Genomic DNA, 57,671 nt, shown 5'->3' with positions numbered 1-57,671 from the left:
TGAAAACAATTAAATTTATATTATTATTTGCAGTAATTGTATTGACTACTGCAGCATTTACATTAAAAACAGATAAAGGTTATGCTGTTGGTGATACTATTGAAGATTTTAGATTAAAAAATGTAGACGATACTATGGTTTCTTTAGCTGATTATGAGGATGCCAAAGGGTTTATTATTATTTTTACTTGTAATACATGTCCTTATGCAGTAGCCAATGAAGACAGAATTATTGCTTTAAATGATACTTATGAGGATGAGGGCTTTCCAGTAATTGCTATTAATCCAAATGATCCAGCTGCTGTTCCAGATGATAGTATGGCAAAAATGAAAATTAGAGCAAAAGAAAAGGGCTTCAATTTTCCGTATTTATTAGATGAAGGTCAGAAGGTATATCCAAAATTCGGGGCAAGCAAAACTCCTCATGTTTATATTGTAACCAAAAAAGATATGAAAGTTCAATACATTGGTGCAATTGATGATAGTTCAAGAAACCCATCAGCAGTAACCGAAAAATATGTAGAAAATGCTGTTGAAGCCTTACTAGATGGGAAAAAAGTTGAGAAAACTGAAACAAGAGCTATAGGTTGTTCTATTAAAACCCTATAAATCAATCCTCACTTTTTAAAATACAGGCATCTATTTTTAGATGTCTTTTTTTTGGTTTAATGTTTCCTTAAATCACTTGTATTTATTAGGTTTTTGTGCTTTTTTGTATGGTTTTTGTATGGTAAAATATCCTATAATCACAAGGAATCTATACTATTTTAATTTTCTGTATGGTTTTAATATGGTTTCATTTTCGCCTTAACATTTTTAGTATGTATACATTTATAGCATAAATAATGTATTCACTAAAAACAAGAGAAATGCGAAAACTTCTAACTGTACAAAATTTAAAATTATTTTTAACTTTAGTTGTAATATTTATTGGTGCTCAAACCATAAAGGCAGGTAATGAATTTGATAATAATCAGCCTACAACAAATGCGCCAACTCCACCAGAACGTAAAACATTAGATGTCATTTCAATTTTTAGTGATGCGTATAATAATATAACAGGAGCTAATTATAATCCAGATTGGCAACAAAGTGGACTTACTTATGCGAATACAGATTTTCAACCTACAGGTTCAGGAAATTCAGTATTGGCCTATGTTAATTTTAATTATCAAGGAATAGAATTTAATTCGATTCAAGATTTAACTGCTATGGAATATTTGCATTTAGATATTTGGACCGTTAATGGAGTAGTACCAAGTATAACTGTCATCAGTTCCGGTTTAGAGATTCCTCATACACTTGAAAATAGTGATGGTCAATGGAAAAGTTTAGAAATTCCTGTTGCTGGTATTACAGGAGATATTACAAAAGCAATTCAATTAAAATTTACGGGAGGTAATGGAGTTACCACTGATATTTATGTTGATAATATTTATTTTTATAAAGAAGCAACAGCATCAGGAAAAGATGCTACATTAAGTGCTTTAGAAGTAGACGGGAATTCTGTTGAAGAATTTTCACCAAATACAGAAATTTACCAAATGGCTCTACCTGGAGGTACAACCCAAATTCCTCAAATTACTTTTGCATCAACTACAAATCCATCAGCTACAACTTTAATAACTCAAAGTACTTCAATTCCTGGAGATGCTTCTGTTTTTGTAACCTCTCAAGATGGATCAACAACAAAAACATATAAAGTTTCTTTTTATATTGGGGCACCAAACACAAATGCACCAACGCCACCTAATAGAGAGCCATTAGACGTTATTTCAATTTTTAGTGATGCCTACAATAATATTACAGGGGCAAATTACAATCCTTATTGGCAACAAAATGGATTTAATTCGGCTAATCCAAATTTTCAACCTACAGGTTCAGGAAATGCAGTATTAGCATATCCAAATTTTAACTATCAAGGTATAGAATTCAATTCAGTTCAAGACCTGACATCTATGGAATATTTACATTTAGATATTTGGACAGTGTATGGTGTTGCCCCTAATATTACTGTTATAAGTTCTGGAGCAGAAATTCCGCATTCAATTTCAAATAAAGATGGTCAATGGCAAAGTGTTGAAATTCCTGTAGCTGGCATAACAGGGGATATTACAAAAGCAATTCAATTAAAATTTACTGGGGGTGATGGTTTTACTACAGAAATTTATATCGATAATATTTATTTTTACAAAAGTCCTACATTAACTGGTAAGGATGCTACGTTGAATAATTTACAAGTTGATGGGGCACAAGTTGCTGGATTTTCACCAAATTCTGAAACTTATTTAATGGCTTTACCAGGAGGCACAAACCAAGTACCACAAGTTACTTTGGCTACTACAACAGATGCGGCTGCTACAAGAGTAATTACACAGGCACCTTCTATTCCTGGAGACGCCACTATTGTGGTAACTTCTCAAGATAAATCAACTACTAAAACCTATAAAGTATCCTTTTTTATTGGTGCACCCCATGTAAATGCACCAACACCACCTTCACGAAACTCATTAGATGTAATCTCTATTTTTAGTGATACTTACAATAACATATCAGGAGCAAATTACAATCCAGATTGGCAACAAGTTGGTTTTAATGAAGCAAATACAAATTTTCAGCCAACTGGTTCTGGAAATGCAGTTTTAGCATATACAAACTTTACGTATCAAGGTATAGAATTGAATTCGGTTCAAGATTTAACTGGTATGGAATATTTACATTTAGATGTTTGGACTGTTAAAGAAGTAGTACCCACTGTTGCTGTTTTAAGTTCTGGGGCAGAAATTCCTCACACAATTACAAACGGTGATGGTCAATGGCAAAGCATAGATATTCCTATTGCAGGAATTACAGAAGATATTACAAGAGTTGCTCATTTAAAATTTGCAGGGGGTAATGGTTCGCCAAGTGCTATTTATGTAGATAATATTTATTTTTATAAAAGCCCTACAGCAGCTGGAAAAGATGCAACTTTAAGTGCATTAAGAGTAGATGGTTCTTTAATTCCAGGATTTAAACCTAATTCTGAATCATATAACATGCCTTTAATAGGAGGAACAACCCAAGTGCCTCAAGTAACTTTGGCAACTACTGCAGATGATTCAGCAACAGCAGTAATTACGCAAGCATCTTCTATTCCTGGAGAAGCTACAGTTGTAGTAACCTCACAAGACGGAACAACAACTAAAACATATACCATTTCTTATTTTATAGGAGCACCACATATAAATGCACCAATTCCACCAGCTCGAAATAATGCAGATGTCATTTCAATTTTCAGCAATGCTTATACAAATATATCTGGAGCAAATTACAATCCATATTGGGAGCAAAGTGGTTATAATTCTGCCAATACAGCATTTCAACCTACAGGCTCTGATAATGAAGTTCTTGCATATACTAATTTTAATTATCAAGGGATAGAATTTAATGCTATTCAAGATGTGTCAGAGATGGAGTTTTTACATCTAGATGTTTGGACGGTTAATGAATTGGTGCCTAGTGTAGTTGTATTAAGTTCTGGACCTGAAATTGCTCATGCCATTCCAAATGGAGATGGTAAATGGCAAAGTATTGATATACCTGTTGAAGGGATTACAGAAGACATCACAAAAGCCATTCACCTAAAACTTATTGGAGGAGATGGGTATTCACAAGAAATTTATGTTGATAATATTTATTTCTGGAGGGCTGCATCACTTAGTACAAGCAATTTTGAAACCATAAATGTGAATGTATTTCCAAATCCAAGTAAAGAGAATTGGACGATTAGATCAGAAAAAAATATATCTTCAATTGAAGTTTTTAATTTGTTAGGTAAAAAAATGGTATCCATTTCACCAAATTCAAATGAAACGGTTATTGATAGTTCAACTTTAAAAAGTGGGCTTTATTTAGCTCGAATTAAAACGAGTTCAGGTTCTAAATCTATAAAGTTAATTAAAAAATAAACGGTTATGCATAAACTATTTTTCATATTTTTCATTACTATATCAACCATTACAATTGCTCAAACAACGCAAGTAGGTAATGGTAGTTATACCAATACTTATCCTGGAGCAGATAGCGCAGGTAGAAATGGTTATCCTTCAGGTTCACCTCAAATTACAGGCAATGCAGTTGGCAAACCAATTCCAACAAACGATTGGTGGTCTAAACTAATCAAAGAAAATCACGCAGATAATTTATTCAATTATCCAATGACAATGAAAACCACTAATACAGGTTTAATTGTTACTTATATTCCCTGGGGTGTAATTGGCGATTCTGCACCAATAGAAGTGGGTTTACAAGGACTAAATACAGATAAAACAACTGTTTCTGATTATTCAGATTGGACAGTTACCATGAACTGGAAAGATGGTGATAATGAGTTAAAAGCAACTTCAGGAATCGGAATGCCTTTTGTGTATTATGAAAAAGATGCAGATGATGTTGTTGCTATTAAAGTAAACTCAGGAAACGCATCTATAAATAACGAGCTGTTAATTATTGAAAATGCTTCAAGTGGTCAAGATTTTGTGTTTTATGCTCCCTCTGGAAGTACTTGGGTACAATCAGGAAGCACGTATACATCAAATTTAAACGGAAAAACCTATTGGTCTATGGCAATGTTGCCACAAAATACCAGTAATGTTGTTGGTGTTGCACAAGATTTACAAAAATATGCCTATGTTTTTCCAACAAACACAACAACCTCTTGGTCATATAAAGAAAGTAATTCTAAAGTAACCACAACATTTTCAGTTTCAACTGATGTTAAAGAGGGTACAGAAGATAAAATGTTGTTGGGTTTATTGCCTCATCAATGGTATAATTTAACCTCAAGTGCTCCAGTGCCAAATGCCTATACCTATAGTTCTGTTCGTGGAGAATTAAAGATGCTAGCAGAAAATAGTTTTATGGTAGAAAATACATTTAATGGTATATTACCAACTATTCCTTATTTAGCTAATTATAGCGATGGTTTTAGTCCAGCAGATTTGGATGCCAAAATATCTCAAATCGAAAATGATGGTTTAGCAACTTGGACAGATTCTTACAACGAAGGGCAAGTTATGAATCGTTTGATACAAACTGCTAGAATTGCAAATCAAACAGGTAATATAGAAGCAAGAGATAAGATGATTGCTACAGTTAAAGAGCGTTTAGAAGATTGGTTAACTTACGAATCTGGAGAAACAGCATTCTTGTTTTATTATAATGATACATGGACAGCTTTGTTAGGTTATCCTTCAGGTCATGGGCAAGATACAAATTTGAATGATCATCATTTTCACTGGGGGTATTTTATACATGCTGCTGCTTTTATGGAACAGTATGAACCTGGTTGGGCTGCAAAATGGGGGCCAATGATCAATACATTAATCAGTGATGCTGCTTCTGCTGATAGAAATGATGATAAATTCCCTTTTTTAAGAAACTTTAGTCCTTATGCAGGGCATAGCTGGGCAAACGGTTTTGCAACTTTTCCTCAAGGAAACGATCAAGAATCAACTTCAGAAAGTATGCAGTTTGCATCTTCTCTAATTCATTGGGGTACCATCACCGAAAATGATAACATTAGAGATTTAGGAATTTACATTTATACTACAGAGCAAACAGCAGTTGAAGAATACTGGTTTGACGTTTATGAACGTAATTTTAGAACTAACCAACAATTCAGCTTGGTGTCTAGAGTTTGGGGGAATTCTTATGATAATGGTACTTTTTGGACTGCAGATATTGCAGCTTCTTATGGTATAGAAATGTATCCCATTCACGGAGGTTCTTTTTATTTAGGGCATAATCAACAATATGCACAAAAATTATGGACAGAAATTTCACAAAACACTGGTGTTTTAAGTAAAGAAGATAATGATAATTTATGGCATGATACCTATTGGAAATATTTATCAATGGTAAACCCACAAGAAGCTGTAAATTTATACAACGCCTATCCTGAAAGAAATTTGAAATTCGGTATATCTGATGCACAAACTTATCATTGGTTATATTCTGTAAACGCTATGGGAGTTGTAGATGCAACAATTACAGCAGATTACCCAATTGCAGGAGTTTTTAAACAAAATGGTGTAGCTACTTATGTTGCTCATAACTATTCTGATAATGAAATTGTAGTTACGTTTTCTGACGGATTTCAATTAACTGTTCCTGCTCATCAAATGAAAACCAATAGAGATGTTGATGTTTCTGGAGTTTTATTTTCAGATTTTGCACAAGCTTTTCCAAACGGAAGTGTTAATTTATCTGTAACAACTACAGGAAGTAACATCACAAAAGTAGAATTTTTTGATGGAGCTACTTCAATAGGAGAAGATACAACTGCTCCTTATCAATTAAAAGCAGAGAATTTATCTTTAGGTACGCATGGTTTTTATGCAAAAATTTATGTGGATGCTCAATTTAATGTATCTAACATTATTGAAGTGCAAGTAGGTGAACAAGTACCTTTTTCTGGCTCACCAATTGCAATACCTGGAAGTTTTGAATCTGGCTTTTATGATAAGTTTGAAGGTGGAAATGGACAAAATATTGCTTATGTAGATACTTCAGTAGGTAATAATGGAGATTTTAGAACTGGTGAAAATGTTGATGCAATTTCGGTTAATGGAGAAGGAGCAACTGTGGGTTGGTTATCCTCTGGAGAATGGATGGAATACACAGTTGATGTTGCAACAGCTGGAAATTATGATGTAAGTTATAGGTATGCTTCTGGAAATCAAAGTGGAGGAGGTCCATTTTATTTTGAAGTTGATGGAACTAAAATTAGCCAAGATATTGCTGTACCTTATTCTGGTGATTGGGATATATGGAAAACAGAAACCGTATCTAATATTCAATTAACAAAAGGAAAAAATGTATTGCGATTATTTATAGAAAGTGGCGAGTTTAATTTAGGTAAATTAACATTTGCTTACAGTAGTCCTTTATCCTATGTACCTCCAATTGCAGATGCAGGCGATAATATCTCTATAATTTCACCAAATACAACAGCTTCATTGGATGGATCTGCAAGTAATGATCCAGAAGGAGAAACGATTACCTACAATTGGGAGCAAATTTATGGTCCAACTATTATTACTTTTAACGATCAAACAATCGCTTCACCAAATGTTTCAAATTTGGTAAATGGTGTATATAAGTGTAAATTAACAGTAAGTGATGGGGCGTATCAAGATACAGATGAAGTTCTGATTATAGTGTCAGATTCTGGTAATTTAAGTCCTTCTATTTCTATTAATTCTCCTAGTAATAATAGCGCTTTTAAAGAAGGGCAAGAAATTACTTTTACAACAATAACCAATGATTTAGATGGTACTATAGCCTTAGTTGAATTTTTTAATCAAACAGAAAAAATTGGAGAAAGAACTTCATCACCATTTAATTTTACTTGGACAGATGCTTCTTTAGGCAATCATCAAATTACAGCTGTAGCTACAGATAATTTAGGTGCAAAAACAACATCATCAGTAATTCAAATTTCAGTTTCAGAAGAAAAGAAATGTTCTGAAGTTTCATCAGAAGCACAACAAGGCGCATTTTCTCAAGGCTATAGAGTAACTTTTGAAACCATTGGAACTTCTGTTGAAGTACAATTCGAATTATTAGATACTGATAAAAATGGCGTAATTGCTTATTTATGGAAACAAGCTCCATTTGCTGAAACTCAAATGAATCAAGAATCAGGTTTGGTTTTTAAAAGTACAGTAGGTGGCCTTACAATTGGCGAAACCATAAGTTATGCATGTAAATTTGCGTATGCAGGTGGTTTATCTGCAACCAAGTATTTTTCTTATCAAGTGGGTAGCAGTTGTACTGGAAGTTCTTCAGATACAACAGCACCAGAAAATTTTACAGCCAGTATTGCTAACATTAATGCAAATTCTGTAGAAATTCTATTGAATGCTACAGACGATTCTGGTAAAGTAATTTATGAAATTGATTATGGTGCAAATTCAGAATCTGTAAATGCAAATTCGGGGGAACAAACATCTTTCACAGTAACAGGATTATCACCAGAAACAGATTACACTTTTGCGATAAAAGCAAAAGATTTATCTGGAAATGTTGCCATAAACACCCCAATTGAATTAAATGCAAAAACTACAGAAAATACCAATACAGATTGCTCAGGTTCTATAAGTGATGCCATTCAGGGTTCTTTTTCTTTGGGATATACATACGAATTTTCAACCAATGGAAGCAATGTAACACTTACTTTTGAATTGTTAGATACAGATAAAACAGGAGTCGTTGCTTATTTATGGAAACAATCTCCTTTTGCTGAAACACAAATGGATGCCATTAGCGGAAATAAATTTACAAAAACACTTAGTGGCTTTACAAATGGTCAAACCATAAGTTATGCCTGTAAATTTGCGTTTGCTGGTGGATTGGCAGTAACCAAGTATTTACAATATACTGTTGGTGAAACTTGTGTTTTAAATACAGCAGATAATATATGGTCCACTTCTATAACAATGTATCCAAATCCTGTAAGTGATGTTTTACAAATTACATCACCTATTAAACAACTTACTAAGGTTGAAGTATATTCTGTTTTAGGAGAACGAATGTTACAATTCAATACCAACTTAGATCAAATTAATGTCGATGATTTATCCAGTGGATTATACCTCATAAAAATGTATGCTGATGAGGTAAGTTATACCACGAAATTTATGAAAGAGTAAATTCAAATTAAGTGCAATAAAAAATCCGTTTAGAAATTTCTAAACGGATTTTTTGTTTTAATCGATTTCGTATTCCAGCATCAACTTCCCTTTTTCTGTTTGGTATTTTGATTGAATTTTTCCAATTTCAATTTGATGATTGCCTTGTACTTCTACAATTTTAATATTGTACTTATTAATTAGTTTTGTAGTTTCTTGCTCATATTTTTTTTGATACAAAACCATTTTTAATTGATTTGAAGCGTACTTAGATTGTAAATCGTTTTGAGCCGCTTTTAAATCGTACGATAATTTATTTATTTTCTGTTTTGTATTGAAATTTATACTGTCATATTGAGTTTTTACTTTAAATTCTAACGCGTTGTAAGCTTTTTGAAATTTAAGATTTTTCTTGTCTACTTGAGAAAAAGTATTCATTGAAATGCATAATAAAAGTAAAGTAATCAGTTTTTTCATCATTTTTAATTTTTTTAAAAATACAAAAATCAATTTAAATTAGAATAATTCAATTTTTTTGAGACACAATTACATATTTTACGTTCTTAAAGTGTAAACAAAATCAACCAACCTATTTTTTTGAATACAAAAAACATCATACAAAAATGCAAAGCAAACGATTATAAGGCACAGCTAAAAGTTTATCATGCCTATAAAAATATGATGTTTGCTAGTGCCATCAGAATTTTAAAACATAGAGAAAAGGCAGAAGATGTTGTGCAAGAATCATTTATAAAAGCATTCGAGAAAATTCATGTTTTAACAGAAGATGCAAATTTAGGTGCTTGGTTAAAACGAATTGTGGTGAATTCATCTTTAGATTTGTTAAGAAATAATACTAAAATTACTTACACAGATGATTCCTATTTATTAGAAAACACAGCTGAAGAGAAAGACGAAATAGACCCAATTATTTCTATTGATTTTGTAAAAGATTGTATCAACAAACTAAAAGAAAAGTATCGAGTTATTCTAGTTTTATACATGATAGAAGACTATAACCATAGAGAAATAGGGGAGTTGTTACAATTAAAAGAAAGTACTGTTAGAAATCAGTATAAAAGAGGAAAAGACCAACTTTTAAAGTTGATAAAAAATAAAAACACATGCAATTAAAAGAGTTTATAAAAGCAAATAAAAGTTCTTTTGAAGAAGAAAAAATATCAGCAAAAGCAGATGCTAATTTTGAACAATTATTAAAATCAAAATTACATTCAACTAAAAAAGCAAAGTTGAGATATTTAAAATATGTTTCTGTAGCTGCTAGTTTAGCACTACTTATTTCTACGTTGTTTTGGTATCAAGGTTATGCTGAAAATCAAGAAGATAAACAAGAATTGCTAGCAAATTTACAAGATGATTCAGCAGGAAAACGTTTAGAAGGCATTTATAAATTTAATGATGAATACAAAAAAGAAGATACAAAAATTATAAATACTTTGGTAAAAGTATTGCAAAAAGACACCAACGCCAATGTAAAAATTGCCACCATTGATGCTTTGCTAAAATTCCCGAAAAATGAAAAAATTAGAATAAATTTAATAAAAGCTTTAGAAAAAGAAGATACACCATTGGTACAAATAAAATTAATTAAAGCCGTAAGTTTTTTAAGAGAAAATCGTGCACAAAAGCCTCTTGAAAAAATTATTAATAGTGAACAAACCTTTCCTATAGTCAAGAATAATGCAACTTTGGCTATGGTAGAAATTAAACAATAATAAAAATGAAAAAAATAAAAATAGTATTAGTTATTGCACTTTCAATCAGTTTTTTAAATGCAAAAGCTCAACAAAAGAAAATAAAATTTAGCAAAGGAACTTTAAAAATATGTTCTTCTAAAAGTTTTATTATTGAGGGTTATGATGGAGATGAAGTAATAATTGAAAGTTTACATCAGTTCAGAGAAATGAAGTTTAATACTTTAATAAAGAGAAAGGCAGGTGAAAAATATTCAACTTTAATTACTAAAGATGATAAAGTTTTTTCTTTTAATGGTGTTGCCAATAATACAAAAGTTAGAAAGAGAATAGATAGTTTAAGTACAAATCGAATTGCATATATAGTGAATGGTACATACTCAGAGAATGATTCAACTATTAGACCAAAAACAGTTTTTTTTAAAACAACAAATCCTAAATTAAAAGCAGGCTTAAAAAAATTAGGTAAAAAGAATGAGAATGTAGAATTAGGAATATTTTTTATTATTGAGCAAAAAAATGGAGAACTCATTTTTAAAGATAATAAACAGAATGATTTTATAATGACAAGTAATAGAGAGCAGTATAAAATTAAAATACCAAATTCTATTAAATTAGATTGGATTACAGATAGTTGTGAGGATAAAAAAAATGAGGGTCAACATTATTTTTTCTTTAATTCAGAAATTTCTAGATTATATGATTTTGATGGAGAAGTATCAATTTCGACCTCAATTCATAACGTAAACTTAAAAGATGTAACAGGACCAGTTTCAATAAATTCTATTGGAGGCAATATTAGTATAGAATTCGAAAATAAAATACCTAAACAACTATATTCTGTGTATTCTAATAATGGCTACATCAATGTTACCATACCTAAAGATTCAGATTTAAATTTAGATGTTACAGCGAGTGAAATTTTTAGCGATATTAAATTTAAAGTTGAAGAAGACAACGTAGTAAATGATTTACAAAGTATGAAGTTAAAACTGAATAAAGGAATTGTTAAAATGAAATTAAACTCAAATTTGGGGAATATTTATTTAAGAAAAAAATAAAATAGAAATCTTATGAAAAATAAAAACATTAATATTAGTTGCCATTTTATCTTTTATTGTAAACCAATTAAATTCTCAAAAAATAGAAAAACCTGGTACAAACAAAGGCTTACATATTGTAAAAAAAATTAAACATCCTAAAACTAAAAAACAAGCCATACTTGGTATAAAAGTTCTAAACAGGCATAAAGCTAAATTCTATTATGAAGAATAAGAAATTACCTTTAAAAAGGCTTTAAAATTAGTTCGTAAAGATTTTGACAATATATTAATTAAAGAGGATTGGGAAAATGAAGAAATATTTTTCACAAAAAACAAATTAGTATAAAAATAAAAAATCCGTTTAGAATTTTCTAAACGGATTTTTTTGTCATTACTACTATCTTTATCTAACTTTTCTGGATTCCTGCCTTCGCAGGAATGACAGCCAAAAGACATTTATTTATTCACCAAAACAAACTCTCCTTTTTCAATTAAAGGAATGGCTTGTTTGTATTTTACTACTTTTTCTTCACCACTCATTACGTTTTTAATGGTAACACGTTCGTTTCTACCAATTTTAGGTTGTTCACGAACAATAGTTTCCACAGGTTCTTGTTGTTGCTGACGAGAGTTTTGAATCGCTTGTTCAGTTGTATTTTGAACATCTGCTTTACTTGTGCTTAAACGTTCTCTTTTTTGCTGACGTGCTTCAGAAATTTGATTTGATTGTTGAGGTAATTCTCCTTTAAATAAAAACGATAATACCTCTTTATTAATTTGATCTACAGTTAGTTTAAACAATTCAAAAGCCTCGAATTTGTAAATTAATAATGGATCTTTTTGTTCGTAAGATGCATTTTGTACAGACTGCTTCAATTCATCCATTTTACGCAAGTGCTCTTTCCAGTTTTCATCAATAATTGCTAGCGTAATATTTTTCTCGAAGTCAGTAATTAAACTTTTTCCTTCACTTTCATAAGCTTCTTTTAAGTTGGTTACAACTTGTAATGACTTAATACCGTCTGTAAAAGGCACTACAATACGTTCGTAACGATCTCCTTCGTTTTCGTATACATCTTTAATTACAGGATATGCTAAAACTGCATTTCTTTCAATTTTAGATTTATAATGTGCAGTAACAATATCGTACAATTTATCTGCCAATTCTTTCTCAGACATTTGGTTGAATTCTTCTTCCGAAAAAGGAGAGGTCATCGAAGAAAAACGAATCAACTCGAACTCAAAATTCTGAAAATCTTTAACAGCTTTATTGGCGTTGATGATAGATTCACAAGTATCGTAAATCATATTGGCAATATCAACTTGCAAACGTTTACCATCTAAAGCATTGCGTCTTCTTTTGTACACAAACTCACGTTGTGCATTCATAATATCATCGTATTCTAACAAACGTTTACGAATACCAAAGTTGTTTTCTTCTACTTTTTTCTGTGCTCTTTCAATAGATTTGGTAATCATAGAATGCTGAATAACTTCACCTTCTTTCAAGCCCATTTTATCCATCATTTTGGCAATTCTGTCAGAACCAAACAAACGCATTAAGTTGTCATCTAAAGCCACGTAAAACTGAGAAGACCCAACATCACCTTGTCTTCCTGCACGTCCTCTAAGCTGTCTGTCTACACGTCTAGAATCGTGTCTTTCTGTTCCTACAATAGCTAAACCACCAGCAGCTTTTACTTCATCAGAGAGTTTAATATCTGTTCCACGACCAGCCATATTGGTTGCAATGGTTACAACACCAGGCTTACCAGCTTCTGCAACTACATCTGCTTCACGCTTATGTAATTTTGCGTTTAAGATATTATGCGGAATTTTACGCATTTGCAACATTCTACCTAATAATTCTGAAATTTCAACAGATGTTGTACCTACTAAAACCGGTCTGTTCTGTGCTACTAATTTGGCAACATCTTCAATGACTGCATTGTATTTTTCACGAGCTGTTTTGTAGATTAAATCTTCTTTATCATCTCTTTGAATAGGTTTGTTGGTAGGAATTTCAACAACATCTAATTTATAGATTTCCCATAACTCTCCAGCTTCTGTAATGGCAGTTCCTGTCATCCCAGATAGCTTTCGATACATTCTAAAGTAATTCTGTAAAGTTACTGTAGCAAAAGTTTGTGTAGCATCTTCAATCTTAACGTTTTCTTTTGCTTCAATGGCTTGGTGTAATCCATCAGAATAACGACGACCATCCATAATACGTCCTGTCTGCTCATCAACAATCATCACCTTGTTATCCATGACTACATATTCCACATCTTTTTCAAAAACAGTATATGCCTTTAAAAGTTGATTCATGGTGTGAATACGCTCACTTTTAATACTAAAATCTTTATACAACTCTTCTTTTTGAGCTGCTTTTTCTTCTTTGGTAATTTCAGAATTATCTATTTCACCAATTTTTACACCAATATCTGGCAAAACAAAGAAAGTGTCGTTATTTGTTTTTTCTGATAAATGACCAATTCCTTTATCAGTTAAATCAATTTGATTGTTTTTCTCTTCAACAACAAACCACAAATCTTCATCTACTTCAGGCATTAGTTTATTGTTATCTTGCATGTAGAAGTTTTCTGTTTTTTGCAAGATTTGTTTGATACCTTCTTGTGATAAAAATTTGATTAAAGCTTTATTTTTTGGTAATCCTCTGTATACTCTTAATAATAATTTACCACCTTCTTTATCATCGCCAGCAGCAATTAATTTTTTAGCTTCAGCTAAAACACCAACCAAATGCTTTTTTTGTAGGTTTACCAAATCAGCAACTAAAGGTTTAAGCTCATTAAATTCGTGTCTGTCTCCTTGAGGTACAGGTCCAGAAATAATTAATGGAGTTCTAGCATCATCAATTAAAACAGAATCTACTTCATCAATAATGGCGTAGTTTGGTGCTCTTTGTACCAAATCGTCTTTAGAGCTTGCCATATTATCACGTAAATAATCGAAACCAAATTCGTTATTTGTACCATAAGTAATATCAGCATAATAAGCTTTTCTTCGAGCATCTGAGTTTGGTTGATGAAAATCAATACAATCTGTAGACAAGCCATGAAACTCAAAAATAGGAGCCATCCAAGCTCTATCACGTTTTGCTAAATAGTCGTTTACAGTAACTACATGCACTCCATTACCAGTTAAAGCATTTAAATATACGGGTAAAGTAGAAACAAGAGTTTTACCCTCACCAGTCATCATTTCTGCAATTTTACCTTGATGTAAAACAGAGCCTCCAATTAATTGCACATCATAATGCACCATATCCCAAGTAACAGGTTGTCCTGCAGCATCCCAAGAATTGGCCCAATACGCTTTATCATCTTCTAAAGCAATGTGTTCATTTACGGCAGATAATTCTCTATCAAAAGGAGTAGCTGTAACTTCTATTTCTTCATTTTCTACAAAACGTTTTGCGGTTTCTTTAATTACAGCAAAAGCGGCTGGCATTATTTCTTCTAAAGTAGCCTCAGAAATGGTGTATGCTTCGTCTTTTAAAGCATCAATTTCTGTATAAATATCTTCTTGCCTATCAATATCCGCTTCTTTAGCTTCAAGTTCTAGCGCTGCAATTTTATCATCTAATGCTGCAGTGGCTGCCTTAATTTTATCCTTGAATTCTTGTGTTTTTGCACGTAACTCATCATGAGAAAGTTGTGCAAACGAAGCTTCAAATTTCTTTACATTTTCTACTATTGGTTGTAAAATTTTTAAATCTTTTTGTTGTTTATCACCCACAAAAAGTTTTATTACTGAATCTAATATGCCCATTTATTTATATGTTTTTCAGTTATCTAAGGTAACTGTGTTTGTCTCGTTAAAATTAAAAAATAGAGGTTTAAACCTTATTATTTTTTTGATTGAAAGAAAAACAAAAAAAAAGCCTCTTTAGAGACTTTTTATATTTTGTTGTTTTATTTAGTATTCATCCTCATTCCAAAGATAATCATCTTCTGTAGGATAATCTGGCCAAATTTCAATGATAGAATCGTAAGCATCACCTTCATCTTCTATATCTTGTAAGTTTTCTACAACTTCTAATGGAGCTCCAGTTCTAATAGCGTAATCTATTAACTCGTCTTTGGTTGCTGGCCAAGGTGCATCTGCTAAATAAGATGCTAATTCTAATGTCCAATACATTTCTTATCGTTTAATTTTGTGCAAAAATAATTTTTTTACTGAATTATGCAAGTCTTTTTTAAGAAATATAAAACGAAGTTATTGTTAATTTTTATGAGATGTTGTAAATCAGCGATTTGTGTAAATCATAAATGATTAAATAACTTCAAAAATCGATAAAAAAAGAACTTATTATTTTTTTTCAGGAATCCATTTGATTTCCTCTACTTGTAAATCTTTGGTCAATTTTCGTGCCAACACAAAAAGGTAGTCAGAAAGTCGGTTGAGGTATTTTAAAATGTCATCCTGAATACTTTCCTCATCATTTAAGGCTACAGATAAGCGTTCTGCGCGTCTGCAAACACATCTTGCTACGTGACAAAATGACACTGCTTGATGACCACCAGGTAAAATAAAATGTGTCATTTGAGGCAGTTCTTCATCCATTTTATCAATTTCATTTTCTAGAAACTCAATAGAATTCACATCAACTTTAGGAATATTTAAACGTTCTTTACCCGATTTTAAGGTTTCTTTTTCTGGAGGCGTAGCTAACATAGCTCCTAAAGTAAAAAGGTCGTTTTGAATTTTTAGTAATGATTTTTTTATTTTAGGGTTAATTTCTTGGTCTTTAATTAGCCCAATGTATGCGTTTAACTCATCTACAGTTCCATAACTATCTATCCGTAAATTGTATTTTTTAACTCTTGTACCTCCAAATAATCCTGTAGTACCATTATCACCTGTTTTTGTATATATTTTCATTTCAACGAATTTCAAAATTTAGAAGTCGTAAAGTTACAAAGTTTAAATTGTAAGAAAGTGTTAAACTCGTATTGTAAAATTTTCTTTTGCTTGTTCTTTTCTAAAAAACAACAATCCAAAGTAAAACAAATCGATGCTTACTGTGATGTTAGGGTTTTGGGTGACTTTTTTCCAATTTTGATACATTTTTTTGTCCTGATGAATTGCATCAACAACAATAATGTGTTTGGAGTTTAAGTTGCTAAACGCTAAAATTTTATTTAAGTTTTTTACAAATAAAAGTGCATAATTTTTAGAATTAAGTTTGCTAAAACTAACATCATCAAAATAAATGGTGTTTATTTTGAAATATTGCGTGATTTTTGAAAGAATTATTTTCTTTTTCTTGGATAAGTTTTTAAGTTGATGGTATTCGTTAAATTTTTTTATTTGTAACGAATTATTATACAATCCTTTGGTGACAAAATCAAAGACAAAAGGAGAATGAACTCCATGTTGGTTGGTAGATTTTATTAAAAATTTAAATCGGGTAAACAATTTAAAAAACATGAAGCACTATTTCTTTTTTTTGATGGATATTATAGTGATAAAAATCACTAAATTGGCTTGCGCAAACATACGTAAATCTATTGATATGGTACTTAAAAATGAATATTCACCTTACTTTGAACAATATATTTCACTTGTTTCAGATAAAGATAAATCGATAATTGATTTTCTCTACGATTCCCAACATGATTTTGAAAAAACTTTAAGAAATTTACCGAAAGAAAAGGTAGATTTTGCTTATGCAGTAGGTAAATGGACTATAAAAGAATTGATACAACATATAATAGATACAGAACGTATTTTTTGTTATCGAGCATTATCAATTGCAAGAAATGATAAAACAAATTTACCAGGTTTTGATCAAGATATTTTTGTTGAAAATTGCAATGTAAAGGGTAGAGATTATGATGATATTTTAAATGAAATGCAAACCTTACGTAAAAGTACAATTCAACTTTTTAAAAGTTTTTCTAATGAAGCTTTAGTAAGAGTAGGATTAGCTTCTGGGAATAAAATATCAGTAAGGGCCTTAGGTTATTTATTTTCTGGTCATCAAATGCATCATTTAAACATACTTAAAGAAAGATATTTGTAAGTTTGCAAAAATAATTAGAAAATGAATTTACCAAAGTTTTTATTAGCAGATAATAGTAATTATCCAGAAGATATTTTTGTTTTACATACCGAATTTCCTCGTTTTATGATTAATTTAAAAGATGATGAAGTAGAGTGGTTTGAGGATTTAACTGGAGAAAATGAAGAAGATATTGCCACAGAATTAGCAGATTTAATGGATAAAGCTGGTGAATTTTATGATGCTGAAATGAAACTATACGAATAAAAAATGCCCAACTTAGTTATAAAACTAATATTGGGCACCAACTAACCAACCAGTTGTTTTTTATCCTGCGTTGATTTTAACAGGAATTTTATAAATTTCTCCTTTTTTAACGCCTTTTACATTTATTTTTTTATAATTTAATTTTCTTTTTACTAAAGAATTGAATTCAGTTACATCGGTATCTACTGAAATAATTACAACTTCATTTTTATTATTTACCATAAATGAAATTTCACCAGTAGTAGATTGTTTTAATTCCAATTGAATTTTGGTTCCTAACATAGAAACTAATTCTGTTCGTAATTTATTGGTAATTTTTGAAGGTTTTTTTTCTGTAGCGTTTGTTGAAAAAGTGGTTGCGAATGTAATTGCAATAATAGCGATGATTGATTTTAATTTTCTCATAATAAGTGTGTTAAGTTAAATGTTATATATCTAAAAGACGCCTAAGTCTTAAAAACGTTTCACTTAAAACATCACTTTAATAAACTATTAACATAAATCAAGGATTCTTAACATATTTTAACGATTTATACCTACAACTTACGTTTTTATAAATAAAATACTTGTTTTTAGTTATAGATTAGAAGTGTAATTTTTCTGCTAAATACTTAGCTGTGTAAGAGTTTTGATTTTGAGCCAATTTTTCTGGAGTTCCTTGAAAAATTAAGTTTCCACCTTTTTTACCACCTTCTAAGCCTAAATCTATGATATGATCTGCACATTTTATCAGTTCTATATTATGTTCAATCACTATAATGGAATGTCCTTTTTCAATTAATGCATTAAAAGAAGCCAAAAGTTTTTTAATATCATGAAAATGCAAACCTGTTGTAGGTTCATCAAAAATAAACAAAGCTTTGTCTTTTGTGTTACCTTTAACTAAAAAAGAGGCTAATTTTATACGTTGTGCTTCACCACCAGACAATGTTGAAGAAGATTGGCCAAGTGTTACATAGCCCAAACCAACATCTTGAAGCGGTTTTAATTTGTTGGCAATTTTCGGAACTAGATTTTCAGAGAAAAAGGCAACAGCATCATCAATAGTAAGGTTTAAAATATCATCAATAGATTTTCCATCAAAAGTTACTTCTAAGACTTCTTTCTTAAAACGTTTTCCACTACAAGCATCACATTGTAAATGTACATCTGCCATAAATTGCATTTCAATAGTAACTTCACCTTCACCTTTGCAAACCTCACAACGACCACCTTCTACATTAAAAGAAAAATGTTTGGGTTTAAAGTTTCTAATTTTTGCTAATTTTTGATTAGAAAATAATGCACGAATATCATCATACGCTTTAATATACGTAACAGGATTAGATCTTGAAGAACGCCCAATAGGATTTTGATCGATAAATTCAATTGATTTTAAGCTGTCAAAACTTCCTTTAATGTCTGTATGTTGTCCAACTTTATCTCCATAGCCATTTAATTTTTTCTGCAATGCAGGATATAAAATCTTTTTAACTAAAGTACTTTTTCCAGAACCAGATACCCCTGTAATTACAGCTAAGCTGTTTAATGGAAATGTAACATTGATGTTTTGTAAATTATGTTCCCTTGCTCCAATAATTTGTATGCTATTTTTAGAGGATCTACGTTTTGTTGGTACTTCAATTTTTAGATCTTCAATTAAATATTTTGCTGTTAACGAAGTTGAATTTAAAATTTCTTGGTAGGTTCCTTCAGCAACTACCTTTCCGCCAAACGTACCAGCTTCTGGGCCAATATCAATAATATAATCAGCTTCTTTCATGATATCTTCATCATGTTCTACCACAACAACCGTATTTCCTAAATCACGTAAATTTTTTAAAACACCTATTAAACGTTCTGTATCTTTAGGGTGTAAACCTATACTTGGTTCATCTAAAATGTACATAGAACCTACTAGTGAACTTCCTAAAGAAGTGGCTAAATTAATACGCTGGCTTTCTCCTCCAGAAAGCGTATTAGAAGTTCTATTTAAAGTTAAGTAAGAGAGGCCAACATCGGTTAAAAACTGCAATCTATTGTTGATTTCTGTTAACAAACGTTTTGCTATTTTTTCTTCGTATTTGTTTAATTTGATGTTTGCAAAGAAAACTGCCAATTCATCTAAAGGCATAGAAACCAGTTCAGAAATAGTTTTCTCATTGATTTTAACATAATTGGTTTCTTTACGTAAACGATTACCATTACAAGTGGTACATTTTGTTTTACCTCTATAACGAGACAACATAACACGATTCTGAATTTTATAACTCTTTTCTTCTAAAGCCTCAAAAAAGTGATGAATTCCGTTAAATGATTTGTTTCCATTCCAAACTAATTCTTTTTGTTTTTCAGATAATTCAAACCAAGGCTTATGAATAGGAATATCAAACTGAAAAGCAACTGCAATTAAATCTTCTTTATAATGAATGTAAGAAGGTGTTCTGAAAGGAAAAATAGCATCATCATAAATAGATAATCCTGTATTGGGTATCACTAAATCTTCGTCAATACCAATTACATTTCCATAACCTTCACAAGTTGGGCATGCACCATAAGGATTGTTAAAACTGAATAAATGTGTATTCGGTTCTAAGAAAGACATGCCATCTAAATCGAATTGATTACTAAACTCAGTTACTTTATTATCGGTTAAATTTTGAATAAAACAAATTCCTTTTCCTTCAAAAAAAGCAGTTTGTATGGCGTCTGCCAATCTGTTGTAAAAATCTTCATCATCTTTGGTTACAATTCTATCTACTACTAAAAATAAAGGCTCATTTTTAAAATTCTCTTGAGGAAAACCTGAAATTCGATATACGTTGTCATTCCATTTTAAACGAGCGTAACCTTGTTGTTCCAAAACTTTTAAAACGGTTTTTAAGTCACGGTTTTCATCAATAGTAATAGGTGCAAGGAGCAATAATTTTGTTTTATCTTCAAATGCTTTTACAAAATTTACCACATCAGAAACCGTATCTTTTTTAACTTCATTACCAGAAATAGGAGAGAAGGTTTTACCAATTCTGGCATACAACAACTTTATATAATCATAAATTTCTGTTGATGTGCCAACCGTAGATCTTGGGTTTGTAGAATTAACCTTTTGCTCAATAGCTATAGCTGGTGCAATACCTTTAATATAATCTACTTTAGGCTTGTCTAATTTTCCTAAAAACTGACGTGCATAAGAAGATAAACTTTCTACATAACGCCTTTGGCCTTCTGCATATAAGGTGTCAAAAGCTAAAGAAGATTTTCCAGAACCAGAAAGCCCTGTAATAACCACCAGTTTATTTCTTGGTATAACAACATCAATATTTTTTAAATTATGGAGTTTAGCTCCTTTTATGATAATATTTTCTTTTGGATTTACAGTAGAAATATCAGTATGCATATTGTATAAATATAAGTGATAAAAATACCACTATTTTCATCAGTTTTAAAATAAAGAACGTTGTCAATTTTGTTAAAAAATTTGTTTAGTTAAAAATAAAAACTATATTTGAGCACTTAATAATCACAAAATTAGAACCATATAGCTTAAAACTACTTTATAATTTATTAATAAAATAATAAAAAGAAGAACTACGTGTTTTTCTAAAAGTAGTTATGGTACGAAAAAAAATAATTTCAGACAGCACCTTAGTAAGTAATTATATTCAAGGAGATGAAACAGCTTTAGGTGTTCTAATTAACAGGCATCAGCAACGTTTATTTAGCTTTATTTACAGTAAAGTAAAAGATAAAGATGTTACAGAAGATGTTTTTCAAGATACATTTATAAAAGTTATTAGAACTTTAAAAAAAGGGACTTACAATGAAGAAGGTAAATTTTTACCTTGGGTTATGCGTATTGCTCATAATTTAGTAATTGATCATTTTAGAAAGTCTAATAGAATGCCAACATTTAATAATACAGATGAATTTGACATTTTTTCTGTTTTAGGTGATGGAAACCTCAATGCAGAAAAACAAATTATTCAAGAACAAATTTTTGCAGATGTAAAAGAATTGGTAAATGAGCTACCTGATGAGCAAAAAGAAGTTTTAATAATGCGTATGTATAAAGATATGAGCTTTAAAGAAATAAGTGAAAATACTGGAGTTAGTATTAATACAGCTCTAGGTAGAATGCGTTATGCTTTAATAAATATGCGTAAATTAATAGAAAAACATAAAATTATTTTAGTTAACTAACAATAAAGTAAAAATTGCAACGTTACTTATTTATAACCAATTGATTAAATAGTATATATGATGCAACTTTACTCAAAAAAGCCATTTGAATTTCAAATGCAACCCAAACAAGAAACAGTTCAGTTTTTGATTAATTTTTCCAAATCGCTGAGAATTGTAAAAACAAAATCAAAAGATTTCATTGAATTGAATTTGAATTAAGAGTGGAAAAAGCTTCAACAAATGTTGAGGCTTTTTTTATACAGTCCATCATAAGCTTCACAAAGGGAAGAGACTCCAATCTTTCTATAAAAAATGTTTAAGTATTTTCTATTTCCAACTTTTTACTTTTTACTTCTAACTCTTGTAATACTCCTCTAAAACAGACTTTCTACCAATCGTTTTTGTGATAATGTCTTTGTCTAAATCCCAACCACGAGCAGGAGAATATTCACGACCATACCAAATAATTTGTAAATGTAAATCGTTCCAAAGTTCTTTTGGAAAGAGGCGTTTTGCATCTTTTTCAGTTTGTTGTACGTTTTTTCCATTGGTTAAATTCCAACGATACATTAATCTATGAATATGCGTATCAACAGGAAAAGCGGGTACTCCAAAAGCCTGACTCATAACAACACTCGCAGTTTTATGACCTACAGCTGGTAAGGCTTCTAAACCTTCAAAAGATCTTGGAACCTCTCCATTATATTTTTCAATTAATATTTTAGATAAGCCATAAATACCTTTACTTTTCATTGGTGATAATCCACAAGGTCTGATGATTTCTTTAATTTCTTCAACCGTCATTTTTATCATATCAAAAGGATTATCTGCCTTTGCAAACAATAAAGGTGTAATTTGATTTACACGAACATCAGTACATTGCGCAGATAATAAAACAGCGATTAATAAAGTATATGGATCTTTATGATCTAAAGGAATTGGGATTTCTGGATATAAAGTTTGTAGCGTTTCAATTACAAATTGTACTTTTTCTTGTTTGGTCATTCTTTGTTATTAAAGATGTAAAGTTAAAAAGTTTATAAAGTTTAACTGTTTATTATATAAAAAGTTTTTCATTCAGTTTTTACTTTTTAACTTTCCACTTTAAAAATTTTTAAACGAATCAATATGACATCATTAAAAATAGGAGATAACGCTCCACAATTTGAAGCAAAAGACCAAGCAGGCAATACTATTAAACTATCTGATTATACAGGTAAAAAATTAGTATTGTTCTTTTATCCAAAAGCAAGTACACCAGGTTGTACAGCAGAAGCTTGTGATTTACGAGACAATTATCAAACTTTTTTAGCAAAAGGATATGATGTTTTGGGGGTTAGTGCAGATTCTGCAAAAAGACAACAAAATTTTATTAATAAAAACGAATTGCCTTTTCCTTTGTTAGCAGATGAAGATAAAACTGTTATTGAAGCCTTTAATGTTTGGGGACCAAAGAAATTTATGGGACGTGAATATCATGGCATTCACAGAACTACTTTTGTTATTGACGAAAATGGTGTTATTGAAGATATCATTACTAAAGTTAATACAAAAGCACACGCTGCGCAGATTTTAGATTAAGTCTATATAATTAGAATAAATAAAAAAGAGGAAAAATTTAAATTTTTCCTCTTTTTTATTTCACTTTTATAATGTTAAAATTCTAAAGATAACCCTATAATTATTTGATTTACTCTAGTGTCATATTCAACATTTCCTAAAGGGCCTACAAAAGATGATTCTAAATCAGAAAAACCTCTTTCCCAACGTACATCAATTCCTAATTTACCAAATTCAACTCCACCACCAAAAACAAGACCCATTGTAAAACCATCTGCCTCTACATTAGAAATATCGTCAATTCCGAAATCAGAATCTAAAACATATTGAAAAGATGGGCCAATAAATGCATTACCAATTCCAAAAATCTTTTTTCCTAAAAGAACAGGAATATCAATTTTTTGAAAAGTATGTGTAGTTACTTTAGCTGCTTGGTTGTATTCAATCTCATTTTCTAAATTTGTGTAAATTAATTCAGGTCTTACATACAATCCTAAAACAGGTACTTTTAAACGTGTCCAAACCCCAATGTGATAACCAGTTTTACTATTAGCACCACCAAATACATCTTGAGAAGTTTCTTTAATTGAATTTGAATTGTAGTTAATTCCCCCTTTAATACCAAAATTGAATTGTGCATTAGCAATTTGACTAAATCCAAATGCCAAACACAATACTAAAATTACTTTTTTCATGATTTTTAAATTTATTGTTGTACAAGAAACGCTTTTTTTATTTTAAAACGTTATTTTTTTCTAGAAATTACTTTTATAACTGCTTTAATAATTGCTGCAGCATCTAAACCATATTTAGCCATTAAATCTGCTGGTGTGCCAGATTCACCAAAAGTATCATTTGTAGCTACAAATTCTTGAGGAGTAGGAGTGTTTAAAGCCAGCGTTCTTGCTACACTTTCTCCTAAGCCTCCTAATTTGTTATGCTCTTCAGCAGTTACAATACAACCAGTTTTTGCTACAGATTGTAAAATAATATCTTCATCTAAAGGTTTAATAGTATGAATGTTAATGACTTCTGCATAAATTCCTTCAGTTTCTAATTGTTCAGCTGCTTGTAAAGCTTCCCAAACTAAATGGCCAGTTGCTACTATTGTAACATCAGATCCTTCATTTAATAAAATTCCTTTACCAATTTCAAAATTTGAATCTTCAGGCATAAAAACAGGCACTTTTGGACGCCCAAAACGTAAATATACTGGGCCTTCAAAATCGGCAATAGCAATAGTTGCAGCCTTAGTTTGGTTATAATCACAAGGATTAATAACAGTCATACCTGGTAGCATTTTCATTAAGCCAATGTCTTCTAAAATTTGGTGTGTAGCACCATCTTCACCTAAAGTTACCCCTGCATGAGAAGCACATACTTTTACGTTTTTATTAGAATATGCTATAGATTGGCGAATTTGATCATACACTCTACCAGTAGAAAAGTTTGCAAATGTACCTGTAAATGGAATTTTACCACCAATTGTTAAACCAGCTGCAATACCCATCATGTTTGCTTCTGCAATACCTACTTGAAAAAAACGATCTGGATTTTCTTTAATAAATTGATTCATTTTTAAAGAACCAATTAAATCCGCACACAGAGCAACCACGTTTTCGTTTGTTCTTCCTAACTCTGTTAAACCATCTCCAAAACCAGAACGCGTGTCTTTTTTTTCTGAGTATGTGTATTTTTTCATTATCTAATGTCTTGTGAAATTTGCAGTAAAAATACTCTTTTATTTTGCTTTTAAGAAAAGAAAATATGGTTATGCATAAAGATTTTAAATATAGAATTAACTAAAAAAAATAAAAACTACAATGCCATCAAGGCCTCGTATAATTTATGAACGGGCAAACCTACTACGTTAAAATAACTTCCTTCAATAGTATCAATTCCAATGAAACCAATCCATTCTTGAATTCCATAGGCACCAGCTTTGTCAAAAGGTTGGTAATTTTTAATGTAATAACTGATTTCATCATCACTCAAATTTTTAAAAGAAACAGTAGTTATATCATTTATTATTTTTTGAAAACTATTGTTTTTAATACTAATTGAGGTGATTACTTGATGTTTTTTATCAGATAAAGAACGTAACATTGTAAATGCTTCTTTTTCATTTTTTGGTTTTCCTAAAGCAATACCATCTAACCAAACAATGGTATCTGAGGTAATTAAAATATCATTATCGGCTAAATTTGTAAATGCCTTCGATTTTAAATCAGCCAAATAATCTGTAATTTCTACCCCTTTTAATTCTTTTGGATAAACCTCTCTAATCGATTTTATTTGAACAGTAAAATCAAGTTGTAAATCTTTAAAAAATTGCTGTCTTCTGGGAGATCCAGAGGCTAAAATAATATTGTAATCTTGTAGTTTTTGTTTAAGCATTAAAGCTTTTCTTTATACGTGCTAAGTCTCTTTTACTATCTCTGTCTTTAATCACATTTCGTTTATCATGTGTTTGTTTACCTTTAGCTAAAGCAATTTCTAACTTAGCAAACCCTCTATCATTAATAAACAATTTTAAAGGAACAATGGTGTTTCCTTTAGCCTCTACGTCCTTTTTTAAGCTTCTTAATTCGCGCTTATTTAGTAATAATCTTCGTTCGCTTTTTGGATTGTGATTAAAGTGATGACCAAACATGTATTCTTGAATATACATGTTTATAATAAATAATTCGCCACGATCGTTAAATTCACAAAAGCTTTCTGTTATTCTAGCTTGGCTATTTCTAATGGACTTTATTTCGGTTCCTGTTAATTGAATTCCGGCTACATATTTGTCTAGAATTTCATATTCAAACCGCGCTTTTTTATTCTGTATGTTTATTTTTTTCTGCACTAAACAGATAGTTTTTAAATTTATACAAAGATACATATTTACTTTGGCGAAAGAAATGTAATTTTGAACTCTATTAGCCACAAGTTAAACAAAAACAAATGCGATATTTTTATTTTTTCTCTTTAATTGTAATAATTTCATGTAAACCTGCAGCTAAAAAGTTAACAGCTCAACAAATTATAGATCAAAGTATTATTGCTTCTGGTGCACATAAAGTAGGTAATTCTGAAATTACTTTTTCGTTTCGAGACAAACAGTATACTGCAATTCGTAAGAATGGAAAATTTGAACTCATAAGAAGTTTTGACTCAATTAAAGATGTTTTAAAAAATGATGGATTTCAAAGGTTTATCAATAATAAACCAATTGAATTAAGCAATTCTAAGGCTTCTGCTTATTTAAACGCAGTAAACTCTGTACATTATTTTTCGGTTTTACCTTTTGGCTTAAATGATAAAGCTGTGCGTAAAAAACTATTGCCATCATCAACAATAAAAGGTAGAGAATATTACAAAATAGAAATTACATTTTCTGAAGATGGTGGAGGAGAAGATTTTGAAGACGTTTTTATATATTGGATTGCTAAAAGTGATTTTTTAGTTGATTATTTGGCCTATTCCTATCATACTAATGGAGGAGGGAAGCGTTTTAGAGTTTTAAAAGAGCAATGTAATATCAACGAAATTCGATTTGTAGATTACCATAATTACAAACCTAAAAACAAAGAAATTCAATTGATTGATTTAGATAATGCTTTTGAGAATAATCAATTAGAAAAGGTTTCTGAGATTGTTTTAAAGGATATTAAAGTATTGCGTTTAGATTAATCCATTTATCTTACTGCATTAAAAAATAATTTATAGACTTAAAATACTTTTATAGATGAATATTAGAACTTGGATAATGATCATTATTAATCTATTAGTTGTATTTGTTGTACTATTTATATCCGCTATTTTTTATAAAGAGTTTTCAAAAGTATTAGATGACCGTGTTTTACAGCAATTAAACTCTATAAAAACATTAAAATATAATCAATTTGAAGAATTATTAAATTCTGAGTGGGAGAATTTTAAAGTTGATTCCATATATAATGCTTTAGAATTTGATATTCCAAAAGAAAAATATACATCAACAGGAATTTATGATTTAACACACTTGCATCCTAAAAAAGAAACCTCTGTTACTTTTATCAAAATACAAAATGGCCAGAGAAAAGCAAGGGTTTTGGCATATCAAAAAATTAAAGATATTTTATTAGAAAGAACAGGAATGGGGGTAAGTGGCGAATCTTATCTTGTTGGTAATGATTATAGATTACGCTCACAATCACGTTTTTTTCCAAATAAAACACCCAACACTATTATTTGTAAAACTAAAGGAGCAGATGACGCCATTAAAGGAATTAAAAAAACAGGTATTTTTCCAGATTATAGAGGTGTTCATGTGTATAGTGCTTATCAGCCTATAAAAATTTCTAACTTAAATTGGGGTATACTTTCTGAAATGGACGTTCAAGAAGTTGCAATACCGTTAACCAAAATGCGTCAAAAACTTATTTTAATTATTATTGGTATTCTTATCCTTGCCATAATTCTTTCGCTATTTTTAACAAGAATTATAACAAATCCAATCATTAAAATGAAAGAAAATTTAATGGTTATGGCAAAAGGAAATTATATTGATAGTAATAGTGCCAGTAAAATTTCAGAAAAACCAAAAGAAATACAAGAAATGTTTGAGGCATTATCAAGTCTAAAAATAGCACTTTCTGGAGCTGTCGATTTTTCTGTGGAAATTGGAAATATGAATTTGCAATCTACTTATAATCCTAAAAGTGCAGACGATTTACTTGGCCATACACTACTAAAAATGCGTCAAAAACTAATTGCCTTTAGAAATAAAGAACAAAAAATAAACCTTTTAAATAAAAGAGTTTTGGTAGAAAGGCTAGAAGATGAACGCAAAAAATTAGCCAGAGAATTGCACGATGGTATTGGCCCTTTTTTAACATCTTTAAAATTTTATGTGCAAAATTATGTAAAGGATACCATGCATAAAAACGAAATAAAAAAAATGATTGATGACACTATTATTGAGGTAAGGTCTATGACAAACGCTTTAATGCCCTCTACTTTAGAAGATTTTGGTTTAGGAGCTACTTTAAAAAATTATATTGAAGCGATTAGGTTATCTGCACAAATTACTATTAATTTCGAAGATTTATCCAAACAAAATAATTCCAATATCTCTAATAAACAAGCTGTAAATTTGTTTAGGGTTGTACAAGAATTAATTAATAATACCATAAAACATTCAAAAGCTACCCAAGTTATTATTACACTTTCTGAGTTCGATGATTTTGTATCTTTATATTATTTTGATAATGGCTGTGGTTTTGATATAAAAACTATAAAATTAGGTTCTGGAATTACAAATATTAAAGAAAGAGTAGAAATTTTTAACGGCAAAATTGATATCGATAGCACTAATGGCAGTACCATTTTTGTAATTGAATTACCACTATAATTATGAATGAAATTATTAGAGTAATCATCGCTGATGATCATGATCTTTTTAGAGTTGGCCTATCTGAACTGCTTAAAAAAAATAAAGATATTTTTATAGTTGATACAGTGTCTGATGGTGAAAAACTTTTAAAACTAATTAAAAAAAATAATGATATTGATATTGTTTTATTAGACATTACCATGCCAAATGTAGATGGTTTTGAAGTATTGAAAGCAATAAAAAAAAGCAAAACCAAAATAAAGCCAATTATTATTTCTATGCATAATGAAGGAAATTATATTGCAAAATGTGCAAAAGAAGGTGCCTATGGCTATTTATTAAAAAATGCAGATGAAAAAGAATTGCTAAATAGTATCAGAACCGTGGCAAAGGGTAAAAAGTATTTTAGTGCAGAAATATCAGAAAAAATGATCAATTTTATGTCTGAAAACCCCATAAGTGCAACTATTTTAACAAATAAAGAAGCTCAAGTACTTAAATTGATTGCCAAAGGTTTAACCACTAAAGAAATTGCATCTCAATTATTTGTAAGCACTAGAACCATAGAAACTCATAGAGCTAATATCCTTAAAAAAATTGAAGTGAAAAATACTGCTGAATTAATTAAAAAGGCTGCAGATTACAAACTCTTATAACAATATCCGTATAAATACGGATATAGAATTACCAATTTTCTCATACCGTAAAAACATAGCTTTCATAACTAAATTTGAAGTAGTTAAACAATAGTGTTTGGCATAACTTTAAAAACAACAACATGAAAAATTTAGTTATATTATTCGGATTTATTTTTATTTCAACATCTATTTTTGGACAAGATCGAAAAGATTTAAAAGGTCCTGCTTACAAAAATTATAAAGCTTGGAAACATACCTCTAAACCTACACCAATTTATGTGGGTAGTAATAAAAAAGGCTTAAAAGGGCCTGCATTTAAAAACTATAAACCCTGGAAAAATAATCGTAAAAAAACTAAAGTTGTTGCTGTAACTAGTGATAGAGTAAAGCTTACTGGCCCTGCCTATAAAAATTATAAACCTTGGAGAGACGACCAATAAAAAGTTGTTGTTTAACCTCTTGTTAAAAAAAAGAGGTTATGCTATGAAACCTCAAGATACTTATGTTATCTTGGGGTTTTTATGAATAAATACTTTAATTTAAATAGTTTTAATGATGACAATTTTTGATAAAATAAAATGGATTTTAGGAGTTTTAATGATTTTTGTGCTTATAATCACAACAAATTTAATTGATAAAGACAATTTTACACGGGTAAAAGATACCGTTATTAATATTTATGAAGATAGACTTATTGCTAAAGATTTAATTTTTAAAATTTCAAATAAAATTAATGTTAAAGAAGTTGCAATCATTAGTAAAAATGTAGATTATTTTAAAAAACAAAAAAATAATGCAAATAAGGAGTTAGATAATTTACTTTTAAATTTTGAGCAAACTAATTTAACAATAGAAGAAGCAGGTGTTTTCAATAACTTGAAAAGCCAAATAAATACACTTAAAAAAATAGAGGAAACTAATTTAAACAACAACATCAATTCAAATAAAGCGTATCTGAACTTAATCAAGCAAATAGAAGATAGCCTTATCAACTTATCTGAAATACAAGTTAGAGAAGGTGGTCGATTAATGTCCGTTAGTAAAAAAGCACTTTCTACAATCGAGTTGTTTACACAAATTGAAATTTATTTTTTAGTATTTTTAGCTATAATTGTACAATTAATTATAATTTATAATCCTAATAAAAAACTTACTAGTAAAAAAAATAATTAGTGTAATTGTTCTATTTTTTCAATTTTACTTTCTTTTTCATCACCAGAAATGGTTACAATATATAAGCTAGAATTGTCATCGTCATCCATGTTTTCATAAATATCATTGCCTAAAATTTTATTGGCAAAAATGGGGGTGGTATTGCTATGACCTACAACCAAAACCGATTTTCCTTTGGTTTCTGCTCTAAAAATCGAATCGTACATATTTCTAGGATCATAATATTGAATCCTTAATTTTTTGGTCATGGCTGTTGGTGTTGCAGTTTCCATTGTTCTAAAATATTTGGTAGAATATACAGCATCAATTTTAACATCTTCAAAATAATTTGCCCAACGTTGCGCCCTTTTTTCGCCTTCAAAATTTAAATTCGGATTTCCATTGGATTGATCTGTTCTATCTTTTTCTGCATGACGAATTAAATAATAGGTTGTAGTTTCTTTAGATGTGCAAGAAAGTAAAATGCTAAAAGTAACTACAAAAAGAAAGAAATATTTTTTCATTAAATGGATTTTAAAGACGAATATAAACAAAAAAGAAAAAGTGGTGTTTTTTAAGACACCACTTTTTTGAATTTTAAATTTTAGTTTTATGAATTGATTACCAAATCAGATTGATTTCTAAACACCAGTTTATCATCAAAAGCATCTAATAAAATAATACTATCTGTAGTAATTTTACCTGCTAAAATTTCTTTTGATAGCTGGTTTAAGACTTCTTTTTGAATAACTCTTTTTACAGGTCTTGCACCAAACTCAGGCTGATATCCTTTTTTAGCTAAATAAATAATTGCTTCATCAGTAGCATCTAAAGTAATGTCTTGCTTTGCAATCATTTTTTGCAATTGCACCAACTGCAACCGTACAATTTCAGAAATATCGCTTTTATTTAAAGGTGTAAACATAATAACATCATCAATTCTGTTTAAAAATTCAGGTCTAACCGATTTTTTTAACAATCCTAGAACTTCAATTTTTGCCAATTCTGTAACAGCTTCAATATCTGCTTTTTGATCTGAGAATTTTTCTTGAATAATATGGCTTCCCATATTTGATGTCATAATAATAATTGCATTTTTAAAATCTGCAACACGTCCTTTGTTATCTGTCAGTCTTCCTTCATCTAAAACTTGCAACAAAATATTAAATGTATCTGGATGCGCTTTTTCAATTTCATCTAACAAAACCACAGAGTAGGGTCTTCTTCTAACAGCTTCTGTTAATTGGCCACCTTCATCATAACCTACATATCCAGGAGGCGCTCCAACCAATCTGCTTACAGCATGGCGTTCTTGGTATTCGCTCATATCAATTCTTGTCATCGCATTTTCATCATCGAACAAATATTCTGCTAAGGCTTTAGCCAATTCTGTTTTACCCACACCAGTTGTTCCTAAAAACAAGAAACTACCTATTGGTTTAGAAGGATTTTGCAAACCAGCTTTAGAACGTCTTACAGCATCAGAAATCGCCACAATAGCCTCTTCTTGCCCAACAACTCTTTTATGCAATTGATGCTCTAGCTTTAAGAGTTTATCACGTTCAGATTGTATCATTTTTGTAACAGGAATTCCTGTCCATTTTGCAATAACTTCGGCAATGTCTTCATAAGTTACTTCTTCTTTTATTAAAGAATTTCCACTTTTATTTTCTGATAATATTTGTTGATATTCTTCTAGCTTTTCTTGTGCTTCTTTAATTTTACCATATCTAATTTCTGCTACTTTACCATAATCTCCTTCTCGTTCTGCTTTTTCAGCTTCAATTTTAAAATTTTCAATATCAGATTTTGCATTCTGAATATTATCTACGACTTCTTTTTCAGATTTCCATTTTGCATTCAGTGTATTTCTTTGTTCTTTTAAATTTGCCAATTCAGCACGTAGAGATTTTAATTTTGTTTCATCTTTTTCGCGTTTAATGGCTTCTATCTCAATTTCTAATTGCATTATTTTACGATCTAAAACATCCAATTCTTCAGGTTTTGAATTGATTTCCATACGCAATTTAGATGCAGCTTCATCCATTAAATCTATAGCTTTATCTGGTAAAAAACGGTTGGTAATATAGCGTTGAGACAATTCTACAGCCCCAATAATTGCTTCATCTTTAATACGAACTTTATGATGAGTTTCGTATTTTTCTTTAATACCTCTTAGAATGGAAATAGCACTTTCTGTATCTGGTTCGTCTACCAAAACTTTCTGAAAACGACGTTCTAACGCTTTATCTTTTTCAAAATATTTTTGATATTCATCTAAAGTAGTGGCACCAATTGCACGCAATTCTCCACGAGCTAAAGCAGGTTTTAAAATATTTGCTGCATCCATGGCACCTTGTCCACCACCAGCACCAACTAAGGTATGTATTTCATCAATAAATAAAACAATATCTCCATCAGAGGTGGTAACTTCTTTAATCACTGATTTTAAACGTTCTTCAAATTCTCCTTTATATTTTGCACCAGCAATTAAAGCTCCCATATCTAAAGAAAAAATCAATTTATCTTTTAGGTTTTCGGGCACATCACCATCTACAATTCTGTGTGCTAAACCCTCTGCAATAGCGGTTTTACCAGTTCCAGGTTCACCTACTAATATTGGGTTGTTTTTGGTTCTACGTGATAAGATTTGAAGTAATCTTCTAATTTCTTCATCTCTACCAATTACAGGGTCTAATTTTCCATTTTGTGCAAACTCATTAAGGTTTTTGGCATATTTGTTTAAAGAGTTATATGTTTCTTCTTGGCTTTGTGAAGTAACACGTTCGCCTTTTCGTAACTCTTCAATAGCAGCTTTTAAACCTTTTTCTGTAACTCCTTGGTCTTTCAAAATCTGAGAGATATTAGACTTTGATTTAAAAATGGCTAAAATTAAATGTTCGATAGAAACATAATCATCTTTCATGCTTTTAGCAATGATTGAAGCTTCATTTAGCGTTTTTCCTGCTTCTCTAGAAAGCATAAGGTCAGCACCAGAAACCTTTGCAAAACTATCTATTTGTTTGTCTACAATTTGATTAACAATATTTATATTAATGCTTAATTTCTTCAATAAAAATGGTAATACATTTTCATCAACTTGTGTTAAAGCTTTAAAAATATGTTCGTTTTCTATTTGATTATGACCATAACTTTGGGCAATTTGCTGCGCCATTTGTATGGTTTCTTGCGATTTTGTTGTATAGTTGTTAAAATTCATTTTTATTGTATTTTTCTTTTTACAATTTCTAATATTCAATTTTAATACCAACTTTAATTTAATCAGATTACCCGTCATTTTGTCGTTTAAATCCCTTAAATTACTGACGTTTTGACTGGTAAAGTTTCTTATCTTTGTAACTCAATAAAAATTAAAATATGGGAATATTTAGTAAAATGTTTGGAGAAAAAGAGGAATCAAATGGCAACAAATCTTCTTTTAATTGGATTGATTTAGCGAATTTATGTCAGATTGATGAAATAAAAGAAGCTTCGAAAACTAACACTGTTTTAATTTACAAGCACTCTACACGTTGTGGAATCAGTAAAATGGTGATTAAGCAGTTTGAAAGGTTGTTTACAGACGAGCATAAAAGTTTTAAGGTGTATTATTTAGATTTATTGAATCATAGAGATATTTCTAATAAACTTGCTGAAGTATTTGAAGTTGTGCACCAATCTCCTCAAGTATTGGTAATTAAAAACGAAACATGTGTGTTTCATGATTCTCATGATGCAATCGCAGAAATAAATTTATCAAGATTTCTATAGGATAAACTTGCATTAAACCTTAATTAAATCTTATTTTTGTTACTTAAATTTTTTAACTTTTGGCAAACACAAATACTTCAGATAAAATTGTAGGTAAAGAATTATACGGTTATCAAAAAGATGCACTTCAAGAAATTTTTAAACGTTTCGAAAATGCACCTAAAGATTATCACTTGTTATATCAACTTCCAACAGGTGGGGGTAAAACAGTAATTTTTTCTGAAATTGTAAGGCGTTATTTAGAAATATTTAAAAAGAAAGTTTTAGTATTAACGCATAGAATAGAGTTAAGTAAGCAAACATCAAAAATGCTTAAAGAGTTTGGTGTTAGAAATAAAATAATTAATTCTACAGCTAAATTAGATGACCAACATGACTTTGATTGTTTTGTTGCAATGGTGGAAACCTTAAAAAATAGGTTAAATGATGACAAATTAGATATTTCTGATATTGGTTTAGTGATTGTTGATGAGGCACACTACAATTCATTTACAAAAATCTTTAAGTTTTTTAGTGATGCATTTGTGTTAGGGGTAACAGCTACACCATTAAGTTCTAACATTAAATTACCAATGTATGAGAACTACCAAGAGTTATTTGTGGGTGAATCTATACAAGATTTAATTGACAACGGTTATTTAGCTAGAGCCAATATGTATTCGTATAATGTAGGTTTAACTTCTTTAGAAGTTGGTGCTAATGGAGATTATACTGTAAAATCATCCGAAGATTTATACACCAATACAGATATGCTTTCAAAATTGGTGTCTGCTTACGAAGAAACTGCAAAAGGTAAAAAAACATTAATTTTTAACAACGGAATTAATACCTCAATACAGGTTTTTCATGCGTTTAAAAAAGCAGGCTATCCTATTGCACATTTAGACAATACAAATACCAAAAAAGAGCGTGAATTAATTTTACGTTGGTTTCATAAAACACCTAATGCAATCATTACTTCTGTAAGTATTTTAACTACAGGTTTTGATGAACCAAGTATTGAAGCCATTATATTAAATAGGGCAACAAAATCCTTAACATTATACTATCAAATGATTGGTCGTGGTTCACGTATTTTTAAAGATAAAACTACGTTTGATGTTGTTGATTTAGGAAACAACTTTTACAGATTTGGCCCATGGGGAGCAGATTTAGACTGGCAAAAAATGTTTAGAGCTCCAGATTATTATTTAAATGCAATCTTATCTGACGAAGAAATTGAAAGTACATTTAGATATGAGTTACCAGCAGATGTAAAGAAAGAATTTGCAAAATCTACAGATACTTATTTCGATATGAAAAAGGTATATATTGATACCATTAGAGCTGGTGAATCTTCCAAACGTGTTTTAGAAAAATCTATACAACATCATGCAAAAATGTGTATTGAGAACAGTGAAGATGTTTTTGATGCTTTAATTTTAGCAAAAATGCTAGGAGAGGAGATAGATGACAGAATTAACAGGTACGCAAAATGTATCTCTAAAAGTACACACAACTTTGTTACTTGGTTAAAAGACGATTACAGAAAAAAATTAAATGCATATTTGCGTACAAATTTTGATCGCGACTTCGAGGAAATTCATGGGTATCCTCCAGAAGACTAGTCTTAATAATAGTATAATTAAAGTGAAAAATTTTTTTTCACTTTTTTTTCACTTTTGTTTTTTGTATTGAAAAATAAATTACTTTTGAAATACTTATTATAAGTTAAATGTTTTGTTTTTCTTATTTCGGGAGTAATTTTTTACAGGAGATAAATAATTACAATGCATTTTGGAAATGCGACGAAAAAATTAAGGATTCTCCTTTTTCCTATTTGAAAGAATTGCAGCTAATTGCTAGGCTGCATGTGATTTACTTACAAATTATACAGTGATAACTTTGTTTTAGAGCAAGTATTTCTTATATTATAATCTATTATCAGATTTTAAATAAGAGATAAATTTATTGTATAATTAATTTAACTAAAAAGTGAACACAAAATATATAGATTTAATTGAACAAACGTTCGATTTTCCACAAGAAGAATTTGAAATTGAAAAAAGTAAATTGTTTTGGCATGGCATAAATTTAATGGAATTGGCTGCTGAATATGGTGCTCCATTAAAATTTACATATTTACCAAAAATTTCAGAAAACATCAACAAAGCAAAAAGATGGTTTCAAACCAGTATTAAAAATCATAACTATAAAGGGAAATATTTTTACAGTTATTGTACAAAAAGTTCTCATTTTAAACACATTTTGCATGAAGCTTTAAAAAATGATATTCATATTGAAACATCATCTGCTTTTGATATTGATATTGTAAATAGTTTAAAAAAAGAAGGAAAAATTAAGGACAACACATTTGTAATTTGTAACGGATTTAAACGCGATCAATACATAAAAAATATTGGAGATCTAATCAATTCAGGTCATCAAAACGTAATTCCTATTATAGATAATTACGAGGAGTTAAACCTTTTATTAGATGAAACTGGTAAAAAACTCAATGTTGGTATTAGAATTGCATCCGAAGAAGAACCAAAATTTGAATTTTATACTTCTAGACTTGGTATTGGTTACAAAAACATTGTTTCTTTTTATGAACGTGAAATTGCAAATAATGACCAAGTAGATTTAAAAATGCTGCATTTTTTTATCAATACTGGTATTAAAGATAATGCGTATTATTGGAACGAGTTAATGAAATGTTTAAACGTTTACATTAACCTAAAAAAAGTTTGTCCTACTTTAGATAGCTTAAATATTGGAGGTGGATTTCCTATTAAAAACTCATTAGGATTTGATTATGATTATGCTTATATGATAGATGAAATCATCAACCAAATAAAGCAAGCATGCGATGAAGCTGAAGTAGATGTACCAAATTTATTTACAGAATTTGGTAGTTTTACTGTAGGTGAATCTGGTGCAGCTATTTATGAAGTTTTATATCAAAAAAAGCAAAATGATAGAGAACGTTGGAATATGATTAACTCATCGTTTATAACAACATTACCAGATTCTTGGGCTATAAATAAGCGTTTTATAATGCTACCAATTAACAAATGGAATCATAAATATGAACGTGTATTGTTAGGTGGTTTAACTTGTGATAGTGATGATTATTATAATTCAGAACAACATGTAAATGGCATTTATTTGCCCATTTACGAAAAAGAAAAACCATTATATATTGGTTTTTTTAACACAGGTGCTTATCAAGAATCCATTGGTGGTTTTGGTGGTTTGCAACACTGTTTAATTCCTCATCCTAAACACCTAATTATTGATAAAGATGAAAACGGAAACCTAACCACTAAAATTTTTAAAGAACAACAAAAAAGTAGTGAATTGTTATCCATTTTAGGTTATGGAGCAACAACTAAAAATTAAAAAAAATAAGGAGATACCTTCTAACAAACAATATGGAAACTAAAAAAACATACGCAGGAATTCCACAGGAGTTTGGAAACCTACCAACATCAAAAATTGTAATTATCCCTGTACCATATGATGGAACTAGTACATGGCAAAAAGGAGCAGATAAAGGTCCAAAAGCGTTCTTAGACGCTTCAGAAAACATGGAATTGTATGATATAGAAACAGACTCTGAAGTTTACAAACAAGGTATTTTTTTATCTGATGCTGTAACTGAAAACTCTTCTCCAGAGGCTATGGTTAATGCAGTACATGCAATTACTAAAAAATACATTAATAGAAATAAATTTGTTACTGTTTTTGGAGGCGAACATTCAATTTCTATTGGTACTATTAGAGCATTTAACGAGTGTTTTCCGAATTTAACAGTATTGCATATCGATGCTCATGCAGATTTAAGAAAAGAGTATCAAGGTACTAAATACAACCATGCGTGCGCTGTTTATGAAGCTAATTCAACAACAAATTTAGTGCAAGTGGGTATTAGAAGTATGGACATTTCTGAAAAAAGAGAAATGAATTTAGAAAAAGTATTCTTTGCTCACGAAATGGCAGTAAATGAAGATTGGATAGATGATGTAATCGATCAACTAAGTACCAATGTATTTATTACGTTTGATTTAGATGCTTTAGATGCTTCTATTATGCCTTCTACAGGAACTCCAGAACCAGGTGGACTTTTTTATTATGAAACTTTAGAGTTTTTAAAAGCTGTTTTTGAACAAAAGAATGTTGTTGGTTTTGATATGGTAGAACTTTGTCCTAATGAAAATGAAAAGTCGTCAGATTTTTTAGCGGCAAAATTATTCTACAAAATGCTAAGCTATAAGTTTTTAGAAAGTGATGAAGATGACTATTCTTTAGATGAAAAAAATAATCCGTTTACAAAATTGTCTAAATTTAAAAATGATGATGACGATTTTTAAAATTTTAACATGATTAAAACAATCGAAAATATTGAGTTGCAGTATTTAACTATTGATGATTATCAAGCGTTAAAACAAGCAATGATTGAGATTTATGCTAATATGGAAAACACCTATTGGGAAGAATCTCAAATACTTTCTTTAATAAAAAAATTTCCAGAAGGTCAAGTTGTCATCAAAATTAATGGAGAATTAGCAGGTTGTGCATTATCTATTATGGTTGATTATGATAAATTTGATGATACACATACGTACGAAGATATTACAGGCAATTTTACCTTTAGCACCCATAATAAAGAAGGTGATGTTTTATACGGAATAGATGTTTTTATAAAATCTGAATACCGAGGATTACGTCTTGGAAGAAGATTGTATGATTATCGAAAAGAACTATGTGAAACGTTAAATTTAAAGGGAATTGTTTTTGGTGGTAGAATGCCAAATTATCATAAGTATTCAGAAACAATATCGCCTAAAGAATACTTAGAAAAAGTTAAACGTAAAGAAATCAATGATCCCGTTTTAAATTTTCAAATTTCTAATGATTTTCATCCTTCTAAAATTTTAAAAGGATATTTAGAAGGCGATGCAAATTCGGGCGAGTTTGCAGTATTGTTAGAATGGGATAATATTTATTATCAGAAAAAATCTAAAAAAGCATCAACTAAAAAAACAGTTGTACGTTTAGGATTGATTCAATGGCAAATGCGATTGTATAAAGATTTAGAAGAATTAATGCAACAAGCAGAATATTTTGTTGATGCAGTTTCTGCATATCGTTCAGATTTTGCCTTGTTTCCTGAGTTTTTTAATGCGCCATTAATGGCAGATCATAATCATTTACCAGAATCTCAAGCAATTCGTGAATTGGCAAAATTTACACCTGTTATTGTTCAGAAGTTTTCAGAATTGGCTATTACCTATAACATTAATATCATCTCTGGTAGTATGCCAGAACTAAAGGATGGTTTGTTGTATAATGTTGGGTATTTGTGTAGAAGAGATGGCACTACAGAACGTTATGAAAAATTACACGTTACTCCAGATGAAGCAAAAGTTTGGGGCATGCAAGGAGGTAATCAAATTAAAACTTTCGATACAGATTGTGGCAAAATAGGTGTTTTGGTTTGTTATGATTCAGAGTTTCCTGAGTTAAGCAGAATTTTAGCTGAAGAAGGTATGGATATTTTATTTGTACCCTTTTTAACAGATACACAAAATGGCTATTCTAGAGTGCGTCATTGTGCACAAGCCAGAGCTATAGAAAACGAGTGTTATGTGGCTATAGCTGGTAGTGTTGGTAATTTGCCAAAGGTAAATAATATGGATATTCAGTATGCACAGTCTATGGTGTTTACACCTTGTGATTTTTCTTTTCCTGCAAACGGAATTAAAGCTGAAGCTACCACAAATACAGAAATGATTTTAATTGCAGATGTAGATTTAGACTTACTAAAAGATTTGAATCAATTTGGTAGTGTACGAAATTTAAAAGATAGAAGAACAGATATTTTTGAAGTGAAAAAACTGTAAAGAAATAATTAAAATTTAAAATAACATCTCGATAAAAAATTTCTGAAAAAGAGATTTTACTTGATGTGAAAGTTAATAAAATAATATTAAAAAACGACTGATGTCAGTTCGAGTGATTTCGCTTTTTTGCGGAATTGTATCGAGAACATGATATTAAAAACATAAAAAATGAAAAAACCGATTACAAATTTTATAGAAAAATACTTTTTACACTTTAATGCTGCTGCTTTAGTGGATGCTGCAAAGGGTTATGAAGAGCAATTAAATAAAGGTTCTAAAATGTTAGTATCTTTAGCTGGTGCTATGAGTACAGCAGAACTTGGTAAAATTTTTGCAGAAATGATTCGTAAAGACAAAGTGCAAATTATTTCTTGTACTGGTGCAAATTTAGAGGAGGATATTATGAATTTGGTAGCACATTCTCATTACAAACGTGTACCAAATTACAGAGATTTAACGCCACAAGATGAATGGAATTTATTAGAAAAAGGCTTAAATAGAGTTACAGATACTTGCATACCAGAAGAGGAAGCATTTAGAAGAATTCAAGAACATATTGTAAAAATATGGAAAGATGCTGAAGCAAAAGGCGAACGTTATTTACCACATGAATACATGTATAAATTATTACTTTCTGGGGTTTTGGAGCAGTATTATGAAATTGATTTAAAGAATTCTTGGATGTATGCAGCTGCAGAAAAAAACTTACCTATTGTTTGTCCTGGTTGGGAAGATTCTACCATGGGTAATATCTTTGCATCTTACGTGTTAAAAGGAGAATTAAAAGCTTCTACCATGAAATCAGGAATTGAATACATGACATTCTTGGCAGATTGGTATACTGAAAATTCAACAAACGGAATAGGATTCTTTCAAATAGGAGGTGGTATTGCAGGAGATTTTCCTATCTGTGTAGTACCAATGTTGTATCAAGATATGGAAAGAACAGATACTCCATTTTGGAGTTATTTCTGTCAGATTTCAGACTCAACCACAAGTTATGGTTCTTATTCTGGGGCAGTTCCTAACGAAAAAATTACCTGGGGTAAATTAGATATTGATACACCAAAATTTATCATAGAAAGTGATGCTACTATTGTAGCTCCATTAATTTTTGCTTATCTTTTAGAAATGTAAATTAGTTTTGTCATTCTTAATGTGGTTTCGAAATGAACCTCATTAGGTGATTGAGAAATCACAAATGGCTTAATAAATTATAAAATTATAAAATTATAAAAAATGAAAAGAGTAATTGTAGAGTATTCAAAACTAACCAAAGACATCTTAGATATGTTAATTGATAAATATCCTGATGGCTATGATTATGAGGATATTATCTCATTTAAAAATGCAAAAGGAGAAACCATAAAAGCAGTAGAAGTTAAAACTGAGGATACTAATTATTTAGTAAAAATAAGTACCAAGTTAGAAAATGCAATGGAAGAATATGCTGATGATGAAGAGTTTTTTGATGATAATGATGATTTTGATGTAAATATTGAAGACGAAGATGAAGATTAAAAATTATAATATAATTTTAAGTTAACATTTCTTATTCATAAAAAAACAGGATTAAATTTTAAAATTTAATCCTGTTTTTAATTAGATTATAGACAACTTTTATAAATTAGTTATGCAAATACAAACTTTTTTATAATTTATTCGTAGTGTTTTAAATAATCAATAATAAGTTCTCTATTTTTCCAGTTGGTTGTATTGTATTCATTTAAAGTTAGGTAGGGTATTTTTTTTGAAGTTTCTTTTTTGTTTTTTTGTTTTAACGCAAATTTTTCAATTGCAATTAAATCACTAACTAAAATTTCTTTGTTAGATAGAACATTTACTTCTATTTTAATATCAAATTTTACTTTTTGTTTTTCCTTAGAATTTTCTTTAAACTTAATAGGTCTATGGATGTAAGCATAATTGCCCAAAGTTTCTTTAAAATAAGATACATAGATACTGTCATTGCTATTTTTTTCATAAAAAATAGTAGCTGAATTTATATTTTCAGAAGCTTTAATACCTAACAGCCATTTTAAATTTAAGTTTAATCCTTTTTTACCTTCTGCAAACGAATAGGTAATTTTTTTAATTGTATAAGTATTGGGATCAACATAAATTTTACCACTAAATTTAGATTTTGATTTTCTTGGTTCAAAACTGATGCAATAAAATAATTTACTTCCTAAAATCTCATTTTTAGCTAAATAATGGTCGTAATATTTTCTGCTTAAAAAATTAGTTTTGCTTTCACTTTTAAAAAATGTAGCGTTTTTAAGAGCATCATTATAATAATATTTAGAATTATTTTTATCAAAAGAATTGTTTTTAGATAAAGAGTCTGTTTCCCTAACAATTTCTTTTAACGAAAGTGAATCTTCTAATCTAAATAAACCAGAGCTAATTTTGTAAGTTTTATTGGTGTCTAAGTGTTTTAAAACGATATTTTGTAACTTTTTTTGAGCTTTTTCGATAGTAATATCTTTATCGTTATTAAAAAAGGTGATACCTTCAATGGTATCAATTTCAGTAAAATTGAAATGTCTTTTCCATTTTTCTGAATATTTTTTTTGAGCTTTTAACACTCCGAAAAACTCAGAAGTAACCTTTGGATTACTTCCTCGAAGTTTATTAGCGTATTCAGTCAATTCTTTTTCAGCTAATTTTCTCGATTTTCTGTTTAGTAAGGTACTTTTTTCTAATTCTAAATCTAACTTTTCAAAATCTATTTCAGAGTATTCTCGAGCATAAAAATTACCTTGTAATGCACCAGATACAAAGTTTTTTTGCATGCTTTTTTTAGTTTTAATCAACAGAGAATCAAGGTTTATTTTAGTTAAATTTAGTTGAATTTCATCTAACTGATTAATGTCTTCGGCCAAAACCACTAAAAAGTTTTGTTTTTGTAAATCTTGTAAAGAAAATGTTTTTGAAACATAGCCTAAACAAGAAAATGTAATGTTTTTTACCTTATTAATTTGTAGGTTATATAAGCCATTTTTGTCAGATTCAGTACCCGTTTGCAAATTTGTTATCACAGCAGCTCTGTAAATTGGTTTAGAGTTAGTTTTACTGATAATTTTTCCTTTCGCAATTTGAGATTGTACAGCTAAACATCCGAAGAAAAATAGAGTGATACAAAGTAATTTTTTAGTCATAGTTGAGTTAATTTTTTCGAAAAGTAGACAATTTTTAGATTTTGAAATAAAACAACATTTAACTTTAACAAAGTATTATATTTGCATTCTGAAAAAATTATGAACAATTATCTTAATTTAAGTTAAGAAGATTCATCAGCCACAATAATACATCATATGAAAGCCGGAATTGTAGGATTACCAAACGTAGGAAAATCAACATTATTCAATTGTTTGTCTAATGCAAAAGCGCAAAGTGCAAACTTTCCTTTTTGTACAATAGAGCCTAATTTAGGCGTAGTAAATGTGCCAGATTCACGTTTAGAAAAGTTAGAAGAATTGGTAAACCCAGAAAGAGTATTGCCTGCAACTGTAGAGATTGTAGACATTGCTGGTTTGGTAAAAGGAGCGAGTAAAGGCGAAGGTTTAGGAAATCAGTTTTTGGCAAATATTCGCGAAACTGATGCCATTTTACACGTATTGCGTTGTTTTGATAATGAAAATATTATTCATGTTGATAATTCTATTGATCCTGTAAGAGACAAAGAAACTATTGATATTGAATTGCAGTTAAAAGATTTAGAAACTGTTCAAAAAAGATTAGAACGCGTTAAAAGAACAGCAAAAACGGGTAATAAAGAGGCACAAGCAGAATTAGCGGTTTTATTAAAAGTAGAAGAAACTTTATTAAAAGGAGTATCTGTAAGAGCTTTAGATTTTACAGAAAAAGAAATAGAATTTGTACAATCTTTACAATTTATTACTTCTAAACCAGTGTTATACGTTTGTAATGTTGATGAAAATGCAGCAGTTTCTGGTAACGCTTACGTAGATAAGGTAAAAGAAGCTGTAAAAGATGAAGATGCAGAAGTAATCGTTTTGGCAGTGGGTACAGAAGCCGATATTACTGAATTAGAAGATTATGAAGAACGCCAAATGTTCTTAGAAGATATTGGTTTAGAAGAAGCAGGTGTATCTCGTTTAATACGTTCTGCATATAAATTATTAAACTTACAAACGTATTTTACGGCTGGTGTTAAAGAAGTAAGAGCATGGACAATTCCTATTGGTTCTACTGCTCCACAAGCTGCAGGTGTAATTCATACCGATTTTGAAAAAGGTTTTATTAGAGCAGAAACCATTTCTTATGAAGATTATATAACTTATGGATCAGAATCTAAAGTAAAAGAAGCTGGTAAAATGAGAGTAGAAGGTAAGGAGTATATCGTAAAAGATGGTGATGTTATGCATTTTAGATTTAATGTATAACCTCAGTATATTTATATATAATTTAAAAAATGCCTCAATATTTTTATTGAGGCATTTTTGGTTTTTAGTGTTATTTTTTCTGATAAACTTTAATATAATCTACAATCATTTTTTGAGGTAAAGGAGTAGATTCATCTGGGTAACCAGCAATTTCTCCACCTACAGCAATATTTAACAATAGAAAAAAATCTTTATGAAATGCATAATATTTTTTGTCAGTAATATCTAGCGTATGGTAACTTGTTCCATCAACGCTCCAAATCATTTTTTCATTCGTCCACTCAAATTCAAATTCGTGAAAATCTTTAGAAAAATCTCCTTTAGGTAAGTGGTAACCTTCAGCACCCATTTGTGTGTGTTTACCAGATGCATTTGCATAATGTACATTTGCTTCAACAACACTTGCGCTATTTGTTCCCCAAAGTTCTAAAATATCTATTTCACCAGAAGTTGGCCAAGGTGTATCACCACCATTTTCATCAATATTAGAGCCTAACATCCAAAATGCTGGCCAAATAGCTTTACCACTTGGTAATTTTATTTTGGCAATAATTTTACCATAAGTAAAATCAAATTTACCAGCTGTATTTAATCTTGCAGAAGTGTATTGATTTATTTTATGAACATTACTTGTATGAATTGCTTCAAGAACAAGTTGTTCGTTTTCTATGTACGAATTTTTTTCGCTATCCGTATATCTTTGCCATTCTTTGTTAAACCTTCCTGCTGGTTCTACTTGACGGTTCCATTTAGTGGTGTCTAATTTTTTACTCTTAAAATTATCTTCCCAAACTAGTTCATAGTTTTTAGCTGTACTTTTATTTCTAGTATCCATGTTTTTTCTTTGGGTACAAGAATACAGTAATCCTAAAAAAGGAACAATTAGAACCCAGGTTTTATAAATATTTTTAATCATTTTTATTTGAAGTATTATATTTAAACAATAATATTACGATTTTAATAAATAACTTCTACATAAAGTATGAATTTGTTGGATATCATTTAAAAATTAATAATAATTGTATTGTTACATAAAATAACACATGGAAGTTTGTGTTAAAAAAAGTTTATGAAGCTTGATTTATAGGTAATTAACACGTTAAAAGCTTGTTGTTTATTTATGAATAATTTACTTAATCTAAAGTAAAAAACAGTTGAACGAACTTTATATACCTTTTGTATAATAAAAAATAATGGAATAAAATTAATGATTAGCTTTGAGTAATAACAAAACAAATTATTATGATATTAGAACTTATAAATTCAATTTCTTTAGATACTTTGGCAAATTATTTTATAGATTATACTTTGTTTACAGTGGCGTTTTTTTCTTTTTTTACACTAGTACATAATTTATGGTTAGCTAAAAAAGAAAATAAACTTAAAAAAAAATGGCTAACCTATTAAGTTAACCTAAACCTCTTATTTCTTTTGAGTTAATTGTAAAAAAATAAAAATTATCATTATCAAATAGTTGAATAATTTTTAATGTTTAAAATAGCCATTATTAATTTTGCTAGCAATCATTTATGCATTTACAATTAGTTTAAGAAATTCTTTGGGCTGTTCTAACATAGGGTAATGTCCACAATTGTCAATAAGAAACAATTCGCCATTTATAAATTCTTCAGCAAAAGTAATAGCATCACTTTCTATAAAAATAGGGTCATTTTTTCCAGAAATTACTTTTGTAGGTATTTTGTTTTGCTTCATATATTTAAACCACCTATTCCATAAAAGCTTACTTTCTGTATTGTAATCATATAAAAAATCAATAATTTTATCACCATTATTATGATGCAATAATCCCCATTTTGATTTAATTTCATCATCAGAAATTTTTGTTTTATCAAAATAAAACTCTTTGATTTTTTTGTTATATAATGAAAATGAGCAAGACATTAAACGTGTTATTTTAGAAAACTCTTCTAAAGGCTGCACGTTATTTTTGGTAAGATCTTTATAATTAAAAGATATTGTACCATTTAAAAAAAATAATTTTTGAATTTCTATTTTAGAGAGTTCAGTTTTTATTCTGGTTAAAATTTCGAAACTTATAAGACTTCCATAGTTGTGGGAAATCAGCATAACCTTTTTTAGATCTAAAACTCTCCATAATTCTAAAGTAACATCAGTTTGTTCTTGAATATTAAAGTAATACCCTAAAGGTTTTTCTGAGAAACCAAAACCAATAAAATCTTGAATTATTACTCTATAATTTTCGGTTAATTTGGGTAGAATTTTATGGTAATCTATAGATGATGTACCATAGCCATGTAAAATTACAATAGTATTATCGCTTTTACCTTTATCAATTACAAAAACATCTCTGCCTAAAACAGAAACTATTTGTCCCTTTTTAGCCCATTCTTTAAGATCCATAAATACAATTTTAAAAAACAGGTTTAGACCTGTTTTGATGTTCAAATACCAATTTTATCCAACTATTTGGAGTTTCTTTAATAGAATAATGTTTTACATTTTCAATCCAAACTAAATGTTTGCTAACCTCTTCTGTAGCTAGAACAATGGCAATTTCTTTTACAGCAACTGGGTCTGTTTTTTCCCAAAAGATTCTTACTGGTACAGAGGCTTCTTTTAAAGCATTTGTCCACCTATGCCAATACGTATAACGTTCATTAATAAAATTACTTATAAAATGTACCTCTTTTACACCTTGAGTAGAATTCATTTCATGCCACATTTGCTGCACGTCATAATCTTCTTGAAGGTCATAATCAATATCATTTGTATTTAACGTTCTTTTAATTTTACGATACCCGAAATTAGTTAACCTATAAATATAGCGTCCTAAATTTTTGTTTTTTAGCAGTTTAAAGATGTTTTTTAGATGTAAATAATCCAAACGCATACTGCTACTACAGAGGTATATTTTATTAATACGTAAAGGAATTAAATTATGATTTTTTCGAGATAAGATTTCTTGCGCAACAGAAGTACCATAATCATGAGCTAATATAGATACACTTTTTAAGCCTAACTTAGCCCAAAGGCGTAAAGCAATATCAGCTTGGTCCATTAAAGAGTAGGTTAAGGAATCTGGTTTATCAGAAAAGCCAAAGCCTAAATGATCGTGAATTACAATTCTAAAATAGTGAGAAAGTTCAGGGATAATTTTATAATAGTCATATGAGGTTGTGGGATATCCGTGGAGAATAACTAACGTACCAGCATGATTTTTAGGGTTGATATCTATAACAAAAACTTTTTTATCGCCTACAGTAACAAACTCACCTAAGTTTTTCCAATTTTCAGCAGTCATATTTTTGGGGGATTAAGTGCTAAATTATTAGCATAAAGATAGTATTTTTTATTTAGCTTTGACATTTATAATGTTAAACATTTAAGAATATTTACTACATAGACGTCATATTACCAATCCCAATTCAGAAAACTTTTACGTATAGTATTACTGATGAGGAAGCTAGCTATTTGCAAAAGGGAATGCGAGTTGCAGTGTCTTTTGGAAAAACAAAATTGTTTACAGGTTTGGTTTTTGAAATTCACCAAAATGCACCCACTTTATATGAAGCAAAAGAAATTCATCAAATTTTAGATGAAACACCTTTGGTTAATGAAATTCAATTGCAACATTGGCAATGGCTTGCAAAGTATTATATGTGTGCTTTGGGTGATGTATATAGAGCTGCTTTACCTTCTGCTTTTTTATTAGAAAGTGAAACCATTATTTATAAGAATGAAGCTTTTCAAAATGAAGAAATTTTAGAAGATGACGAGTTTTTAATTTTTGAGGCTTTACAACATCAATCGCAATTAACCATTCATCAAGTGGTTGATATTTTAGGGAAGAAGAAAGTAATGCCTATTGTAAATAGTTTGATACAAAAATCGGCGATTTATATTAAAGAACAAATTTACGAACAGTACAAACCAAAGTTGGTGAAATATGTGCGTTTGCATGCTAATTATGGTTCAGATGATACATTAAACACCCTTCTAGACCAATTATCAAGAGCAAAAAAACAACGAGAAGCTGTCTTAACATTTTTTCAATTAGCAACTACTAAAAAACCAATAAAAGTTAAAGATTTAGAAACAAAAGCAAAGGTTTCATCATCAATTTTAAAATCTTTAGTAGATAAAAATATTTTTGAGTTTTATGAAATTCAAACCGATAGAATAAATTTTAAAGGAGATACAAATTCTTTAAAAACCTTAAACGAATTTCAAGAAAAAGCCTTAGCAGACATCAAAACAACCTTTCAACAAAAAGATGTTACCCTTTTACATGGAATTACTAGTTCAGGAAAAACAGAAGTATATACCAAACTAATTCAAGAGGTTTTAAATTCAGGAAAACAAGTACTGTTTTTGTTGCCAGAAATTGCATTAACCACTCAAATTATAACACGTTTACAGTTTTATTTTGGTGATCAAATTTCTGTTTTTCATTCTAAATATTCTATGAATGAAAGAGTAGAAGTTTGGAATAATGTTTTAGAACAGAAAACCAAAGCACAGATTATTTTAGGGGCAAGATCTTCAATTTTTTTACCATTTTATAATTTAGGTTTAATTGTTGTTGATGAAGAACACGAAACTTCTTACAAACAATTTGAACCTTCACCAAGATACAATGCAAGAGATGCTGCCATTGTTTTGGCAAAAATGCATCAAGCAAAAATTGTACTGGGTTCTGCAACACCATCATTAGAGAGCTATTTTAATGCCCAACAAAACAAATATGGTTTTGTGGAGTTGAATAGAAGATTTGGAAATGTACAGTTGCCAAAAATTGAGCTGATTGATGTAAAAGAAAAACATCGAAAAAAAGAAATGAAAGGGCATTTTTCAGATAGAATGCTTCAATTAATTACAGAGGCTTTAGAGGAAAAAGAACAAGTTATTTTATTTCAAAATAGACGTGGATATTCGCCAATAGTAGAATGTAAAACTTGTGGAGTAGCGCCTCAATGTCCAAATTGTGATGTTTCGTTAACCTTTCATAAATTCAAGCACGAATTGCGTTGCCATTATTGCAATTATCAAAGGGCAATGCCAAATTCTTGTAGTGCTTGTGGCAGCAATACTTTAGATACCAAAGGTTTTGGAACAGAGCAAATAGAGATAGAACTTAAAGAGTTGTTTCCTGATTATAAAATTGGTAGAATGGATTTAGATACGACTCGTGGTAAATTTGGTTATCAAAAAATCATTGGTGCTTTTGAAGCGCGTGAAATTGATGTTTTAGTAGGTACACAAATGTTATCTAAAGGATTAGATTTCGACAATGTTTCTTTAGTGGGGATTTTGAATGCAGATACCATGCTTAACTATCCAGATTTTAGAGCACATGAAAGGGCTTATCAAATGATGGTTCAAGTTTCGGGTAGGGCAGGTAGAAGCAAAAAACAAGGTAATGTTGCCATTCAAACCTACAATCCATATCATCAAATATTACAACAAGTTTCTGTTACAGATTACACAGCCATGTATAAAGAGCAATTGCAAGAACGTTGGCAATACAAATATCCTCCTTATTATAGGTTGATAAAAATTACACTAAAACATAGAGATTACAATAAAGTAGATCTCGGAATTAACTGGTTGTTTAAAGCTTTATACAATTCTTTTGGCGAAAATGTTTTAGGACCAACAGCTCCAGCTATAGCAAGAATTAGAAATCAATACATTAAGAATTTAGTGATTAAAATTCCACCAAAACAATCGTTAGCCAATACAAAAAATCATTTGCAAAAAGTAAAGAACACGTTTGAAGCTGTTAAAGGTTTTAGACCTATTCGTTTTATTATTGATGTGGATGCTTATTAGTGAAATTCAATTTTTAGAAGTCTAGAAGGTGCATTTAAAATATACTTTTATTTTTAAACTTATTCTCTCTGTAAGTCTTGACTTAAATATAATTATAAGCAGAGCTATTGTATTCCTTTTTATGTTCTAAATTAATTAATAAATCATCATCAATATTTTTAAGTACAGAATATTTTTCCAACAGTGGTTTGAATTTTTTATTTCCATTTTTATGCAAGCAATTGTAGAATATAAGAATTTGCTCATAGCTAGATAATTGTGCTCTTGTAATAGAAATATATTGTTTTTTATTTTTAATATTTGATTTATCAACAAACTTAATTATATGGTAAAGAGTTCTAAAATAATGACTTAAATCTGATTTTCTTGAAATATAAAATAAATTATAATTTCTTAAAGATTCTTCAATTTCAGAAACTTTAATATGGCTCCATTCTTTATATTCAACGTTGTTATTAAATATTTTAGATTTAAATTCATCATAAAATCTACTAAAGCAATCTCTTCCTGTTACTAAACGATTATGATTATGAGCAATATCTAAAGAATTTACTGAGTCACTCAATAAATTCAACATTTGAAAAAAGGTGTTTTTCAAACTTTTGGATCTTTAGAGTTTCATTTTGTAATTTCATTTCAGCTTTCTGTCCTGCTAATTCCAATCTTGTATACTTCACTTCTAACTGACTATACATTATTTCAAGTTGCTGATTTAGTAATTGTTGTTTTTGCCCCAGAAATGCAACGTAAATGAAAAACAATCCTGCTAAAGACCAAATCGAAGCAACTGAGCCAGATAAAAAATCACCTAATAAATTGAGTTCAAATTTTTCAACATCGGTCATTTTTATAAAATAATATGATGAAATCATTATTATGATAACTCCTAAAATCACAAAAAACCAAGCCCAATTGCTATAGTTTTTAATTTTAGAATCTAGTTTAGATAATTTAATTTCTATTAAATGTTGTCTTTCTTCAATTCTATTTTTAGAATCCTCAATTTCTTTTTCAATATTCATTTTTTTTAAAAATTAATTAAATTAATTACCTCAAAAACCTACGATTCAGCTTTAGCAACTGTACTTTTTTATCCTTTAGGCCAAAATCAAAAATATCGATTTTTTTTGTTTGATTTTGTCTTCCCCAATTGTAGTAAGTAGTAATTTTAAAAGAAGTGGGTTTGTATTGTTTGTTGCCTAAATAGGTAAGATTCACTAAATAATTTCCATAGTTTAAATGGTCAATAAAAATTTCTTTAGAAGTATACCCTTTTTGCTTTTGATCTTCAATTAAACCTATATTCTGAATTAATGAATTTTCAAGTTCAAAAACTTCTAAGTTCGGATTTACAATTTCAATAATAAATTCGGCTTCTGTTGTGTTCCATTCAAAAACCACTCTAACATCACTTTCTACATTTTTAGTGGGATCTTTTACTTTAATTTTTTGCAATTTGGTTCTTTCAATAGTATCTAAGTTATAAGTTGCAATAATTTCAGAAGTAATGATTTCACCAATGTCACTTTCATCAATTTTAAAGCCATTTTTAAAATAAACCTTGTAAGTCAACCAAACATCTCTGTACTGTTTCAATTCTAAAAATATATTCGCCAAATCTCTATACGATTGCAAGTGATTTGGTCTTAATTTTATTATTTTTTTGTAAATATCTAAAGCTTTTTCTAGCTCATTAATTTCTTCATATTTGTAAGCCAATGCTTTTAAATCTTCAGGATTTTTAGAAAAATTTCTCTCATAATCAGCTAAAATTTGCAATAAAAATGATGTGCTATTTTTTTCTTTTTTAAAATAATTAAACAAAGCAAAATGAAAGTTTGTAGTGTTTTTATCAATAGCTTTTGTTTTAGAGAACAAATCAATAGCTTCATCAATTTTTAATTTTTTGTACTTTTCTAAAAATGGATATTTGATTTCAGTTTTTTTGTAAGCAATAGCATCGTTGTTGTAAAAATCATCTTCTGTAAAGTAATAATTATCAAAGTTTATCCCTTTAATTTTTGTATAATCTATGTTTGTATATACCTTAATTTCAGGATTTTTGTAAAGGTGATTCACAATAAAAACGGTTTTAACTTCATGTATAAAAACATCAAAAGGGATATCAAAAGAAACATCATCTATAGTCCATATTACAGGGCCATTCATTTCTTTACCTCTTATATACGATATTTCTTCACCATAACCATTATAACGTATTAATAAATAAGGTGCTTTTTCTTGAATGGCTTTGGTTAGAGAAATACTGTTTTTGTTTAAAGTACTACCATCAATTTTAATAGCTAAAGGAAGCTTTATATGTTCTCCAATATTGGTTTCACCAAGTTTTTTTACCTTATTATACTGGCTGTCTGCAATAGTATTTTTAAGGTTCATCTCTATATTTAAAATAGTAGTAACATCTTCAACCAATATTTCTACCGTGTTTAAATCTACATAACTAAAACTTAAAAAATCACCAACTTTTGCCTTAATACTATAAAAACCTTTTTCATTAGAAACCGAATAATTTGTTGTTTTTTCCACAAATATGGTTGCATTTTCAAGAGGTTTATTATTGTATTTTATAAAACCAGAAATGGTTTTCATTGAGCTGTTTTCTGCGGTTTGTGCAAAAAAGCAAATAGGAATTAGTATTAAAAATAAAAATAGTTTGTGGGTCATATATTCTTTTTAATCAACATACATCAAAATTTATACCTATGATATAAAAATAAAGATACTAAAGAAAATACAGTAAAAAAAAGGTTGTCGATTTACTTTTAACAGTTTGCTCAATTCTTATCAAGGTTTATAGCTTTCGTATAATTTTCACCATGATTTAAATATTTATTTGGTTGATTTTCTTTTTTTTAGCAAAAAATATCAAAAAAAAATAATTTGTAAAGCAACCTTTTTAAAACTTTGGTAGTCTATATATTTGTAAGGCAGTTAAAACAGAACCAAGAGGCTTGAAAATTATAAAATTGCATAACCAAGAAAAATCGCTTATTAAAAAAGCGATAAATAACAATAGAGAAGCGCAACAACAATTGTTTGAGCAGCATTCGCCTAAAATGTTAGGGGTTTGCAGGCAGTATGTAAAAGATTTGCATCATGCAGAAGATTTGTTATTACAAGGCTTTTTTAAGGTTTTTAAAAACTTACACAAGTTCAAACACGAAGGTAGTTTCGAAGGTTGGATTCGTAGAATTATGGTGAACACGTGCATCTCCTACCTCCGCAAAAAAAATGTATTGAATTTATCTGATGAAGATTTTGTATTTAATGATGCAGCTACAGAAAGTTTAGAAAATACGGCTGTAGAAGATATTCAGAAATTGATAGATCAATTGCCAGAAGGTTACAAAATGGTGTTTAATTTATATGCCATAGAAGGATTTAAACATTCAGAAATTGCAGAGAAATTAAATATTTCTGAAAGTACATCAAAATCGCAATTATTTAAGGCACGTAAATTATTGCAGAAAAATTATTTAAAAATGAATAAAGCAGTTCATGAAGATGAATAAAATTGATAAAAATATTAAAGAAAAGTTAGAAAATAGAACTTTTGAGCCATCTGCTTCAGCTTGGGAACGCTTGTCTGTTCAATTAGACGAACAACCAAGGCAAAAGAAATTTGGCTGGTTTTTTTATATAGGTGCAGCAGCAAGTATTTTGTTATTGGTTACCATAGGGCTACAGGTTTTTTCTAAAGATTCAAAAGATGTTTTCATTAAAGATGAAATCGTTGTTTCACCTGATCAGAAAAAAATAATCAATCAAAAAATTGATAAATTAATCAATGAAGTTCCAATTCCTGAAGCAGTTGTCATTAAGGAGGCATTACAAATACAAAAAGAAATTGTTCATTCTCCTGTAATTGCAAAAGATTATAACAAAATAGTTAGTAAAAATAGCCATAAAAAAATGGGTATTGTAAAAGCGGGTATAGCTGCTAAAAGTGATGAACAAGAAACCTTGATTAAGCTTAAAATTGAAGAAAATAAAAGTAAATATGCATCACAAAAACCGCTAAAACAAGACCCTAATAGTACTATAAAAATTAATGCCAATGATTTGTTATATGCTGTAACCCATTCATCTAAAGAAGTAAAAGCATACTATGCCAAATACGAAATAAATAGAGAAGATGTACTGAAAACGATTAAAGGTGAGCTCAAAAAATCGAATTTAAAAGTAAATCCGAATACTATTTTAGCAGAAGTAGAACGTAGTATTGATGATGATTATTTTGAAAATAGTTTTATGAAATCACTTCAAAGAAGAGTTTCCGATATTGCAGTGGCTATAGCTAGCAGAAATGATTAATGCTTCAATGTAATTGTGAGTTTACGAAATAATTAAAATCTAAAATAAATAGATGTATTCATTCGGAATACAAACTTTATAACACAACAAAAAAACAATAACTTTAAAATCAATACAAATGAAAAGAATACTACTAGTACTAGTGTTGTTATGTACAACCATTGCCCAATCTCAAGAAAAAACATTCGAGAATGAAGTAAGTAAGATATCAAAAAGGATAGAAAAAATTACCAAGCAACAAAAGGACTCTTTAAAAGCAAAAGTAATTGCAATAGATAATCAATTAGAAAAAGGAGAAATTACTGAGGTAACATCAAAAACATTAAAAAAAGAAGTTGCAGCGTATCATGCTAGACAAATTGAAAAATTAGTTGGTGAGCAGGAACGTTTGTTACAGCTTTTGGTACAAGATAAAACCAATGGTAAGATTGCGAGTACTGAAGAAAGTTCTAAAAATCAAAATGATGATTACGAAGAAGAAAACACCTTTTCCATTGGCAATAAAACATTTAAATTTAAGGTTTCTGAGGATGATGATTATGAAAACGATGAACGTAAAAAAAGACGTTGGGAACGTAAAAACAAATACCAAAGAAGCACAACAACGCAATTTATATTTGCAATGGGTGTAAACAATGTTTTGAATGATAATAAGTTGGCTTCGCTAAACGATTCTGAATATCAATTTTGGAGATCTCGTTTTTACGAATTAGGGTTTTCGTGGAAAACACGTTTATCACATAAACCATCGCAATTGTATGTTAAATACGGTGTGTCTTTTCTATGGAATAACTTGCGATTAGAAGATAATAGAATTCATGTTAAAAATGGAGATGTAACAGAAATTCAAGATTTTTCAAATCAACTATCCCATAGCAGATTACGTCATGTGCAAATGAATTTTCCAGTTCATTTAGAGTGGGATTTATCTAAAAATAAAAAATACAGCAGTGGACAATTAAGAGACAGAACCAATAGGTCTTTACGAATTGGTCTTGGTGGATTTGTAGGTTTCAAATTAGGTACAAGACAATATTTAGAGTACAGTGATGCTAATAATGTTGAAATTGAAGAGATACAATTTGATAATTTTAACATGAATATTTTCAATTATGGTGTTAGTACTTACATAGGTTATAAAAGTACCAGTTTTTATGTAAAATATGATTTAAATCCGTTGTTTCAAGATACTGAAACTAGAAATATTTCAATGGGAATACGTTTCGATTTAGATTAAAACAGATAAAAATAGATTTTTTTTGGTTACATATTTTCTTAATTTTATAGATATTATTTAAAAAATGTAAGTATAAATTAGTAATTCATAATTACTAGATTGAAAAAATACAACAATCGTAAAAATAACACTTCAAAACCTTTTTGTTAAATATTTAACAAAAAGGTTTTACTTTTAAACCGTGTAATAGTAATAAAAATAACATGGTCATTGGTATCCCTAAAGAGATAAAAAACAACGAAAGTAGAGTAGGTATGACACCTGCTGGAGTCTTTGCATTAACCAAACATAAACATACAGTTTATGTGCAAACTACTGCTGGAGATGGAAGTGGTTTTTTTGATAAAGATTATCAAGCTGTTGGTGCTATTATATTACCATCTATTGAAGATGTATATGCAAAAAGTGATATGATTGTTAAGGTAAAAGAACCGATTGAAGTGGAATATTCATTAATACAAGAAAATCAAATTGTGTTTACCTATTTTCACTTTGCATCTAGTGAACCGTTAACAAATGCAATGATTGCAAGTAAGGCCATTTGTATTGCTTATGAAACTGTTGAAGATGAAGAAGGTACCTTACCATTATTAACTCCAATGTCTGAAGTTGCTGGCAGAATGTCCATACAACAAGGGGCAAAATATTTAGAGAAACCAATTAAAGGCCGCGGAATATTACTAGGTGGTGTCCCAGGAGTGCAACCAGGTAAGGTTTTGGTGTTAGGAGCAGGTGTTGTAGGTGTACAAGCTGCAAAAATGGCTGCAGGTTTGGGAGCTCACGTTACCATTTTAGACATTAATATGAAACGATTACGCTATGTAAATGATGTATTACCCAATCATGTAGTTACTGGTTTTTCTAGTGAATATAGTATTCGCGAATACATAAAAACACATGATTTAATTATTGGTGGTGTTTTGGTTAAAGGAGGAAAAGCTCCAAAACTAATTACCAAAGATATGTTAAAAGATATGCGACCAGGAACTGTTATTGTTGATGTTGCTGTAGATCAAGGTGGTTGTTTCGAGACCACTAAAGCAACTACTCACGAGTATCCAACGTATATAATAGACGATGTTGTACATTATTGTGTAGCGAATATGCCAGGTGCTGTACCTTACACATCCACAATGGCATTAACCAATGTTACATTAAATTATATTTTAAAATTAGCCAATTTAGGTTGGGAAAAAGCTTGTGAAGTTGATAAATCCTTATCTAAAGGATTAAATATTGTAAAAGGAGAGATTGTTTATAAAGAACTAGAAGGCGTTTTTGATGAATAATATTGATTTTTTGGACAAATAAAACCTAAGTAAACAAAGACCAATATAACATTTTGATATATAGTATTTTATACATATCTAATTGTTGTGTGTTTTTTTTAAACAGTCTCTTTTTCTCTTCCTAATATTTAAGCTTATAACTTTATGCTCTCTTCAAAAAAAGATAAGTTTCAATAACACTTTTTAAAATATTAAAAAGATGTTTTTATATGCAAAAAAGTTACTATATTTGCACGCTTAAATAAACAATAAATTATTAATTATGAATCATTACGAAACTGTTTTCATTTTGAATCCCGTTTTATCTGATACTCAGATAAAGGAA

General features: G+C 29.6%; 50 protein-coding genes and 1 pseudogene (1 of these 51 running past the window's edge). 30 read left to right on the top strand and 21 right to left on the bottom strand.

What is annotated here, in order from left to right:
* The 3 genes from ACTG3V_RS07855 to ACTG3V_RS07845 form a co-directional block, all read left to right on the top strand.
* On the top strand, positions 1-608 hold the 3' portion of the coding sequence (locus ACTG3V_RS07855; protein ID WP_439131605.1) for a thioredoxin family protein. 1 nt of this gene lie to the left of the window's left edge; 608 of the gene's 609 nt are visible here — the last part of the coding sequence; only part of the start codon is in view: it crosses the left edge, with 2 bases visible at positions 1-2; the stop codon is at positions 606-608.
* Between the two features lie 260 nt (positions 609-868).
* Complete coding sequence (locus ACTG3V_RS07850) at positions 869-3,949, top strand: T9SS type A sorting domain-containing protein (RefSeq protein ID WP_439131604.1); 3,081 nt, start codon at positions 869-871, stop codon at positions 3,947-3,949.
* 6 nt (positions 3,950-3,955) lie between these two features.
* Complete coding sequence (locus ACTG3V_RS07845; RefSeq protein WP_439131603.1) at positions 3,956-8,695, top strand: glycosyl hydrolase; 4,740 nt, start codon at positions 3,956-3,958, stop codon at positions 8,693-8,695.
* Positions 8,696-8,752: 57 nt separating this feature from the next.
* On the opposite strand, the gene ACTG3V_RS07840 is transcribed toward ACTG3V_RS07845, so the two are convergent.
* Positions 8,753-9,154 carry a hypothetical protein gene (locus tag ACTG3V_RS07840; RefSeq protein ID WP_439131602.1) on the bottom strand — a complete coding sequence of 134 codons (402 nt, stop codon included), beginning with the start codon at positions 9,152-9,154 and terminating at the stop codon, positions 8,753-8,755.
* Positions 9,155-9,271: 117 nt separating this feature from the next.
* Here ACTG3V_RS07840 and ACTG3V_RS07835 point away from each other — a divergent pair, with 117 nt between their 5' ends.
* From ACTG3V_RS07835 to ACTG3V_RS07825, 3 genes are read left to right on the top strand one after another with little or no spacing between them, the layout of a single operon-like run.
* On the top strand, positions 9,272-9,808 hold the full coding sequence (locus ACTG3V_RS07835) for an RNA polymerase sigma factor (protein WP_439131601.1): 537 nt from the start codon (positions 9,272-9,274) through the stop codon (positions 9,806-9,808).
* Positions 9,799-10,410 (top strand): HEAT repeat domain-containing protein, encoded by a 612-nt coding sequence (locus ACTG3V_RS07830; RefSeq protein WP_439131600.1) that lies wholly within the window; start codon positions 9,799-9,801, stop codon positions 10,408-10,410. The genes ACTG3V_RS07835 and ACTG3V_RS07830 overlap by 10 nt, the downstream gene beginning before the upstream one ends.
* A gap of 5 nt (positions 10,411-10,415) precedes the next feature.
* Positions 10,416-11,450, top strand: a complete 1,035-nt coding sequence (locus ACTG3V_RS07825; RefSeq protein ID WP_439131599.1) for a hypothetical protein — start codon at positions 10,416-10,418, stop codon at positions 11,448-11,450.
* A gap of 438 nt (positions 11,451-11,888) precedes the next feature.
* Here the strand turns inward: ACTG3V_RS07825 and secA are convergent, their stop codons facing one another.
* The 4 genes from secA to ACTG3V_RS07805 form a co-directional block, all read right to left on the bottom strand.
* On the bottom strand, positions 11,889-15,227 hold the full coding sequence (gene secA, locus ACTG3V_RS07820; protein WP_439131598.1) for a preprotein translocase subunit SecA: 3,339 nt from the start codon (positions 15,225-15,227) through the stop codon (positions 11,889-11,891).
* Between the two features lie 147 nt (positions 15,228-15,374).
* The gene (locus ACTG3V_RS07815; RefSeq protein WP_015479930.1) at positions 15,375-15,596 is read right to left on the bottom strand and encodes a DUF2795 domain-containing protein; all 222 of its coding nucleotides are present in this window, start codon (positions 15,594-15,596) and stop codon (positions 15,375-15,377) included.
* Between the two features lie 171 nt (positions 15,597-15,767).
* Positions 15,768-16,340 (bottom strand): cob(I)yrinic acid a,c-diamide adenosyltransferase, encoded by a 573-nt coding sequence (locus ACTG3V_RS07810; RefSeq protein ID WP_439131597.1) that lies wholly within the window; start codon positions 16,338-16,340, stop codon positions 15,768-15,770.
* 60 nt (positions 16,341-16,400) lie between these two features.
* Positions 16,401-16,877: a hypothetical protein gene (locus tag ACTG3V_RS07805; protein ID WP_439131596.1), complete on the bottom strand. Its 477-nt coding sequence runs from the start codon at positions 16,875-16,877 to the stop codon at positions 16,401-16,403.
* Positions 16,878-16,887: 10 nt separating this feature from the next.
* Here ACTG3V_RS07805 and ACTG3V_RS07800 point away from each other — a divergent pair, with 10 nt between their 5' ends.
* Positions 16,888-17,484 carry a DinB family protein gene (locus tag ACTG3V_RS07800; RefSeq protein WP_439131595.1) on the top strand — a complete coding sequence of 199 codons (597 nt, stop codon included), beginning with the start codon at positions 16,888-16,890 and terminating at the stop codon, positions 17,482-17,484.
* 21 nt (positions 17,485-17,505) lie between these two features.
* Positions 17,506-17,730 carry a hypothetical protein gene (locus ACTG3V_RS07795; protein WP_439131594.1) on the top strand — a complete coding sequence of 75 codons (225 nt, stop codon included), beginning with the start codon at positions 17,506-17,508 and terminating at the stop codon, positions 17,728-17,730.
* Between the two features lie 60 nt (positions 17,731-17,790).
* Here the strand turns inward: ACTG3V_RS07795 and ACTG3V_RS07790 are convergent, their stop codons facing one another.
* Positions 17,791-18,135 (bottom strand): hypothetical protein, encoded by a 345-nt coding sequence (locus ACTG3V_RS07790; RefSeq protein ID WP_439131593.1) that lies wholly within the window; start codon positions 18,133-18,135, stop codon positions 17,791-17,793.
* 178 nt (positions 18,136-18,313) lie between these two features.
* On the bottom strand, positions 18,314-21,106 hold the full coding sequence (gene uvrA / locus ACTG3V_RS07785; protein ID WP_439131592.1) for an excinuclease ABC subunit UvrA: 2,793 nt from the start codon (positions 21,104-21,106) through the stop codon (positions 18,314-18,316).
* 215 nt (positions 21,107-21,321) lie between these two features.
* On the opposite strand from uvrA, the gene ACTG3V_RS07780 reads away from it, so the two are divergent.
* Positions 21,322-21,909, top strand: coding sequence for an RNA polymerase sigma factor (locus ACTG3V_RS07780; RefSeq protein ID WP_439131591.1), 588 nt, complete (start codon positions 21,322-21,324; stop codon positions 21,907-21,909).
* A gap of 336 nt (positions 21,910-22,245) precedes the next feature.
* Here ACTG3V_RS07780 and ACTG3V_RS07775 read toward each other — a convergent pair whose 3' ends face one another.
* On the bottom strand, positions 22,246-22,896 hold the full coding sequence (locus ACTG3V_RS07775; RefSeq protein ID WP_439131590.1) for an endonuclease III domain-containing protein: 651 nt from the start codon (positions 22,894-22,896) through the stop codon (positions 22,246-22,248).
* A 123-nt stretch (positions 22,897-23,019) separates the two neighbouring features.
* Here ACTG3V_RS07775 and bcp point away from each other — a divergent pair, with 123 nt between their 5' ends.
* Positions 23,020-23,472: a thioredoxin-dependent thiol peroxidase gene (gene bcp / locus ACTG3V_RS07770; RefSeq protein ID WP_439131589.1), complete on the top strand. Its 453-nt coding sequence runs from the start codon at positions 23,020-23,022 to the stop codon at positions 23,470-23,472.
* 74 nt (positions 23,473-23,546) lie between these two features.
* On the opposite strand, the gene ACTG3V_RS07765 is transcribed toward bcp, so the two are convergent.
* The 4 genes from ACTG3V_RS07765 to smpB form a co-directional block, all read right to left on the bottom strand.
* Complete coding sequence (locus ACTG3V_RS07765) at positions 23,547-24,146, bottom strand: porin family protein (RefSeq protein ID WP_439131588.1); 600 nt, start codon at positions 24,144-24,146, stop codon at positions 23,547-23,549.
* A 50-nt stretch (positions 24,147-24,196) separates the two neighbouring features.
* Entirely contained in the window at positions 24,197-25,153 is a 957-nt protein-coding gene (locus tag ACTG3V_RS07760; protein WP_439131587.1) for a transketolase family protein, read from the bottom strand.
* 116 nt (positions 25,154-25,269) lie between these two features.
* Positions 25,270-25,848: a Maf family nucleotide pyrophosphatase gene (locus ACTG3V_RS07755; protein ID WP_439131586.1), complete on the bottom strand. Its 579-nt coding sequence runs from the start codon at positions 25,846-25,848 to the stop codon at positions 25,270-25,272.
* Positions 25,841-26,302 (bottom strand): SsrA-binding protein SmpB, encoded by a 462-nt coding sequence (gene smpB / locus ACTG3V_RS07750; protein ID WP_439131585.1) that lies wholly within the window; start codon positions 26,300-26,302, stop codon positions 25,841-25,843. The genes ACTG3V_RS07755 and smpB overlap by 8 nt, the downstream gene beginning before the upstream one ends.
* Positions 26,303-26,400: 98 nt before the next feature.
* Between smpB and ACTG3V_RS07745 the strand changes: the two genes are divergently transcribed.
* The 5 genes from ACTG3V_RS07745 (at position 26,401) to ACTG3V_RS07725 (ending at position 30,624) form a co-directional block, all read left to right on the top strand.
* Positions 26,401-27,129, top strand: a complete 729-nt coding sequence (locus ACTG3V_RS07745; RefSeq protein WP_439131584.1) for a DUF6503 family protein — start codon at positions 26,401-26,403, stop codon at positions 27,127-27,129.
* A gap of 55 nt (positions 27,130-27,184) precedes the next feature.
* Entirely contained in the window at positions 27,185-28,831 is a 1,647-nt protein-coding gene (locus ACTG3V_RS07740; protein WP_439131583.1) for a sensor histidine kinase, read from the top strand.
* A 2-nt stretch (positions 28,832-28,833) separates the two neighbouring features.
* Positions 28,834-29,469, top strand: coding sequence for a response regulator (locus ACTG3V_RS07735; RefSeq protein WP_439131582.1), 636 nt, complete (start codon positions 28,834-28,836; stop codon positions 29,467-29,469).
* Between the two features lie 122 nt (positions 29,470-29,591).
* Entirely contained in the window at positions 29,592-29,891 is a 300-nt protein-coding gene (locus ACTG3V_RS07730; RefSeq protein WP_439131581.1) for a hypothetical protein, read from the top strand.
* A 112-nt stretch (positions 29,892-30,003) separates the two neighbouring features.
* Positions 30,004-30,624, top strand: a complete 621-nt coding sequence (locus tag ACTG3V_RS07725) for an MCP four helix bundle domain-containing protein (RefSeq protein WP_439131580.1) — start codon at positions 30,004-30,006, stop codon at positions 30,622-30,624.
* Here ACTG3V_RS07725 and ACTG3V_RS07720 read toward each other — a convergent pair.
* Both ACTG3V_RS07720 and clpB read right to left on the bottom strand, forming a co-directional pair.
* On the bottom strand, positions 30,621-31,127 hold the full coding sequence (locus ACTG3V_RS07720) for a SixA phosphatase family protein (RefSeq protein ID WP_439131579.1): 507 nt from the start codon (positions 31,125-31,127) through the stop codon (positions 30,621-30,623). The genes ACTG3V_RS07725 and ACTG3V_RS07720 overlap by 4 nt on opposite strands.
* Before the next feature lie 86 nt (positions 31,128-31,213).
* Positions 31,214-33,823, bottom strand: coding sequence for an ATP-dependent chaperone ClpB (clpB, locus tag ACTG3V_RS07715; protein WP_439131578.1), 2,610 nt, complete (start codon positions 33,821-33,823; stop codon positions 31,214-31,216).
* A gap of 158 nt (positions 33,824-33,981) precedes the next feature.
* Between clpB and ytxJ the strand changes: the two genes are divergently transcribed.
* From ytxJ to ACTG3V_RS07680, 7 genes are all read left to right on the top strand, one after another.
* The gene (gene ytxJ / locus ACTG3V_RS07710; RefSeq protein WP_439131577.1) at positions 33,982-34,374 is read left to right on the top strand and encodes a bacillithiol system redox-active protein YtxJ; all 393 of its coding nucleotides are present in this window, start codon (positions 33,982-33,984) and stop codon (positions 34,372-34,374) included.
* 59 nt (positions 34,375-34,433) lie between these two features.
* Positions 34,434-35,981 carry a DEAD/DEAH box helicase gene (locus ACTG3V_RS07705; RefSeq protein ID WP_439131576.1) on the top strand — a complete coding sequence of 516 codons (1,548 nt, stop codon included), beginning with the start codon at positions 34,434-34,436 and terminating at the stop codon, positions 35,979-35,981.
* Between the two features lie 367 nt (positions 35,982-36,348).
* The gene (locus ACTG3V_RS07700) at positions 36,349-37,758 is read left to right on the top strand and encodes an arginine decarboxylase (RefSeq protein WP_439131575.1); all 1,410 of its coding nucleotides are present in this window, start codon (positions 36,349-36,351) and stop codon (positions 37,756-37,758) included.
* Between the two features lie 32 nt (positions 37,759-37,790).
* Positions 37,791-38,729 (top strand): agmatinase, encoded by a 939-nt coding sequence (gene speB, locus ACTG3V_RS07695; RefSeq protein ID WP_439131574.1) that lies wholly within the window; start codon positions 37,791-37,793, stop codon positions 38,727-38,729.
* Between the two features lie 9 nt (positions 38,730-38,738).
* The gene (locus ACTG3V_RS07690) at positions 38,739-40,262 is read left to right on the top strand and encodes a bifunctional GNAT family N-acetyltransferase/carbon-nitrogen hydrolase family protein (RefSeq protein WP_439131573.1); all 1,524 of its coding nucleotides are present in this window, start codon (positions 38,739-38,741) and stop codon (positions 40,260-40,262) included.
* 168 nt (positions 40,263-40,430) lie between these two features.
* The gene (locus ACTG3V_RS07685; RefSeq protein ID WP_439131572.1) at positions 40,431-41,399 is read left to right on the top strand and encodes a deoxyhypusine synthase family protein; all 969 of its coding nucleotides are present in this window, start codon (positions 40,431-40,433) and stop codon (positions 41,397-41,399) included.
* 102 nt (positions 41,400-41,501) lie between these two features.
* On the top strand, positions 41,502-41,783 hold the full coding sequence (locus ACTG3V_RS07680; RefSeq protein WP_439131571.1) for a hypothetical protein: 282 nt from the start codon (positions 41,502-41,504) through the stop codon (positions 41,781-41,783).
* 137 nt (positions 41,784-41,920) lie between these two features.
* On the opposite strand, the gene ACTG3V_RS07675 is transcribed toward ACTG3V_RS07680, so the two are convergent.
* On the bottom strand, positions 41,921-43,423 hold the full coding sequence (locus ACTG3V_RS07675; protein ID WP_439131570.1) for a carboxypeptidase-like regulatory domain-containing protein: 1,503 nt from the start codon (positions 43,421-43,423) through the stop codon (positions 41,921-41,923).
* 156 nt (positions 43,424-43,579) lie between these two features.
* Between ACTG3V_RS07675 and ychF the strand changes: the two genes are divergently transcribed.
* Positions 43,580-44,671, top strand: a complete 1,092-nt coding sequence (gene ychF, locus ACTG3V_RS07670; protein WP_439131569.1) for a redox-regulated ATPase YchF — start codon at positions 43,580-43,582, stop codon at positions 44,669-44,671.
* Between the two features lie 70 nt (positions 44,672-44,741).
* Here ychF and ACTG3V_RS07665 read toward each other — a convergent pair whose 3' ends face one another.
* The gene (locus tag ACTG3V_RS07665) at positions 44,742-45,587 is read right to left on the bottom strand and encodes a glycoside hydrolase family 16 protein (protein WP_439131568.1); all 846 of its coding nucleotides are present in this window, start codon (positions 45,585-45,587) and stop codon (positions 44,742-44,744) included.
* A 326-nt stretch (positions 45,588-45,913) separates the two neighbouring features.
* Here ACTG3V_RS07665 and ACTG3V_RS07660 point away from each other — a divergent pair, with 326 nt between their 5' ends.
* Positions 45,914-46,078 (top strand): hypothetical protein, encoded by a 165-nt coding sequence (locus tag ACTG3V_RS07660; protein WP_439131567.1) that lies wholly within the window; start codon positions 45,914-45,916, stop codon positions 46,076-46,078.
* Positions 46,079-46,198: 120 nt separating this feature from the next.
* Here ACTG3V_RS07660 and ACTG3V_RS07655 read toward each other — a convergent pair whose 3' ends face one another.
* Complete coding sequence (locus ACTG3V_RS07655) at positions 46,199-47,053, bottom strand: alpha/beta fold hydrolase (RefSeq protein WP_439131566.1); 855 nt, start codon at positions 47,051-47,053, stop codon at positions 46,199-46,201.
* A gap of 10 nt (positions 47,054-47,063) precedes the next feature.
* Positions 47,064-47,954 carry an alpha/beta hydrolase gene (locus ACTG3V_RS07650; RefSeq protein ID WP_439131565.1) on the bottom strand — a complete coding sequence of 297 codons (891 nt, stop codon included), beginning with the start codon at positions 47,952-47,954 and terminating at the stop codon, positions 47,064-47,066.
* Positions 47,955-48,061: 107 nt separating this feature from the next.
* Between ACTG3V_RS07650 and priA the strand changes: the two genes are divergently transcribed.
* Positions 48,062-50,485, top strand: coding sequence for a replication restart helicase PriA (priA, locus tag ACTG3V_RS07645; protein WP_439131608.1), 2,424 nt, complete (start codon positions 48,062-48,064; stop codon positions 50,483-50,485).
* Between the two features lie 82 nt (positions 50,486-50,567).
* Here the strand turns inward: priA and ACTG3V_RS07640 are convergent, their stop codons facing one another.
* Genes ACTG3V_RS07640 through ACTG3V_RS07630 form a run of 3 tightly spaced genes read right to left on the bottom strand, consistent with a single transcriptional unit; the run spans position 50,568 to position 53,170 of the window.
* Positions 50,568-51,050, bottom strand: coding sequence for a putative phage abortive infection protein (locus tag ACTG3V_RS07640; protein ID WP_439131564.1), 483 nt, complete (start codon positions 51,048-51,050; stop codon positions 50,568-50,570).
* The gene (locus tag ACTG3V_RS07635) at positions 51,043-51,507 is read right to left on the bottom strand and encodes a hypothetical protein (protein WP_439131563.1); all 465 of its coding nucleotides are present in this window, start codon (positions 51,505-51,507) and stop codon (positions 51,043-51,045) included. Before ACTG3V_RS07635 ends, ACTG3V_RS07640 begins: the two co-directional genes overlap by 8 nt.
* Before the next feature lie 25 nt (positions 51,508-51,532).
* Positions 51,533-53,170, bottom strand: a complete 1,638-nt coding sequence (locus ACTG3V_RS07630) for a hypothetical protein (RefSeq protein ID WP_439131562.1) — start codon at positions 53,168-53,170, stop codon at positions 51,533-51,535.
* Between the two features lie 287 nt (positions 53,171-53,457).
* On the opposite strand from ACTG3V_RS07630, the gene ACTG3V_RS07625 reads away from it, so the two are divergent.
* The 5 genes and pseudogenes from ACTG3V_RS07625 to ACTG3V_RS07605 form a co-directional block, all read left to right on the top strand.
* The gene (locus ACTG3V_RS07625) at positions 53,458-54,018 is read left to right on the top strand and encodes an RNA polymerase sigma factor (protein WP_439131561.1); all 561 of its coding nucleotides are present in this window, start codon (positions 53,458-53,460) and stop codon (positions 54,016-54,018) included.
* Entirely contained in the window at positions 54,011-54,820 is an 810-nt protein-coding gene (locus tag ACTG3V_RS07620; protein ID WP_439131560.1) for a hypothetical protein, read from the top strand. The genes ACTG3V_RS07625 and ACTG3V_RS07620 overlap by 8 nt, the downstream gene beginning before the upstream one ends.
* Before the next feature lie 118 nt (positions 54,821-54,938).
* Entirely contained in the window at positions 54,939-56,057 is a 1,119-nt protein-coding gene (locus ACTG3V_RS07615; RefSeq protein ID WP_439131559.1) for a hypothetical protein, read from the top strand.
* A 203-nt stretch (positions 56,058-56,260) separates the two neighbouring features.
* Complete coding sequence (ald, locus tag ACTG3V_RS07610; protein WP_439131558.1) at positions 56,261-57,346, top strand: alanine dehydrogenase; 1,086 nt, start codon at positions 56,261-56,263, stop codon at positions 57,344-57,346.
* A gap of 262 nt (positions 57,347-57,608) precedes the next feature.
* Positions 57,609-57,671 (top strand): annotated as a pseudogene (locus tag ACTG3V_RS07605) (30S ribosomal protein S6); the annotation flags it as partial.

Source organism: Polaribacter sp., assembly GCF_965660385.1.
Taxonomy (GTDB): domain Bacteria; phylum Bacteroidota; class Bacteroidia; order Flavobacteriales; family Flavobacteriaceae; genus Polaribacter.
This window is presented reverse-complemented; position numbering and strand designations above follow the sequence as displayed.

What these genes read in the sequence shown, in the direction of transcription:
- ACTG3V_RS07780 (WP_439131591.1), top strand. Translation starts at nt 21,322, where the DNA reads ATGGTACGAAAAAAAATAATTTCAGACAGCACCTTAGTAAGTAATTAT.
- ACTG3V_RS07810 (WP_439131597.1), bottom strand. Translation starts at nt 16,340, where the DNA reads ATGAAAATATATACAAAAACAGGTGATAATGGTACTACAGGATTATTT.
- ACTG3V_RS07615 (WP_439131559.1), top strand. Translation starts at nt 54,939, where the DNA reads ATGAAAAGAATACTACTAGTACTAGTGTTGTTATGTACAACCATTGCC.
- uvrA (WP_439131592.1), bottom strand. Translation starts at nt 21,106, where the DNA reads ATGCATACTGATATTTCTACTGTAAATCCAAAAGAAAATATTATCATA.
- ACTG3V_RS07740 (WP_439131583.1), top strand. Translation starts at nt 27,185, where the DNA reads ATGAATATTAGAACTTGGATAATGATCATTATTAATCTATTAGTTGTA.
- speB (WP_439131574.1), top strand. Translation starts at nt 37,791, where the DNA reads ATGGAAACTAAAAAAACATACGCAGGAATTCCACAGGAGTTTGGAAAC.
- ychF (WP_439131569.1), top strand. Translation starts at nt 43,580, where the DNA reads ATGAAAGCCGGAATTGTAGGATTACCAAACGTAGGAAAATCAACATTA.
- ACTG3V_RS07840 (WP_439131602.1), bottom strand. Translation starts at nt 9,154, where the DNA reads ATGATGAAAAAACTGATTACTTTACTTTTATTATGCATTTCAATGAAT.
- ACTG3V_RS07735 (WP_439131582.1), top strand. Translation starts at nt 28,834, where the DNA reads ATGAATGAAATTATTAGAGTAATCATCGCTGATGATCATGATCTTTTT.
- clpB (WP_439131578.1), bottom strand. Translation starts at nt 33,823, where the DNA reads ATGAATTTTAACAACTATACAACAAAATCGCAAGAAACCATACAAATG.
- ACTG3V_RS07725 (WP_439131580.1), top strand. Translation starts at nt 30,004, where the DNA reads ATGATGACAATTTTTGATAAAATAAAATGGATTTTAGGAGTTTTAATG.
- ACTG3V_RS07635 (WP_439131563.1), bottom strand. Translation starts at nt 51,507, where the DNA reads ATGAATATTGAAAAAGAAATTGAGGATTCTAAAAATAGAATTGAAGAA.
- ACTG3V_RS07690 (WP_439131573.1), top strand. Translation starts at nt 38,739, where the DNA reads ATGATTAAAACAATCGAAAATATTGAGTTGCAGTATTTAACTATTGAT.
- ACTG3V_RS07730 (WP_439131581.1), top strand. Translation starts at nt 29,592, where the DNA reads ATGAAAAATTTAGTTATATTATTCGGATTTATTTTTATTTCAACATCT.
- ACTG3V_RS07760 (WP_439131587.1), bottom strand. Translation starts at nt 25,153, where the DNA reads ATGAAAAAATACACATACTCAGAAAAAAAAGACACGCGTTCTGGTTTT.
- ACTG3V_RS07815 (WP_015479930.1), bottom strand. Translation starts at nt 15,596, where the DNA reads ATGTATTGGACATTAGAATTAGCATCTTATTTAGCAGATGCACCTTGG.
- secA (WP_439131598.1), bottom strand. Translation starts at nt 15,227, where the DNA reads ATGGGCATATTAGATTCAGTAATAAAACTTTTTGTGGGTGATAAACAA.
- ald (WP_439131558.1), top strand. Translation starts at nt 56,261, where the DNA reads ATGGTCATTGGTATCCCTAAAGAGATAAAAAACAACGAAAGTAGAGTA.
- ACTG3V_RS07845 (WP_439131603.1), top strand. Translation starts at nt 3,956, where the DNA reads ATGCATAAACTATTTTTCATATTTTTCATTACTATATCAACCATTACA.
- ACTG3V_RS07800 (WP_439131595.1), top strand. Translation starts at nt 16,888, where the DNA reads ATGAAGCACTATTTCTTTTTTTTGATGGATATTATAGTGATAAAAATC.
- ACTG3V_RS07680 (WP_439131571.1), top strand. Translation starts at nt 41,502, where the DNA reads ATGAAAAGAGTAATTGTAGAGTATTCAAAACTAACCAAAGACATCTTA.
- ACTG3V_RS07720 (WP_439131579.1), bottom strand. Translation starts at nt 31,127, where the DNA reads ATGAAAAAATATTTCTTTCTTTTTGTAGTTACTTTTAGCATTTTACTT.
- ACTG3V_RS07830 (WP_439131600.1), top strand. Translation starts at nt 9,799, where the DNA reads ATGCAATTAAAAGAGTTTATAAAAGCAAATAAAAGTTCTTTTGAAGAA.
- ACTG3V_RS07665 (WP_439131568.1), bottom strand. Translation starts at nt 45,587, where the DNA reads ATGATTAAAAATATTTATAAAACCTGGGTTCTAATTGTTCCTTTTTTA.
- ACTG3V_RS07825 (WP_439131599.1), top strand. Translation starts at nt 10,416, where the DNA reads ATGAAAAAAATAAAAATAGTATTAGTTATTGCACTTTCAATCAGTTTT.
- ACTG3V_RS07850 (WP_439131604.1), top strand. Translation starts at nt 869, where the DNA reads ATGCGAAAACTTCTAACTGTACAAAATTTAAAATTATTTTTAACTTTA.
- ACTG3V_RS07745 (WP_439131584.1), top strand. Translation starts at nt 26,401, where the DNA reads ATGCGATATTTTTATTTTTTCTCTTTAATTGTAATAATTTCATGTAAA.
- ytxJ (WP_439131577.1), top strand. Translation starts at nt 33,982, where the DNA reads ATGGGAATATTTAGTAAAATGTTTGGAGAAAAAGAGGAATCAAATGGC.
- ACTG3V_RS07685 (WP_439131572.1), top strand. Translation starts at nt 40,431, where the DNA reads ATGAAAAAACCGATTACAAATTTTATAGAAAAATACTTTTTACACTTT.
- ACTG3V_RS07630 (WP_439131562.1), bottom strand. Translation starts at nt 53,170, where the DNA reads ATGACCCACAAACTATTTTTATTTTTAATACTAATTCCTATTTGCTTT.
- ACTG3V_RS07795 (WP_439131594.1), top strand. Translation starts at nt 17,506, where the DNA reads ATGAATTTACCAAAGTTTTTATTAGCAGATAATAGTAATTATCCAGAA.
- bcp (WP_439131589.1), top strand. Translation starts at nt 23,020, where the DNA reads ATGACATCATTAAAAATAGGAGATAACGCTCCACAATTTGAAGCAAAA.
- ACTG3V_RS07755 (WP_439131586.1), bottom strand. Translation starts at nt 25,848, where the DNA reads ATGCTTAAACAAAAACTACAAGATTACAATATTATTTTAGCCTCTGGA.
- ACTG3V_RS07790 (WP_439131593.1), bottom strand. Translation starts at nt 18,135, where the DNA reads ATGAGAAAATTAAAATCAATCATCGCTATTATTGCAATTACATTCGCA.
- ACTG3V_RS07650 (WP_439131565.1), bottom strand. Translation starts at nt 47,954, where the DNA reads ATGACTGCTGAAAATTGGAAAAACTTAGGTGAGTTTGTTACTGTAGGC.
- ACTG3V_RS07660 (WP_439131567.1), top strand. Translation starts at nt 45,914, where the DNA reads ATGATATTAGAACTTATAAATTCAATTTCTTTAGATACTTTGGCAAAT.
- ACTG3V_RS07765 (WP_439131588.1), bottom strand. Translation starts at nt 24,146, where the DNA reads ATGAAAAAAGTAATTTTAGTATTGTGTTTGGCATTTGGATTTAGTCAA.
- ACTG3V_RS07675 (WP_439131570.1), bottom strand. Translation starts at nt 43,423, where the DNA reads ATGACTAAAAAATTACTTTGTATCACTCTATTTTTCTTCGGATGTTTA.
- ACTG3V_RS07775 (WP_439131590.1), bottom strand. Translation starts at nt 22,896, where the DNA reads ATGACCAAACAAGAAAAAGTACAATTTGTAATTGAAACGCTACAAACT.
- ACTG3V_RS07620 (WP_439131560.1), top strand. Translation starts at nt 54,011, where the DNA reads ATGAATAAAATTGATAAAAATATTAAAGAAAAGTTAGAAAATAGAACT.
- ACTG3V_RS07655 (WP_439131566.1), bottom strand. Translation starts at nt 47,053, where the DNA reads ATGGATCTTAAAGAATGGGCTAAAAAGGGACAAATAGTTTCTGTTTTA.